The organism is Pseudomonas brassicacearum (genome assembly GCF_003732265.1).
GTDB classification, from domain to species: Bacteria; Pseudomonadota; Gammaproteobacteria; order Pseudomonadales; family Pseudomonadaceae; genus Aquipseudomonas; species Aquipseudomonas brassicacearum_D.
Map to the genome: position 1 here is coordinate 572,878 of NZ_MOBK01000006.1, position 57,671 is coordinate 630,548.

The 57,671-nt window shown below is 60.0% G+C and carries 55 protein-coding genes (2 of these 55 only partly in view); 38 read left to right on the forward strand and 17 right to left on the reverse strand.

Annotated elements, in window-relative coordinates; all coding sequences use genetic code 11:
- Positions 1-196 carry the 5' end (the start) of an HD domain-containing protein gene (locus tag BK660_RS15395; RefSeq protein WP_123433992.1) on the reverse strand. Its footprint begins 395 nt before the window's first position, so 196 of the gene's 591 nt are visible here — the first part of the coding sequence; its start codon is at positions 194-196; its stop codon lies beyond the left edge, outside the window.
- Between the two features lie 29 nt (positions 197-225).
- Positions 226-537 carry an Mpo1-like protein gene (locus BK660_RS15400; protein WP_027922294.1) on the reverse strand — a complete coding sequence of 104 codons (312 nt, stop codon included), beginning with the start codon at positions 535-537 and terminating at the stop codon, positions 226-228.
- A gap of 161 nt (positions 538-698) precedes the next feature.
- On the opposite strand from BK660_RS15400, the gene BK660_RS15405 reads away from it, so the two are divergent.
- Positions 699-1,760, forward strand: a complete 1,062-nt coding sequence (locus BK660_RS15405; RefSeq protein ID WP_123433993.1) for an AraC family transcriptional regulator — start codon at positions 699-701, stop codon at positions 1,758-1,760.
- Here the strand turns inward: BK660_RS15405 and BK660_RS15410 are convergent.
- A complete protein-coding gene (locus BK660_RS15410) occupies positions 1,717-3,171 on the reverse strand; it encodes a TrkH family potassium uptake protein (RefSeq protein WP_123433994.1) in 1,455 nt (484 codons plus the stop codon). The genes BK660_RS15405 and BK660_RS15410 overlap by 44 nt on opposite strands.
- A gap of 121 nt (positions 3,172-3,292) precedes the next feature.
- Between BK660_RS15410 and BK660_RS15415 the strand changes: the two genes are divergently transcribed.
- Positions 3,293-3,859 carry a nitroreductase family protein gene (locus BK660_RS15415; RefSeq protein WP_123433995.1) on the forward strand — a complete coding sequence of 189 codons (567 nt, stop codon included), beginning with the start codon at positions 3,293-3,295 and terminating at the stop codon, positions 3,857-3,859.
- Positions 3,860-4,021: 162 nt separating this feature from the next.
- Here the strand turns inward: BK660_RS15415 and BK660_RS15420 are convergent, their stop codons facing one another.
- The 6 genes from BK660_RS15420 to BK660_RS15445 all read right to left on the reverse strand — a co-directional run bounded on the left by BK660_RS15420 (position 4,022) and on the right by BK660_RS15445 (position 8,412).
- Positions 4,022-5,362, reverse strand: coding sequence for a sensor histidine kinase (locus tag BK660_RS15420; protein WP_123433996.1), 1,341 nt, complete (start codon positions 5,360-5,362; stop codon positions 4,022-4,024).
- Between the two features lie 174 nt (positions 5,363-5,536).
- Entirely contained in the window at positions 5,537-5,986 is a 450-nt protein-coding gene (locus tag BK660_RS15425; RefSeq protein WP_123433997.1) for a Spy/CpxP family protein refolding chaperone, read from the reverse strand.
- Between the two features lie 320 nt (positions 5,987-6,306).
- Complete coding sequence (locus BK660_RS15430; RefSeq protein ID WP_123433998.1) at positions 6,307-6,984, reverse strand: response regulator transcription factor; 678 nt, start codon at positions 6,982-6,984, stop codon at positions 6,307-6,309.
- Between the two features lie 7 nt (positions 6,985-6,991).
- Positions 6,992-7,405, reverse strand: coding sequence for an SH3 domain-containing protein (locus BK660_RS15435; RefSeq protein WP_123433999.1), 414 nt, complete (start codon positions 7,403-7,405; stop codon positions 6,992-6,994).
- 109 nt (positions 7,406-7,514) lie between these two features.
- The gene (locus tag BK660_RS15440) at positions 7,515-7,814 is read right to left on the reverse strand and encodes a YciI family protein (RefSeq protein ID WP_027922302.1); all 300 of its coding nucleotides are present in this window, start codon (positions 7,812-7,814) and stop codon (positions 7,515-7,517) included.
- A gap of 1 nt (position 7,815) precedes the next feature.
- Positions 7,816-8,412 (reverse strand): septation protein A, encoded by a 597-nt coding sequence (locus tag BK660_RS15445; RefSeq protein WP_027922303.1) that lies wholly within the window; start codon positions 8,410-8,412, stop codon positions 7,816-7,818.
- Positions 8,413-8,499: 87 nt separating this feature from the next.
- On the opposite strand from BK660_RS15445, the gene BK660_RS15450 reads away from it, so the two are divergent.
- The 6 genes from BK660_RS15450 to rluB all read left to right on the forward strand — a co-directional run bounded on the left by BK660_RS15450 (position 8,500) and on the right by rluB (position 13,590).
- Positions 8,500-9,363 carry a PHP domain-containing protein gene (locus BK660_RS15450; RefSeq protein WP_027922304.1) on the forward strand — a complete coding sequence of 288 codons (864 nt, stop codon included), beginning with the start codon at positions 8,500-8,502 and terminating at the stop codon, positions 9,361-9,363.
- Between the two features lie 13 nt (positions 9,364-9,376).
- The gene (locus tag BK660_RS15455) at positions 9,377-10,006 is read left to right on the forward strand and encodes an L-threonylcarbamoyladenylate synthase (protein ID WP_123434614.1); all 630 of its coding nucleotides are present in this window, start codon (positions 9,377-9,379) and stop codon (positions 10,004-10,006) included.
- Entirely contained in the window at positions 10,007-10,828 is an 822-nt protein-coding gene (locus BK660_RS15460; RefSeq protein WP_123434000.1) for a segregation and condensation protein A, read from the forward strand.
- 11 nt (positions 10,829-10,839) lie between these two features.
- Positions 10,840-11,811, forward strand: coding sequence for an SMC-Scp complex subunit ScpB (gene scpB / locus BK660_RS15465; RefSeq protein ID WP_123434001.1), 972 nt, complete (start codon positions 10,840-10,842; stop codon positions 11,809-11,811).
- Positions 11,812-11,954: 143 nt separating this feature from the next.
- Positions 11,955-12,146 carry a DUF1289 domain-containing protein gene (locus BK660_RS15470; RefSeq protein WP_123434002.1) on the forward strand — a complete coding sequence of 64 codons (192 nt, stop codon included), beginning with the start codon at positions 11,955-11,957 and terminating at the stop codon, positions 12,144-12,146.
- A 157-nt stretch (positions 12,147-12,303) separates the two neighbouring features.
- A complete protein-coding gene (rluB, locus tag BK660_RS15475; RefSeq protein ID WP_123434003.1) occupies positions 12,304-13,590 on the forward strand; it encodes a 23S rRNA pseudouridine(2605) synthase RluB in 1,287 nt (428 codons plus the stop codon).
- Between the two features lie 91 nt (positions 13,591-13,681).
- Here the strand turns inward: rluB and BK660_RS15480 are convergent, their stop codons facing one another.
- Both BK660_RS15480 and BK660_RS32605 read right to left on the reverse strand, forming a co-directional pair.
- On the reverse strand, positions 13,682-14,647 hold the full coding sequence (locus BK660_RS15480) for a M29 family metallopeptidase (protein ID WP_123434004.1): 966 nt from the start codon (positions 14,645-14,647) through the stop codon (positions 13,682-13,684).
- Positions 14,648-14,716: 69 nt separating this feature from the next.
- Positions 14,717-14,854, reverse strand: coding sequence for a hypothetical protein (locus tag BK660_RS32605; protein WP_170219177.1), 138 nt, complete (start codon positions 14,852-14,854; stop codon positions 14,717-14,719).
- An 810-nt stretch (positions 14,855-15,664) separates the two neighbouring features.
- Between BK660_RS32605 and BK660_RS15485 the strand changes: the two genes are divergently transcribed.
- Together BK660_RS15485 and arfB are read left to right on the forward strand one after the other, a co-directional pair.
- A complete protein-coding gene (locus tag BK660_RS15485) occupies positions 15,665-17,077 on the forward strand; it encodes an amino acid permease (protein WP_123434005.1) in 1,413 nt (470 codons plus the stop codon).
- 229 nt (positions 17,078-17,306) lie between these two features.
- The gene (arfB, locus tag BK660_RS15495; RefSeq protein ID WP_123434006.1) at positions 17,307-17,720 is read left to right on the forward strand and encodes an alternative ribosome rescue aminoacyl-tRNA hydrolase ArfB; all 414 of its coding nucleotides are present in this window, start codon (positions 17,307-17,309) and stop codon (positions 17,718-17,720) included.
- Here arfB and BK660_RS15500 read toward each other — a convergent pair.
- The 6 genes from BK660_RS15500 to phhA all read right to left on the reverse strand — a co-directional run bounded on the left by BK660_RS15500 (position 17,717) and on the right by phhA (position 22,127).
- Complete coding sequence (locus BK660_RS15500; protein WP_123434007.1) at positions 17,717-18,913, reverse strand: MFS transporter; 1,197 nt, start codon at positions 18,911-18,913, stop codon at positions 17,717-17,719. The two genes, arfB and BK660_RS15500, sit on opposite strands and share 4 nt — an antisense overlap.
- A 104-nt stretch (positions 18,914-19,017) precedes the next feature.
- Positions 19,018-19,200 (reverse strand): hypothetical protein, encoded by a 183-nt coding sequence (locus BK660_RS15505; RefSeq protein ID WP_123434008.1) that lies wholly within the window; start codon positions 19,198-19,200, stop codon positions 19,018-19,020.
- 77 nt (positions 19,201-19,277) lie between these two features.
- Positions 19,278-19,409, reverse strand: coding sequence for a hypothetical protein (locus tag BK660_RS33030; RefSeq protein WP_010461912.1), 132 nt, complete (start codon positions 19,407-19,409; stop codon positions 19,278-19,280).
- A 278-nt stretch (positions 19,410-19,687) separates the two neighbouring features.
- Positions 19,688-20,881 carry an amino acid aminotransferase gene (locus BK660_RS15510; RefSeq protein WP_123434009.1) on the reverse strand — a complete coding sequence of 398 codons (1,194 nt, stop codon included), beginning with the start codon at positions 20,879-20,881 and terminating at the stop codon, positions 19,688-19,690.
- Positions 20,881-21,237: a 4a-hydroxytetrahydrobiopterin dehydratase gene (locus BK660_RS15515; RefSeq protein ID WP_027922316.1), complete on the reverse strand. Its 357-nt coding sequence runs from the start codon at positions 21,235-21,237 to the stop codon at positions 20,881-20,883. Before BK660_RS15515 ends, BK660_RS15510 begins: the two co-directional genes overlap by 1 nt.
- 104 nt (positions 21,238-21,341) lie before the next feature.
- Positions 21,342-22,127, reverse strand: coding sequence for a phenylalanine 4-monooxygenase (gene phhA / locus BK660_RS15520; RefSeq protein WP_027922317.1), 786 nt, complete (start codon positions 22,125-22,127; stop codon positions 21,342-21,344).
- A 279-nt stretch (positions 22,128-22,406) separates the two neighbouring features.
- Here phhA and BK660_RS15525 point away from each other — a divergent pair, with 279 nt between their 5' ends.
- From BK660_RS15525 to fliS, 28 genes are all read left to right on the forward strand, one after another.
- Entirely contained in the window at positions 22,407-23,969 is a 1,563-nt protein-coding gene (locus BK660_RS15525; RefSeq protein ID WP_123434010.1) for a sigma-54-dependent transcriptional regulator, read from the forward strand.
- A gap of 390 nt (positions 23,970-24,359) precedes the next feature.
- Positions 24,360-25,100 (forward strand): flagellar basal body rod protein FlgF, encoded by a 741-nt coding sequence (locus BK660_RS15530; protein WP_059181392.1) that lies wholly within the window; start codon positions 24,360-24,362, stop codon positions 25,098-25,100.
- A 45-nt stretch (positions 25,101-25,145) separates the two neighbouring features.
- Positions 25,146-25,931, forward strand: coding sequence for a flagellar basal-body rod protein FlgG (flgG, locus tag BK660_RS15535; RefSeq protein ID WP_123434011.1), 786 nt, complete (start codon positions 25,146-25,148; stop codon positions 25,929-25,931).
- 52 nt (positions 25,932-25,983) lie between these two features.
- Complete coding sequence (gene flgH / locus BK660_RS15540; protein ID WP_123434012.1) at positions 25,984-26,679, forward strand: flagellar basal body L-ring protein FlgH; 696 nt, start codon at positions 25,984-25,986, stop codon at positions 26,677-26,679.
- Between the two features lie 27 nt (positions 26,680-26,706).
- Positions 26,707-27,795 carry a flagellar basal body P-ring protein FlgI gene (locus tag BK660_RS15545; protein ID WP_123434013.1) on the forward strand — a complete coding sequence of 363 codons (1,089 nt, stop codon included), beginning with the start codon at positions 26,707-26,709 and terminating at the stop codon, positions 27,793-27,795.
- Positions 27,796-27,806: 11 nt separating this feature from the next.
- Positions 27,807-29,102 carry a flagellar assembly peptidoglycan hydrolase FlgJ gene (gene flgJ / locus BK660_RS15550; RefSeq protein ID WP_123434014.1) on the forward strand — a complete coding sequence of 432 codons (1,296 nt, stop codon included), beginning with the start codon at positions 27,807-27,809 and terminating at the stop codon, positions 29,100-29,102.
- A 23-nt stretch (positions 29,103-29,125) separates the two neighbouring features.
- Positions 29,126-31,192, forward strand: coding sequence for a flagellar hook-associated protein FlgK (gene flgK / locus BK660_RS15555; protein WP_123434015.1), 2,067 nt, complete (start codon positions 29,126-29,128; stop codon positions 31,190-31,192).
- A gap of 13 nt (positions 31,193-31,205) precedes the next feature.
- The gene (locus tag BK660_RS15560; protein WP_123434016.1) at positions 31,206-32,771 is read left to right on the forward strand and encodes a flagellar hook-associated protein 3; all 1,566 of its coding nucleotides are present in this window, start codon (positions 31,206-31,208) and stop codon (positions 32,769-32,771) included.
- A 93-nt stretch (positions 32,772-32,864) separates the two neighbouring features.
- On the forward strand, positions 32,865-36,437 hold the full coding sequence (locus BK660_RS15565; protein WP_123434017.1) for a glycosyltransferase: 3,573 nt from the start codon (positions 32,865-32,867) through the stop codon (positions 36,435-36,437).
- A gap of 1,050 nt (positions 36,438-37,487) precedes the next feature.
- Positions 37,488-38,261: a glucose-1-phosphate cytidylyltransferase gene (gene rfbF / locus BK660_RS15575; protein WP_123434018.1), complete on the forward strand. Its 774-nt coding sequence runs from the start codon at positions 37,488-37,490 to the stop codon at positions 38,259-38,261.
- Positions 38,243-39,325: a CDP-glucose 4,6-dehydratase gene (rfbG, locus tag BK660_RS15580; protein ID WP_123434019.1), complete on the forward strand. Its 1,083-nt coding sequence runs from the start codon at positions 38,243-38,245 to the stop codon at positions 39,323-39,325. Before rfbF ends, rfbG begins: the two co-directional genes overlap by 19 nt.
- Positions 39,322-39,882 (forward strand): dTDP-4-dehydrorhamnose 3,5-epimerase family protein, encoded by a 561-nt coding sequence (locus tag BK660_RS15585; RefSeq protein WP_123434020.1) that lies wholly within the window; start codon positions 39,322-39,324, stop codon positions 39,880-39,882. The genes rfbG and BK660_RS15585 overlap by 4 nt, the downstream gene beginning before the upstream one ends.
- Entirely contained in the window at positions 39,879-41,105 is a 1,227-nt protein-coding gene (locus BK660_RS15590) for a class I SAM-dependent methyltransferase (protein ID WP_123434021.1), read from the forward strand. Before BK660_RS15585 ends, BK660_RS15590 begins: the two co-directional genes overlap by 4 nt.
- Complete coding sequence (locus tag BK660_RS15595; RefSeq protein ID WP_123434022.1) at positions 41,102-41,959, forward strand: NAD-dependent epimerase/dehydratase family protein; 858 nt, start codon at positions 41,102-41,104, stop codon at positions 41,957-41,959. Before BK660_RS15590 ends, BK660_RS15595 begins: the two co-directional genes overlap by 4 nt.
- Positions 41,949-43,019 (forward strand): class I SAM-dependent methyltransferase, encoded by a 1,071-nt coding sequence (locus tag BK660_RS15600; protein ID WP_123434023.1) that lies wholly within the window; start codon positions 41,949-41,951, stop codon positions 43,017-43,019. Before BK660_RS15595 ends, BK660_RS15600 begins: the two co-directional genes overlap by 11 nt.
- Positions 43,020-43,036: 17 nt before the next feature.
- Positions 43,037-43,774: a cephalosporin hydroxylase family protein gene (locus BK660_RS15605; protein ID WP_027922337.1), complete on the forward strand. Its 738-nt coding sequence runs from the start codon at positions 43,037-43,039 to the stop codon at positions 43,772-43,774.
- A gap of 56 nt (positions 43,775-43,830) precedes the next feature.
- Positions 43,831-46,764 carry a glycosyltransferase family 2 protein gene (locus BK660_RS15610; RefSeq protein ID WP_123434024.1) on the forward strand — a complete coding sequence of 978 codons (2,934 nt, stop codon included), beginning with the start codon at positions 43,831-43,833 and terminating at the stop codon, positions 46,762-46,764.
- A gap of 103 nt (positions 46,765-46,867) precedes the next feature.
- A complete protein-coding gene (gene pseC, locus BK660_RS15615; protein ID WP_123434025.1) occupies positions 46,868-48,037 on the forward strand; it encodes a UDP-4-amino-4,6-dideoxy-N-acetyl-beta-L-altrosamine transaminase in 1,170 nt (389 codons plus the stop codon).
- Positions 48,038-48,074: 37 nt separating this feature from the next.
- The gene (pseF, locus tag BK660_RS15620; RefSeq protein WP_123434026.1) at positions 48,075-48,770 is read left to right on the forward strand and encodes a pseudaminic acid cytidylyltransferase; all 696 of its coding nucleotides are present in this window, start codon (positions 48,075-48,077) and stop codon (positions 48,768-48,770) included.
- Complete coding sequence (gene pseG / locus BK660_RS15625; protein WP_123434027.1) at positions 48,767-50,272, forward strand: UDP-2,4-diacetamido-2,4,6-trideoxy-beta-L-altropyranose hydrolase; 1,506 nt, start codon at positions 48,767-48,769, stop codon at positions 50,270-50,272. Before pseF ends, pseG begins: the two co-directional genes overlap by 4 nt.
- Complete coding sequence (gene pseI, locus BK660_RS15630) at positions 50,265-51,317, forward strand: pseudaminic acid synthase (RefSeq protein ID WP_123434028.1); 1,053 nt, start codon at positions 50,265-50,267, stop codon at positions 51,315-51,317. The genes pseG and pseI overlap by 8 nt, the downstream gene beginning before the upstream one ends.
- 227 nt (positions 51,318-51,544) lie before the next feature.
- Positions 51,545-52,471 (forward strand): ketoacyl-ACP synthase III, encoded by a 927-nt coding sequence (locus BK660_RS15635; protein WP_027922344.1) that lies wholly within the window; start codon positions 51,545-51,547, stop codon positions 52,469-52,471.
- Positions 52,472-52,567: 96 nt separating this feature from the next.
- A complete protein-coding gene (locus BK660_RS15640) occupies positions 52,568-53,860 on the forward strand; it encodes a motility associated factor glycosyltransferase family protein (protein ID WP_123434029.1) in 1,293 nt (430 codons plus the stop codon).
- Positions 53,857-54,126, forward strand: coding sequence for a hypothetical protein (locus tag BK660_RS15645; protein WP_123434030.1), 270 nt, complete (start codon positions 53,857-53,859; stop codon positions 54,124-54,126). Before BK660_RS15640 ends, BK660_RS15645 begins: the two co-directional genes overlap by 4 nt.
- Before the next feature lie 254 nt (positions 54,127-54,380).
- Positions 54,381-55,232 carry a flagellin domain-containing protein gene (locus tag BK660_RS15650; RefSeq protein WP_007894184.1) on the forward strand — a complete coding sequence of 284 codons (852 nt, stop codon included), beginning with the start codon at positions 54,381-54,383 and terminating at the stop codon, positions 55,230-55,232.
- 74 nt (positions 55,233-55,306) lie between these two features.
- Positions 55,307-55,672, forward strand: coding sequence for a flagellar protein FlaG (locus BK660_RS15655; protein ID WP_123434031.1), 366 nt, complete (start codon positions 55,307-55,309; stop codon positions 55,670-55,672).
- Positions 55,673-55,754: 82 nt separating this feature from the next.
- Positions 55,755-57,161 (forward strand): flagellar filament capping protein FliD, encoded by a 1,407-nt coding sequence (gene fliD, locus BK660_RS15660; RefSeq protein ID WP_123434032.1) that lies wholly within the window; start codon positions 55,755-55,757, stop codon positions 57,159-57,161.
- 128 nt (positions 57,162-57,289) lie between these two features.
- On the forward strand, positions 57,290-57,671 hold the 5' portion of the coding sequence (gene fliS, locus BK660_RS15665; protein ID WP_123434033.1) for a flagellar export chaperone FliS. 14 nt of this gene lie beyond the right edge of the window; the window shows 382 of its 396 coding nt (coding positions 1-382); it begins with the start codon at positions 57,290-57,292; its stop codon lies beyond the right edge, outside the window.

Genomic DNA, 57,671 nt, shown 5'->3' on the forward strand with positions numbered 1-57,671 from the left:
AGGCGCGGCTCGCGGTTTGCAGGGAGTGGGTCAGACGGTCCACCGGGAAGCCACCAAAGTCGCCCTCGAGCAACTTCAGGTGCGCCACAATCCTTGAAGGCAATTGTTTCGCGTAGGCACTGAAATCCGCGGCGATGATCGCCCAGTCTTCCTGCGTGCCATCCTTCATGTGGGTGAAACGGGCATTGGCATTCATCGACTATTCTCTCTTCGTGTTCACGACGCTTAAAACGGCACGCGACCCAGAATCATGTCGCGGTACATGACAAAGTCGCCGAGCAGGCTATAAAGAGGATGCTGGAAGGTCGCAGGCCGATTCTTCTCGAAAAAGAAATGCCCGGCCCAGGCGAAGCTGTAACCCGCCAGCGGCAGGGCCCACAGCAGCAGCCACGCGCCTTTGCCGATGGTCAGGGCGAGAATGAAGATGACCAGCGTCGTGCCGATGAAGTGCAGTCGTCGGCAAGTACTGTCACTGTGCTCGCTGAGGTAATACGGGTAGAACTCAGCAAAGCTGTTGAATCGTTTAATGTTTTCCACGACTGCGATCTCTGTGGTTATTGTTCTGATAGCAAGATGTGCTGCGGGTAGCTTATTTGAGTCTAGAGTGATCATTGGCATCAGCCAGTGACAATAGGCGCCACTTTAGTATCCTTCGAAAACTAGCCGCGTCAGACGGCTCACTGAAGTAAGCAAACGCCATGAGCGAACGAACGACTTCTGCAAGCTGGGCGATGGGGATTGTCAAAGCACTGGAGATGGACGGCCTGGATTGCCGGGCGTTGTTCAAGCAGCTAGGGCTCGACTACGCCTCACTGGATGATCCTGATGCGCGCTTCCCGCAAGATTCCATGACGCGGCTATGGCAGCGCGCGGTCGAGCTGTCCGGCAACCCGGCGATCGGCCTGAACATGGGCAAGGTGGTGCGACCGGCGTCCTTCCATGTCGCCGGTTACGCCCTGATGTCCAGCCAGACCCTGGCCGAAGGCTTTCAGCGGCTGGTGCGCTATCAACGGATCATTGCTGAAAGTGCCGACCTGAGTTTCCGTCTGCTGGATGAAGGTTATGCGCTGATTCTGACGGTTCACGGCGACCACCTGCCGCCGACCCGGCAAAGTGCCGAGGCTTCACTGGCCTGTGCGCTGGCGTTGTGCGGCTGGTTGACCGGGCGGACCTTGCAACCGCTGAAGGTGCTGTTACAGGGCGATCAACCGGTCGACCTCGAACCCTATAAACAAGCCTTTCATGCGCCGTTGCTGTTCAACGCACCTTACGACGCATTGATCTTCGAACGTGCTGACATGGAAGCACCATTGCCGACCGCCAACGAAGCGATGGCGCTGTTGCATGACCGGTTTGCCGGCGAGTACCTGGCGCGGTTTTCCGAGAGCCGCGTGACGCACAAGGCGCGGCAGGTGTTGTGCCGTTTGCTGCCACAGGGCGAACCCAAGCGCGATACCGTGGCGCAGACGCTGCACCTGTCGCAACGCACTTTGCAGCGACGCTTGCAGGAAGAGGGCACCAGTTTTCAGGCTTTGCTCGATGATACGCGGCGGGAATTGGCCGAGCAGTACCTGGCCCAACCCACCATGACCTTGCTGGAAATTGCCTACCTGCTGGGGTTCGCCGACCCGAGCAATTTCTTCCGCGCCTTCCGCCGCTGGTTCGATGCCACCCCCGGCGAGTACCGGGCGCACATGTCGGAAGCGGCGGCGCAGATCAGTGGCGCCAGAACGCAGGAATGCACAGAACAAACACCGTAATGATCTCCAGTCGGCCCAGCAGCATGCCGAACGACAGAATCCACTTGGCGGCGTCCGGCAACGTCGAAAAGTTACCCGACGGCCCGATGGTCGGACCCAACCCCGGCCCGACACCGGACACGGTACTGGCCGCGCCGGTCAGGGCGGTCATCCAGTCCACGCCGAGCAGTGAGAGCAGCAACGCGATGACGCAAATGGTGATGGCGAAGAAGAACGAAAAGGTCAGGATTGAGCGCACGATTTCTTCGTCGAGACGGTGACCGTTGTACTTCTGTTTGATCACCGCGCGCGGGTGAATCAGTTGATTAAGGTTGGCCTTGAGCAGGATATAGGCGACCTGGAAGCGGAATATTTTGATACCGCCGGCCGTCGAACCGGAGCAGCCGCCGACAAAGCCCAGGTAAAAGAACAGCATCAGCGAGAAATTGCCCCACAGGCTGTAATCCCCCAGCGCAAAACCGGTGGTGGTGACCACCGACGTCACGTTAAACGCCACGTGCCGCAACGCTTCGAGCCAATGCAGTTGGGTGGTCCACCAGTACCAGGTGCCGAGCACCAGCCAGGTCACCAGCAACATGCCGAGCATCCCTTGAACCTGTTGATCCTTGATCAAGGCCCGCCGGTTGCCGCGCAAGGTTGCGACGTACAGGGTGAAGGGCAGGCTGCCGAGAATCATGATGACAATCGCCACCCAGTGCACCGCCGGCTGCGTCCATTTGGCCAGCGACTGGTCCGAGGTGGAAAAGCCGCCGGTGGAGATCGCTGACATCGCGTGGTTGATCGCATCAAACAGGCTCATCCCGGCCCACCAGAGCGCCAGGCTACCGATGATGGTGATGCCGACATAGGCCGCCACGATCAGGCGCGCCACCATGTGCGAACGGGGCATGACCTTTTCCGAACGGTCGGAGGACTCGGTCTGAAACAGGCGCATGCCACCGATGCGCAGCAGCGGCAGAATCGCCACCGCCATGCCGATAAAACCGATGCCGCCGAGCCAGTGCAGCAGCGAGCGCCAGATCAGGATGCCGGGAGACATGGTGTCCAGGCCGCTGAGGACCGTGGAACCGGTGGCGGTGATGCCGGACATGCTTTCAAAGATCGCGTCGGTGAAACTGACGTGTTGAGCCAGCATAAAAGGCAGCGAGGCGAAGAGGCAGACCACCAGCCAACTGCTGACGGTCAACAGGTACATGTCCCGTGGACGCAGGTGGATGTGTTCGGGACGACCGGGGATAACCATCGCCAGGCCGGCGACAAAGGTAATCATGCTCGACCACAGGAACGAGGGCAGCTCGTGGGTGCGGTCGAAAATCATCAGGGTCGCCATGGGCACGACCATGGCAATGGCCAGCGTGATCAGGAAGATGCCGATGATAAAACCAATGATCCGTAAGGTCGGCAACGCCATGAAATCCGCTCGGGCTGTTGTGGGAGTGGGCGCCATTCTACCTGCGGGGCAGGGCATGTAAACCGACGCCGCTTGTGCACTTGCAGCTAGAATAGCCAAACATTTTTTCAGGAGGTGGCCGATGCAGGCTCTCGACGCTTTGCTCAACCGTGTTTCCGTTCCACGACTGCTTGACCCGGCACCGACTGCGGCGCAACGCGAAGTGCTGTTTGGCGCCGCCATGCGTGCCCCGGACCACGGTCATTTGCAGCCTTGGCGCTTCCTGACCGTCGAGGGCGCGGCGCGCGAGCAAATGGGCGAGCTGCTGGCCGAAGCGGCGAAGCTGCAAGACAGCGAGGTGTCCGAAGCGGCACTGGACAAGGCGCGCAACGGCCCACTGCGTGCCCCGTTGGTGGTGGTGGTGATTGCGCGGGTGCAGGATCACGTCAAGTACCCGAAATCCGAGCAACTGCTGGCTGCGGGCTGTGCGGCGCACGGCATTTTGCTGGCGGCGTATGCGCAAGGGATTGGCGCGGTATGGCGTACCGGTGAACTGGCCTATTCGGCGCATGTGGCCAAAGGGCTGGGGTTGGCGGAAGGGGAAGAGGTGATTGCGTTCCTTTACCTCGGCACACCGCAGAAAGAACCGCGGGTGGCCGAGAAAGTCGACCTCGCCGAATTCGTCAGCGCGTGGCCTGATAAGTCCTGACATTCACATCAAATCAAATGTGGGAGCGGGCTTGCTCGCGAAGACGGTGGGGCAGTCAACATTTCCGTTGAATGTGAAGCCGCTTTCGCGAGCAAGCCCGCTCCCACACTTGATCTAAGGTGAACGCACATTTTGAGAGTATCCGTTAACCCTACAAAGGGTTCAGGGTTGGACGACCGCTCCTGGCACCAACGGCAATTCCAGACTGGCCACAAACCCGCCCTGGGGATGATTGGCCAGCACCAGACTCCCGCCATGACGCTCTGCAGCGCGGCGCGCAATCGCCAGGCCCAGACCATGTCCGGCCGCCGTTTGCCCCGGCGCTCGATAAAACGGCTCGCCCAACTGATTCAAATGCTCGGCGTTCACGCCCGGCCCATGGTCACGCACGCTGACGACAATGCGCTCACCCTGCCGCACGGCCTGCATTTCAATTGACTGCCCCACCGGGTTAAACCGCTGGGCGTTGCGCAGCAGATTGTCGACGGCACGCTCGATCATCGTCGGCCAGCCCTTGAGGTTCAGTTGCGGCTCCGCCTGAAGACGCACGTTTTGTTCCGGTGAACCCAGTTGCGCATCCTTTTGCAGCGTATGAAGCAACGCGTTGAGGTCGACCTCTTCGGCACTCGCGTTGTCGGCGTCGACCCGGGCCAGCACAAGGATTTCGCTGATCAGCGCTTCCAGCCGGTCGCATTCGCGGGTCAGGCGCGGCCAGAGCTTTTCCCGTTCTTCAGGGTTGGCCCGTTCCGCCAATGCCAACGCAATGCGCAGTCGGGCGAGCGGGGAGCGCAGTTCGTGCGACACATCGCGCAGCAATTGCCGCTGGCTGCCGATCAAGCTTTGTAGGCGTGAGCCCATGCGGTTGAAATCGTTGGCCAACACGCCGAATTCATCGCGTCGGTTGGCCAGTTTCACCAGACTGTTCTGCTGATAGGTGGTTTGTCCCAAATCATGCACGGCACCGCGCAAACGGCTGAGCGGGCGGGTGATCGACAGGGTGACGAACAGGCTGAACAAGGTCAGCACCACCAACGCGATGCCCAGCGCACTCAACGGCCACAGCAGGCTTTCGCGGTGCCAGGAATCCAGTTCCGGGTGCGGGATGCGATAAATCAGCAGGTAGGTGTCACCGGTTTTTTCGCTGGTGTATTCCGCGGTCAAACGACGCCATGGCAGGCGCCGGTCGTCGTTGTTCTGCCGGGCTTCGAAAGCGGCTGCGCGACGCGGGAAGGTGCCGCGGACGACCGGGTCGCCGCTTTCGTTCAGCACCTGCACGTCGATGTGATATTGACGTTTGCGCTGTTCCAGAATGTCCTGGGCGGCTTCTTCACCCTGGGCTTCGTATGTTTGCGTCCACTCTTGCGCCAGGGTGTTAAGGCCCGGATGGCGGCTGAGGATCCACGCGTCCTGGTTGAGCATGTGCCCCAGCAGAATGGAGAGCCCTGCCACTAGAGCGATGGCCAACCAGAAGCTGGCCAGGATACGCCAGAACAATGAACGCACAGAAAGTCCTCAAGCTAACGCAAATCCCCTGTGGGAGCGGGCTTGCTCGCGAAGGCGGTGTCTCAGGCAAATCATTGTTGACTGACACACCGCCTTCGCGAGCAAGCCCGCTCCCACATTAGATTGGGGGGTAACAGACCCAACGGGTTGGCCGTTGGGTCCGGGGTCAGCGCATTATTGCGCTTTTTGCGGTTGTTGCGCTTTCCAGGCCTTGAACTCGGCCCACTCGGCGCGACGCTCAGCCTGCTTTTTCTGGATCTCGTCGAATTTCTTCTGTTGATCCGGTTTCAGCACGGCGCGTACATCGGCTTCGGCTTTCTGATGCTTGGCGGTCATTTCGTCTTTCAGGGCTTTCTGGTCGGCTGGCGAGAGTTTCTCCAGGTACTTGTCGACCAGTTGCTTACGCTCGTGCATCTGCTCGCCCATGATCTTGCGGATCTGCTCGCGCTGTTCGCGGCTCAGGTCGAGTTGGCTGTACGGGCCTTTGCCGTGCATGCCGTGCATCTGACCGCCGTGGCGCGAGTCGTCCATCGGCCCACCCATCGGGCCGGTGCCTTCAGGCATGGCCATGGCAACGGTCGGCAAAGCGGCGGCGAACATCAGAGCGATAAGAGTCTTGCGCATGGTGAATCTCCTTGTCTCGTTCCCGGTACGTTCCGGATGAGTACAGATTACGCAGATCAAGGTCAGCGGCGGTCAGCGGAGCGTAAAGCTTGGGTAAAGACGATTTTGCATCGACCTGACACTTCCACCATTTTTCAGACCCACACGCCCGGTGTAGCAGCTGTCGAGCCCCGGCGAGGCTGCGTCCGGCGGCGCAGCCGTCGTAAACCCTGAGAACGCGGTTTTCCTGAAAAACCGCAGCGCCTGATTTCACGACGGCTGCGCCGCCGGACGCAGCCTCGCCGGGGCTCGACAGCTGCTACAAGGGATCGAGTTCTGAATTAGAGGCTGTAGTAGTAACCACGGCTGCGCAGCGCAACGATGCGCGGGCGGCCGTCGGGGTGCGGGCCGATTTTCTTGCGCAGGTTGCTGACGTGCATGTCCAGGCTGCGGTCGTACAGGGTCAGCTTGCGGCCGAGGGCGATCTGCGCCAGTTCCTGTTTGTCCAGCGGCTCGCCGGGTTGCTTGAGCAGGGCTTCGAGCAAACGGCTTTCGGAAACGGTGAGGGTGTATTCCTGTTCATCGATGCTGACCACACCGCGCACCGGGCTGAAACACAGATCGCCCAGCTCGAGCTGACTGGAGACTGCTGCCGGATGACTGCGGCGCAATACGGCGCGCAGGCGGGCTGTCAGTTCCCGTGGGTCGCAGGGTTTGGCCAGGTAGTCGTCGGCGCCCAGTTCCAGGCCGAGGATGCGGTCCAGAGGCTCGCCGCGTGCCGACAGCATCAGCACCGGCAGGTCCGGGTGATCGCTGCGCAATTGCTTGAGTAATTCCAGACCGCTGCCGTCCGGCAGCATCACGTCCAGCACCACGGCGGCGGGAGAGGTTTCGGCCAGCGCGCGGCGGGCACTCTGGCCATCGTGGCAGGCACGGACCTGAAAGCCTTCCTGGCTCAACCAACTGCTCAGGAGCTCGCACAGCTCCTGGTCATCATCAATTAGTAACAGCTCGCTCATGAATCACTCAATTTAGCCATTGCCGACGTTTTCTGGTGGCACCACTGGCGAAGATACCGCAGAGCAGGGCCAATAGCGCTACTCCACCGCCGATAACAAACCATTGCTGCTGATCAGTCAGCAGACGTGGCAACGGGCTACTGGCCTGCGCTTCCTTGAGCTGCAGCTTGAGGCGCTGATTCTCTTGGCGCAACCGGCTCAGTTGAGCGCTTTCGCGTTCGGCATCGGTATTTTGCAGTTGCTTGTTCAATTCTTCCCGTTGCTGCTCGCTGACCTTCAAGCGTTGCTGCAAATCGCTAATCTGGCTGCCGGCGCTCAGGGACAAAGGCGTCGAATTACCGCCCTCGGCGCTTTCTTCACCGTGGGCCGGGGCCATGATCGACAACGTCACCAACAACAGACACAACGGACCCTTGCGCATCGCGACTCCTGATTCCAATCGAGTGATTGGGCAGGTTGTCGGCAGGCAAACGAGAATAATGAGCGTTGAGAGCGCGATGAACCGACAAGGTTCATCGCGCGGGAGAAAATTACGGGAGGACTTGCTTGAACGGCTTGACCGAAACGTTGGCGTAGACGCCTGCGGCAATATACGGATCAGCGTCGGCCCAAGCCTGTGCGGCGCTCAGGGAATCGAATTCGGCGACGATCAGGCTGCCGGTGAAACCTGCAGCGCCCGGATCATTGCTGTCGACCGCCGGGTGCGGACCGGCCAATACGATGCGGCCTTCACCCTTGAGCACTTGCAGGCGCTCAAGGTGGGCAGGGCGCGCGGACAGTCGGGCTTGCAGCGAGTTGGCGACGTCTGTGGCAATGATTGCGTAGAGCATGTCAGTCCTCGGTTTTTGGCGTAGTGGTGTCGGTGTCGTGCAGGTGGCGGGACAGGTAAATGCCCTGGCCGACCAGGAACAGCAGCGTCATGCCCAGGCTGCCGAAGACTTTGAAGTCGACCCAGTAGTCCTGAAAGGTGAACGCGACGAACAGGTTGGCGGCGCCGCAAAACAGGAAGAAGGCGATCCAGGCGATGTTCAGGCGCGTCCAGACGGGCTCCGGCAGGGTCAGTGCGTGGCCCATGATGCGCTTGATCAGCAGGCTGTCACCGACGAAGTGGCTGCCAATGAATGCCAGGGCAAACAACCAGTTCACCACCGGCGCTTTCCACTTGAGGAAGGTTTCGCTGTGGAACGCCAGGGTCAGGCTACCGAAGACCAGGCAGGCAATGAGGGTCAGCCACTGGCTCTTTTCAAGCTTGCGCTGCTTGATGAACAGCGCGCCGTAAACCACCAGCGAGCTAATGATCAACATCGCGGTGGCGCTGTAGATACCGCCTACAGTCAACTCATGACCGCCGATGTCGACGACCCGCGGGTCCAGTTTGAAGACGATGAAAAACAGCAGGAGCGGGATGAAATCGATGAATTGTTTCACAGTGGCAGCCAGAAGCAGGATGTGGCGGCATAATAACAAACATATGGGCGCGCGATAGCGCCAGCTGATTTGAGGTAACAAAGTCCTGTGAATGTTGATTTGCACTGCCATAGCACGGCCTCCGATGGCGCCCTGGCGCCTGCGGTACTGGTTGCGCGTGCGTTCGAGAAAGGCGTGCGAGTCCTGGCCTTGACCGATCACGACACCCTTGAGGGCCTCGATGAGGCCCGCACAGCCGCGACGGCGCTGGGGATGCAACTGGTCAATGGCGTCGAATTGTCCTGCACCTGGGGCGGCGCGACCATTCACGTTTTGGGTTATGGATTTGATGTCACGGCACCGCCGTTGGTCGAAGCGATTGCAAAATTGCACGATGGCCGTTGGCTACGGTCCGAAGAAATAAGCCGCAAGCTGGCGTTGAAAGGCATGCCGGGGGCGCTGGAAGGGGCCCGTGCCATGCAGCAGGAACTGGGCGACAGCGGCAACGCGCCGGCCCGTCCGCACTTCGCCGACTGGATGGTGCGTGAAGGGTTTGTAAAGGATCGCGCCGAAGCCTTCCGCAAATGGCTGGGCGCCGGCAAGCTGGGCGACGTCAAGCAACACTGGCCAACTTTGGAAGAGACGGTCGAAACCCTGCGCGCGGCGAAGGCCTGGGTCAGCCTGGCGCATCCCTGGCACTACGATTTCACTCGCAGCAAGCGTCGTCGCCTGATTTCTGACTATATTCAAGCCGGGGGCCACGCGATTGAAGTGGTCAATGGCCATCAGCCCGCCGAACAAGTGGGCAGCCTGGCGATTCTTGCTCGTGAGTTCGGTCTGCTGGTCAGCGCCGGCAGTGATTTTCATGGCCCTGGAGGCTGGTCCGAGATCGGCGAATACCGTCCGCTCCCGGAGGATCTGCCACCACTGTGGTGTCGATTCAAACATGACCCAATTATTGCCGCCGTCTGAACAGGTAGAGAATGTGAGTCAATTTTTCCAGATTCATCCGGAAAACCCGCAAGCGCGCCTGATCAAACAGGCAGTCGAGATCATCCGCAAAGGCGGGGTGGTGATTTATCCCACAGACTCGTCCTACGCCATTGGTTGCCAGATCGGCGACAAGAATGCCGTGGAGCGCGTGCGCCGGTTGCGCGGGCTGGATGACAAACACAACTTCGCGCTGATTTGCAGCGACCTGTCGCAGCTGGGAGTGTTCGCCAAGATCGACACCGGCACGTTCCGCCTGCTCAAGGTGCACCTGCCAGGGCCGTACACCTTCATTCTCAACGCCACCCGCGAAGTCCCGCGGCTGTTGTTGCACCCGAAAAAACGCACCATCGGCCTGCGGGTCCCGAGCCATCCGATTGCCCTGGCGTTGCTGGAAGAGCTCGGCGAGCCGCTGATGAGCGTGACCCTGATCCTGCCGGGCGACACCGACCCGCTGAGCGACCCGTTCGAAATGCGTCAGTTGCTTGAGCATCAAGTCGACCTGATCATTGATGGCGGGTTCGGCGGGATCAAGGCCTCCACCGTGATCAATCTCGCCGACGGCGAGCCGGAAGTGATCCGTGTCGGTTGCGGCGACCCTGCGCCGTTCATGGCTGAGGCGTAGATGTCTGCAGTAGAACCCGTCGTCGACAGTCAGGCCGGAGCCCAGCAAGAGCTGCCCTTCGCGATGGTGTATGGCCAGGCGGTGCTGGAAATGCCGCTGGACCTGTACATCCCGCCGGATGCGCTCGAGGTGTTTCTCGAGGCCTTCGAAGGCCCGCTCGACCTGCTGCTGTACCTGATCCGCAAACAGAACATCAACATCCTCGACATCCCGGTGGCGGAAATCACTCGCCAGTACATGGGGTATGTCGAGTTGATGCAGTCGGTGCGCCTGGAACTGGCCGCCGAGTACCTGGTGATGGCCGCGATGCTGGCCGAGATCAAGTCGCGGATGCTGTTGCCCCGCGCCGAAACCATCGAAGACGAAGAAGACGACCCGCGCGCCGAGCTGATCCGCCGCTTGCAGGAATACGAGCGCTTCAAGGCCGCCGCCGAAGGCATTGATGGCCTGACCCGTGTCGGCCGTGACGTCGTGGTGCCCAAGCTGGATGCCCCGGAAGCCCGGGCGCGCAAACTGTTGCCGGACGTGCGCCTGTCTGAATTGCTGTTGTCCATGGCCGAGGTCCTGCGCCGCGGCGACATGTTTGAAAGCCACCAGGTCAGTCGCGAGGCACTGTCTACCCGCGAACGCATGAGTGATGTACTGGATCGGCTCAAGGGCGGCGGTTTCGTGCCCTTTGTCGAGCTGTTCACCGCCGAAGAGGGGCGACTGGGGGTGGTGGTGACTTTTATGGCCATCCTCGAACTGGTCAAGGAATCCTTGGTCGAGCTGGTGCAGAATGAGCCGTTCGCAGCGATCCACGTGCGGGCCCGAGCCGAATAACGAGTTGAATCATGAACCTGACTGAACCCCGCGAGCTGGCGCCACTGCTTGAAGCCTTTCTGTTGGCCTCGGGAAAACCGCAATCGCTTGAGCGCCTGTTTGAACTCTTCGAAGAGGGCGAACGGCCGGAGCCGCCGGTTTTCAAGAAAGCGCTGACGATCCTGGCCAAGTCCTGCGACGGGCGCGCTTTCGAGCTGAAAGAAGTCGCCTCCGGCTACCGCCTGCAAATCCGCGAAAAGTTTTCACCGTGGGTCGGGCGTTTGTGGGAAGAACGGCCGCAGCGATATTCCCGCGCCATGCTCGAAACCATTGCCCTGATCGCCTATCGCCAGCCGATCACCCGGGGCGAGATCGAAGACGTGCGGGGCGTGGCGGTCAACAGTCAGATCGTCAAGACGCTGATGGAGCGCGAGTGGATCCGCATCGTCGGCTACCGCGATGTGCCCGGCAAACCGGCGATGTTCGCGACCACCAAGGCGTTTCTCGATCACTTCAACCTGAAGAACCTCGACGACCTGCCGCCGCTGGCCGAACTGCGCGAGCTGGAACCGGACCCGGTGCTCGACTTCGACGACGCGCCCGTGCCTGCCAGCCTGCAAGAGTTGGCGGACGCCAGCGCCGAGCCGGAAGAACCCAAGGAAGAAACCAGTTTCCACACGTTGTTGCTGGAGCTGGACACCATGGAGGAGGGGCTCAAGACCGACTTCGACGATTTATTGCGCGATGGCGAGATGACCACGGTTGAGCCTGACATCGACAGTGAACTTCAGGTTGAGCCCGAAGCCGCAGCCGAGTTAGAGCCAGAGCCAGAGCTCGAAGACGATGTTCTGGGCGTCGCCGAGGCTCGCGAAAAACTCCTGGCTGCCGTTGCCGCCCTCGAACAACCGAAACCCGAGCCTGAGCCTGAGTTGAGCGACGAAGAAGCCGAAGCCCGGGCACTGGCCGAAGCCATCGAAGCCGAACGCCGCGAGTTCGACGACTGATTCAATCTAATAAGCACTGAAAATCCCTGTGGGAGCGGGCTTGCTCGCGAAGTCGGCGTGTCAGTCAACATGTTAATTGCCTGACACACCGCCTTCCCGAGCAAGCCCGCTCCCACATTAGATTTGTGATGACGGGAGTTTTGATGAGCTCAACCAAAGACCCCTGCATCAACCTCTGCAAATTCACCGACGACATCTGCCTGGGCTGCGGTCGCAGCAAGCGTGAAATCAGGGCCTGGAAGAAACTCGACAAGCTCGACAAACGCACCGTTCTCGCTGATGCATCGCTCAGGTTGATCAAGCTGGGTGCCACCGGTCGGCGGAAAAACAGGTAACTCTGCGTTCATCAGCTAGTCTCTGATGCGCAAACGCCCACATGAGCGTATGATTCGCGACCCTTCGGCGATCCCTTCGCCCAAGTGAACAGATTTACATCGCTTCAGGACCCTCACTTCAGAGCTTCCTGAACAGACCACACCGGGAGGTGCCCAGATGAGTATCAACGACCAGAAAGACGACCAGGAAATCGGCCCAGCAGGCGAAAAACTGCAGAAAGTCCTCGCCCGTATCGGCGTCGGCTCGCGCCGTGACGTAGAAGCCTGGATCAGCCACGGCCGCATCAAGGTCAATGGCAAAGACGCCACGCTCGGTCAGCGTGTCGACATGCATGACGCCATCACCATCGATGGCCGCGTGATCAAGCGCGAAGAAGCCGCCGAGTCGGTACGCCGCGTGATCATGTACAACAAGCCCGACGGTGAAATCTGCACCCGCCTCGACCCGGAAGGCCGTCCGACCGTTTTCGACAAGATGCCAAAACCGAAAGAAGGTCGCTGGATCAACATCGGCCGTCTGGACATCAACACCACCGGTCTGCTGATGTTCACCACCGACGGTGAGCTGGCTAACCGCCTGATGCACCCTTCCTACGAAATGGACCGTGAATACGCGGTACGTGTGCGTGGCGAAGTCGATGACGAGATGATCGAGCGTCTGAAAGCAGGCGTCGTCCTTGAAGACGGCCCGGCCAAGTTCACCGACATCAAACAGGCACCCGGCGGCGAAGGGTTCAACCACTGGTACCACTGCGTGGTAATGGAAGGTCGCAACCGCGAAGTTCGTCGTCTGTGGGAATCCCAGGGCCTGGTGGTCAGCCGTCTGAAGCGCGTGCGTTTCGGTCCGGTGTTCCTCAACTCCGACCTGCCGATGGGCCGCTGGCGCGAAATGAGCCAGTACGAAGTCGACATTCTGAGTGCTGAAGTCGGCCTGACGCCGGTTGCGATGCCGCAGATGAACGCGAAGAGCAAAGACAAGCTCGACCGTATGCAGCGCAAATCGTCGCGTCCGATGGGCAAGACCGAGCGCGTGCGTTCGTTGCGTCCAGCCATTGGTAACCAGACCGCTGCTACGCCGCGTGATACTCGCGAGCCGCATTTCGAAGGCGAGCGTCCAGCTCGCAAGCCAGCAGCACCTCGTGCTGATGGCGAGCGCGGTCCACGCACGCCACGTCCGGCCAACGGTCGCACCGAGCGCGGCGAAGGCCGTGGTGCGCCAAGCGGCGGTCGCAGTGATCGCGGTGCTCCGGCAGGTCGTGGTGAGTCGGGTCGTGGTACGCCAGTGGCCGACCGTCCTGCCGATACCAAGCGCCCGGCCAAGCCAGCGCCGAAGAAACGCCCAGGCATCGTCCTGGTCGACAAGGACGCACCATCGGGCAAGCGTCGCGGCGCACCAGCCGGTTCGGGCCAGCGTCCGGGCTTTGGTCGTCGCAAGCCTGAGTAATCGGTAAGCGCCACATAAAAAACGCCATCCCTCGGGATGGCGTTTTTTTTGCCTGACTGATCGTTCCCACGCGGAGCGTGGGAACGATCATTTAGAACACAAACCGCCCATCAAACACCGCCTCATCATCCAGCGCCAACACGCCACTGGAGAAGATCAGATCCAGATGATGGCTACCCTTGGCGCCACCGCCCAACCCAAGGTGCAGCCCGCAATGGCGCTCCTCGAACCCGGCATTGCGCGCATACAAGGCTTTCACCCCCTCATTGGTGCCAATCCCCAGCTCTTCAATTCTTCGATTCGACGGATTGGCCTCCAGGTATTTATTGAAGTCATGCTCCAGCCCCGGCACCTCGGTGGCGATTTTGCGGATGGTCGAGTTCTCGATCCATAACTCCAGCGGTGATTCCAATACTCCATATTTACGGGCAAATGGAATCGTACTGAGAAAAGTCCCCATGAATTTCACTCGTCCATTAATCGCATCGCTGTGCGTGGCGATTTCACCGGGTGCCAGATCAAAGTTGCCGACACCGTTGATGTCAGTCCACTTTTTAATGCTGTTCAGCGGAGTGTCAAACCAGGAACCGTGTTCATCTTTGAAACTTAACATCGTGGCCTGGGACAGGCGCTGGATCAAATGGCTGTTCAACCCGGCAATGCGTTGCGGGGTGACGCTGAAGGTGTCGTAGAAGTAATCGCCGTAATCCTTGAACAGCAGGGATTTCTTCCAGCTCTCGGCCATCACGCCCTGCAGTGCGCGGACAAATTCCGGGCCTTCGGGGCGTGGGTTGGGCAGCGTGGAAGAGTCGTAGAAAAAAATGTACAGATCGCTGTCGGCAATGGCCTGGGCCAGCAAAGCCGTGGGTTCCAGATCAAGGCGTAGCGTGTTGAAACGGAAGGGTTGGCGGCCATCGGCGTGTTCGGCAATGGCACCGGTCAGCGCCTCGTAATCGGCAGTGTGGCCAAGCAAGACCTTCGCCGGGTTGATGCCGGCAAGGGCAGGGTGCTGTTCGAGGTAGTAAAGGAAATGGCTAATGGCGCGATGCTTATCCATGCTGTCCTCCGTGACAAACTGCGAAAAAGTGGCAGGCACAACCGGCCGGATTACGCCTGCCGGGAGGTCTTACAGAGGCCACATCGCCGTGCCGAACGGAACTACCGCGTCGGCTTGCATCATTTCTACGGCGGCTTCATGGGTCGGTGCTTCAAACCAATCATCCAGTTGCAGTTCAGTTTCCAAGTCTTTATCCAGTGCTTGCATGGTGAAACTCCTTAGTGACTTTTGAGTAGAAACAACTTGCCGGTCGATGCGGCTCGGCAAGTCGCTGCAAACCTAGTTGAGAGATTTTTATAATGCAAAAAAATAATCAAATAAGATTTTCACTGAACTGTTTAGTTTGTTTTTTTAATTATTATTTATTAATAGAAAACAAAAACTAACTCGTCTTTATCCTTAGGAAGCTTCCTATCGTCAATTTGCAGTCGTCCTACAGATAAATCCGATTCGGAAAATAATCGTTACGCCTTGTAAAGAAATGCTGACGAAATATCGCCTGAAACCCTGTCGGTTGACGCTTGCGGTACGGGTGTAAGGAAAACCTGCCGAAATCAATCCGATCAACCATCGCCCAAGGCTCTGGCCCGCTTGTTTCAGCGGCGCAGGAAGGGTCAGATGCGCCCCATGCCTGTCGTGCAGGTGCATAACAAGAAGGAGGCGCAATGTACGCCGTGATTCAAACCCAACTCTCCCCGTGGGGCGATTCTTCAATCGTTCCCGTCGATGGCCCGCAAGGGTCTGACTCTTTATTTGCAGCCGCCCGGGATACTCGGGGCGGACACCGGCAATCCCGGCTTACAACTCGCTGATCCAGCGGGTCTGGCAGCAGGGGGTTAGCGGTGTACAATGCGCCGCGTTTTACCTGTGACCTCCTGCGCAAAAGCGCAAACCTCAAGGCTATCCGCCTTGTTCACTCCGCCACGCCACGAGTGTGCCGGGTTCGATTTCGTCACAGATAAAAACAAACAGGTGACGCATGAACGTTGTAACGATGCAGAACGTGAGACCCTTTTCATGAGTGGACAAAACTCGCAGTCAGGCGAGCTGAAGCGCGGCCTGAAAAATCGCCACATTCAACTGATCGCCCTCGGTGGCGCGATCGGTACCGGTTTGTTCCTCGGCTCGGCCGGGGTCCTGAAATCCGCTGGCCCGTCGATGATCCTCGGCTACGCCATCTGCGGCTTCATCGCGTTCATGATCATGCGCCAGCTCGGCGAAATGATCGTTGAAGAGCCGGTCGCCGGTTCTTTCAGCCACTTTGCACACAAATACTGGGGTGGTTTCGCCGGCTTCCTGTCGGGCTGGAACTGCTGGATCCTGTACATCCTGGTGGGCATGTCGGAGCTGACCGCGGTCGGCAAATACATCCACTACTGGGCGCCGGACATCCCGACCTGGGTCTCGGCAGCCGGCTTCTTCGTCCTGATCAACCTGATCAACCTGGCCAACGTCAAAGTCTTTGGCGAGGCCGAGTTCTGGTTCGCGATCATCAAGGTCGTGGCCATCGTCGGCATGATTGCCCTGGGCAGCTATTTGCTGGTCAGCGGCAACGGCGGCCCGCAAGCATCGGTCAGCAACCTGTGGTCACACGGTGGTTTCTTCCCGAACGGTGTCAGCGGTCTGGTGATGGCCATGGCGATCATCATGTTCTCCTTCGGCGGCCTGGAAATGCTCGGTTTCACCGCGGCTGAAGCCGACAAGCCGAAAACCGTGATCCCGAAAGCCATCAACCAGGTGATCTACCGGATCCTGATTTTCTACATCGGCGCACTGGTCATTCTGTTGTCGCTGACGCCATGGGACAGCCTGCTGGCAACCCTCAACGCGTCCGGTGATTCCTACAGCGGCAGCCCGTTCGTGCAAGTGTTCTCGATGCTCGGCAGCAACACCGCCGCGCACATCCTCAACTTCGTGGTACTGACCGCGGCGTTGTCGGTGTACAACAGCGGCACCTACTGCAACAGCCGCATGCTGCTGGGCATGGCCGAGCAGGGCGATGCGCCAAAGGCCTTGTCGAAAATCGACAAGCGCGGCGTGCCTGTGCGTTCGATCCTCGCCTCGGCGGCGGTAACGCTGATTGCGGTGCTGTTGAACTACCTGATCCCGCAAAACGCGCTGGAACTGCTGATGTCGCTGGTGGTTGCGACCCTGGTGATCAACTGGGCGATGATCAGCTTCTCGCACTTCAAGTTCCGCCAGCACATGAACAAGACCCAGCAAACGCCGCTGTTCAAGGCACTGTGGTACCCGTACGGGAACTACATCTGCCTGGCGTTCGTGGTGTTCATCCTGTGCGTGATGCTGCTGATTCCGGGGATCCAGATCTCGGTGTACGCGATTCCGGTGTGGGTCGTGTTCATGTGGGTCTGCTACGGCATCAAGAACAAGCGCAGTGCGCAGCATGCGTTGCAGGCTTCGGTGAAGTAACGCCGTATGCAGAAACAACAAACCCGGCCACTGTGCCGGGTTTGTCATTTTCAGGGTTCACACAAAACCCTTGTGGGAGCGAGCCTGCTCGCGAAAGCGGTGTGTCAGGCAGTAATGATGTGAACTGACACGGCCACTTCGCGAGCAGGCTCGCTCCCACAGTTGATCTTCTGCGTGTCGCAAATCGCATTCGCGGTATCCTGCGCACTCTGAATACGGACGCTTTTCCATGCTGGTGATTTCCAACAACGTGCATCTGCCGGATGCCGAGATCGAGTTGACGGCCATTCGCGCGCAAGGCGCCGGCGGGCAGAACGTCAACAAGGTCTCCAGCGCCATGCACCTGCGCTTCGACATTCCGGCCTCGTCCTTGCCCGAGTTCTACAAGGAACGGTTGCTGGCGCTGCGCGACAGTCGCATCACCAGCGAAGGCGTGTTGATCATCAAGGCCCAGCAATACCGGACGCAGGAGGCCAATCGCGCCGATGCGCTGGAGCGCTTGATCGAGTTGATCCTCAGCGCGACCAAGGTCGAAAAGAAGCGTCGCCCGACCAAGCCGACGCTGGGTTCAAAAAAACGTCGACTCGAATCCAAGACCAAACGCGGCAGCATCAAGGCCGGGCGCGGCAAGGTCGATTTTTAACGCGCCCGCGCTTCGCGTTGCTTCGGCGCTTGCCGGTATAAGTAAACGCTCAATGCCAAACCGCTCAGCGCGGCCATCGCGGCAAACAGGAAGATCGAAGCAAAACCAAACCCGGCCGCAATGGCACCGGCCAACGGCCCGGTAATCCCCAGCGACAAATCAATGAACAGCGAATAAGCCCCGACCGCCGCACCACGACTGGAAGCCGGCACCAGGTTGACCGCTTCCACACCCAGCGCCGGGAAGACCAGCGAAAATCCGAAACCGCTCAGCGCCGCACCGGCCAATGCCCAATGGGCATCAGGCGCCAGCCACAGCAGCAGCAACCCCAAGGTTTCCACCGACAGGCAGGCAATTGCCACGCGAAACCCGCCGAGGCGGTTGATCAGGTTGCCGAACAGCAGGCGCGCGCCGATGAAGCTGGCGCCGAACAAGCTCAGGCACAACACCGCGTTGTCCCAGTGCTGCGTGGCGTAATACAGGGTGATGAAGGTGGCGATGGTGCCGAAACCGATGGAGCCCAACGCCAGACCGCAGCCGTGTGGCAGCACCCGACCCAGCACATGCATGAACGGCAGGCGCTCACCGACCACGATTGGCTCGGCGGTTTTTGGCCAGGCCAGTGCCAGGCCCAGCACGGCCAGCAACACAATGCTTACGCCCATGCTCCACAAGCCCAGCTGATGAACCAGCAGCACCCCCAGCGGCGCGCCGACGGCCAGTGCGCCGTAGCTGGCGATGCCGTTCCAGGAAATCACCTTGGCGGTGTTGGCCGCGCCGACCCGGCCGATGCCCCAGCCAATCGATCCCGAGCCGACCAGGCTTTCCGCGCTGCCGAGCACCAGGCGGCCGATCAACAGGCTGATCAGGCTCACGGTCGGCAGGCTTTGCGTCCAGGCTGAAACCAGCATGAACACGCCGCTCAAGCCGCAACCGGCCAGACCGTACATCACCGCCAGTTTGCTGCCCTTGTTGTCGATGATTTTCCCGGCATAAGGCCGGCTGAGCAGGGTGGCCAGGTATTGCACGCTGATCACCAGACCGGCGATCACCGCGCCGAAACCCAGGTCGCTGTGGACGTAGCCGGGCAATACGGCCAGGGGAATGCCGATATTCAGGTAGCCGATGAAGGTAAACAGAACGATGGAAACGACTTGCAGCGTGACCGCCAGGGGGCGCTGGTTTTCAGACATGGGTAAAGGTCCACGGGAAAGCAGGATAGATAGGCTGCTTATGATAACGGCGCGAGCGCTCGCGGGTCGTGGAAAAAGTAAAACTATTTGCCGGGCGGGTTGAATCAGGGCTTGGTGGGGGCAACCAGTTGCGTTGTGACCAGGGCGGCCAAAGCGTTTTCCTGGGTGCCGAAGCGGGCGAGCAGCGCGGCTTGTTTCTCGGGGGAGAGACGATTCCAGATCTCGATCATCTTCTCGGCGGTGCCGATCAGGACGCTGGCCTGGCTCTCATTGAATTCGTCGGTCATGGTGTGTAGCTCAAGGGTTCAGGCGGTGTGGAAAGCGCATGTTAGCGCTTTCCACACGGTCTGGCATTGCGGGTGTTTCAGTCTTCGCTGTCGGCCTGGCGGCGTTCAGTGGCTTCTTTGGGCTCGGGCTGTTGGGCGCCGGCTTGTTGCGTGGTTGTCTGCTCAGTTTCGTGCAGGCTTGGGAAGGGGAGATTAGGGATCTCGTGCATGGTTCGCGCTCCTCGCAAAGTCTGTTGATAGATCTGGTAGATCCGCGCTTTTAAAAAGCTTGGGCAGGATACAGCACTGAAAATGACAATCAGACTTTTATATCCATTTGTTGCGACGGATGGGATTGTCTAGACAGGTCTGTAGGTGGGAGCGCTGCAAAACAAATGTGGGAGCGGGTTTACTCGCGAATACGGTGAATCAGTCAATGTTGATATCGACTGACACACTGCTTTCGCGAGCAAGCCCGCTCCCACATTTGATTGTGTGAAGGCTGGGGTTATTTGCAGACTTCAGCGATGGCTTCAGCCAGCAAATCCAGGCGCGTCGCATCAATCCCTGCCACGTTGGCCCGGCCGGAGTTGACCATGTACACGCTGTGATGATCGCGCAGCTGTTTAACCTGCACCGCCGTCAACCCGGTGTACGAGAACATCCCGCGCTGCACGCCAATGTGCGCAAAGCGTTCACGCAAACCATACGGCTCCAGTGCTTCAACCAGGCCACTGCGCAACTGGGCGATGCGCAACCGCATGCCTTCCACTTCGTCGGCCCAGAGGCTTTTCAGCTCCGGGTCGCCAAGAATGGTTGCGACCACGGCAGCCCCATGATCCGGTGGTGTCGACCACAGGTTACGGGCGATGTTGGCCAGTTGGCTGCGGATGTCCACGAGCTTGTCAGCGGTTTTTGCACAGACAATCAGCGCGCCGGTGCGGTCGCGGTACAAGCCGAAGTTCTTCGAGCAGGAGCTGGTGATCAGCACTTCCGGCAACGCGTCAGCGAACAGACGAGTCGACCAGGCATCCTGTTCCAGTCCATCGCCGAAGCCTTGGTAGGCGAAGTCGATCAGCGGCACCAGATCGCGACTGCGCACCACGTCCAGCACTCGGCGCCAGTCGTCATGGGACAGATCGAAACCGGTCGGGTTGTGGCAGCAGGCGTGCAGCAACACCACGTCGCCCTTCGGCGCTTCGCTCAGTACCGCGAGCATCGCGTCGACGTCGAGGCGGTTGTCGCTGCCCACGTATGGGTAATGACTGACCTTGACCCCGGCCGCCGCGAAAATCGTTTCGTGGATCGGCCAGGTCGGGTTGCTCAGCCACACGCCACGGCCCGGCAGGCACTGGGCGATGAAGTCGGCACTCAAGCGCAATGCGCCCGTGCCGCCCGGGGTCTGGGTCGCCCCGGCGCGTTGACCGGCGATCAGCGCGGAGTCCGCGCCGAGCACCAGCTCACTGATGGCTTTGCCGAAGGCCGGTTCGCCGTGACCACCGATGTAGGTCTTGGTGGTCTGGCGATCCACCAGGCGCTGCTCGGCCAGCTTCACCGACTGCGGAATCGGCGTCAGGCCCTGGGCATCTTTATAGACGCCCACGCCGAGGTCGAATTTGCGCGGGTTCGGATCCTGCGCATAGGCTTCCATCAAGCCGAGAATCGGATCGCCGGGAACTCGACCTATGGCGTCAAAATGCATTATTTGCGGCCCTCGGCGTCCTTGGCCACTTCGTCAGTGCGCGCGGCCATGATGAAGTCGTTGCGGTGCAGGCCCTTGATGGAGTGGCTCCACCAGGTGACGGTGACTTTGCCCCATTCGGTCAGCAGGCCCGGGTGGTGACCTTCAGCCTCGGAGATTTCACCGACAGCGTTGGTGAACGCCAGTGCGTGCTTGAAGTTTTTGAACAGGAACAGCTTTTCCAGCTGCATCACGCCGTCGCGGACTTCGATGTTCCAGTCCGGGATCTGCTTGATCAGGATCGGCAACTCTTCGTCGCTGACTTGAGGGGCATCGGCGCGGCAGGCTTCGCAGTGGGCTTGGTTCAATGTGGACATGTTGAATTCCTGAAATCGAATAATTGGAAATCGGCCGTCAGTGACACCACGCTAAACCAAAGCGTCGGTTCCTGACAGGCTCACGTGTTTCTAAAAGCTGCGGATCACGCAGCCTTTGGCGGAAATTTCGGGGTGTGCAAGCCCAGCTGCATGCCTTGCTTGACCATGCTCATGATGTCTTCATGAGCCACATCAAACAGACGCTTGAGGTTCGGCAGGACAAAGTACAGCGGTTGCAGGATGTCGATGCGATACGGTGTGCGCATGCATTCCAGCGGATCGAACGCTTGATGCTCAGGTTCGTTCGACAGGCAGTAAACGGTTTCTTTTGGCGAAGAAAGAATGCCGCCGCCGTAAATGCGCAGGCCTTCGGCGGTATCGACCAGACCGAACTCGATGGTCATCCAGTACAGGCGCGCCAGGTACACCCGTTCTTCCTTGGTCGCTTGCAGGCCAAGTTTGCCGTAGGTGTGGGTGAATTCAGCGAACCAGGGGTTGGTCAGCAGCGGGCAGTGGCCAAAGATCTCGTGGAAAATGTCCGGCTCTTGCAGGTAATCCAGCTCTTCGCGAGTACGAATAAAGGTCGCCACCGGAAACTGCTTGTTCGCCAGCAATTCGAAAAACGTCTGGAAGGGGATCAGCGCCGGGACTCGGGCCACTTGCCAACCGGTGGTTTCACCGAGGACTTTGTTGATTTCACCGAGTTGCGGAATGCGGTCGTGGGGCAGACCGAGTTTTTCGATACCGTCCAGGTATTCCTGGCACGCACGGCCCTCGATCACTTTCAGTTGGCGAGTGATCAGCGTGTTCCACACCGCGTGTTCTTCAGCGGGGTAGTCGATAAAACCTTGCGCATCGGGCTCGCGAGCCACGTACTGCGTCTGCTTCATGCTGCTCTCCTGCGAGGGGATTTCGTTCTTGTTATGTGCTGCTATGGACCTAGAAATACCCCAAGGCGTGCGGCGGTGCAGCAGGTGTTCGGTGCTCTTTGTAGGAATATTCGCTGTTTTTCGTAAAGTATTCGTTACGGATTGGCCGCCAAGGCGCAGCTATTGAGATTTGCGGGTTTGAAATGGCGTCCGGGTGTCACATAATCTTGACGACCAACTTGGCCCCTGTGCAGAAAAATCCTAGCGCGGGGCCTCGATTCCCTTTCTTCGGGCCTTTATATGCGTATCAAAGTCCACTGCCAGAACCGCATCGGCATCCTGCGCGACATTCTCAACTTGCTGGTGGAATACGGGATCAACGTCGCCCGTGGTGAGGTCGGCGGTGAGCATGGCAATGCGATCTACCTGCACTGTCCGAACCTGATCAATATCCAGTTCCAGGCCCTGCGTCCGAAATTCGAATCGATTGCCGGTGTATTCGGCGTCAAGCGGGTCGGGCTGATGCCCAGCGAGCGTCGGCACATGGAGCTCAATGCCTTGCTCGGTGCCCTGGAGTTTCCAGTGTTGTCGATCGACATGGGCGGCTCCATCGTCGCCGCCAACCGGGCGGCAGCTCAGTTGCTCGGGGTGCGGGTGGATGAGGTGCCGGGGATTCCGCTGTCGCGTTACGCCGAGGATTTTGATTTGCCGGAACTGGTGCGCGCCAACAAGTCGCGGATCAACGGGCTACGGGTCAAGGTCAAGGGTGATGTGTTTCTGGCCGACATTGCGCCGCTGCAATCCGAGCATGACGACAGCGAAGCCATGGCCGGTGCGGTGCTGACGCTGCACCGCGCCGACCGGGTAGGGGAGCGCATCTACAACGTGCGCAAGCAGGAACTGCGCGGGTTCGACAGCATCTTCCAAAGCTCGAAAGTCATGGCGGCGGTGGTGCGCGAAGCGCGGCGCATGGCACCGCTGGATGCGCCACTATTGATAGAAGGGGAAACCGGCACCGGTAAAGAATTGCTGGCGCGCGCCTGCCACCTCGCCAGCCCGCGCGGGCAGTCGCCGTTGATGGCGCTCAATTGCGCCGGTTTGCCGGAGTCGATGGCGGAGACCGAATTGTTTGGCTATGGCCCCGGCGCCTTCGAAGGCGCGCGCGCCGAAGGCAAGCTTGGCCTGCTGGAACTGACGGCGGGCGGGACGTTGTTTCTCGATGGCGTGGGGGAAATGAGCCCGCGTTTGCAGGTGAAATTGCTGCGCTTTTTGCAGGACGGCTGCTTCCGTCGTGTCGGCAGTGATGAAGAGGTGTATCTGGATGTGCGGGTGATCTGTGCCACCCAGGTGGATCTGTCCGAGTTGTGCGCGCGGGGCGAGTTTCGCCAGGATTTGTATCACCGCTTGAACGTGCTCTCGCTGCACATCCCGCCACTGCGCGAATGCCTCGATGGTTTGACGCCGTTGGTGGAGCACTTCCTCGACCAGGCCAGTCGGCAGATCGGTTGCCCGCTGCCGAAACTGGCACCGGCGGCGATGGAGCGGCTCAGTCATTACCATTGGCCGGGCAATGTCCGGCAATTGGAAAACGTGTTGTTCCAGGCGGTTTCGTTGTGTGAGGGCGGGACGGTCAAGGCCGAACATATTCGTCTGCCGGATTACGGCGTGCGTCAGCCGCTTGGCGATTTCTCGCTGGAGGGCGGGCTGGATGCGATTGTCGGGCGCTTCGAGAAAGCGGTACTGGAGCGGTTGTATTCCGAGCATCCGAGCAGTCGGCAACTGGGCAAGCGGTTGGGGGTTTCGCATACGACCATCGCCAACAAGTTGCGTGAGTACGATGTCGGCAAAGAACCGGGCGCATAAGCAGTGGTCGTGTCCACTTTGTGGCGAGGGAGCTTCTGTGGCGAGGGGGCTTGCCCCCGTTGGGTTGCGAAGCAACGCCAGCAATCTGTCAGGCCTACCGAGTTGCTTGGATCTACGACTGCTGCGCAGCCGAACGGGGGCAAGCCCCCTCGCCACAAACTGTAAACATCCTCAGAGGGTGTGTTGGTTGCCAAAGGCCGACAGTTGCCACCCACCGGCATAACACCGCCGGTTTTTCGACTTTGACACAATCCCCCATTCCCCTCTGAAATCCCTCAAGTCCTTTGTTTGCCGGGCCCGGCGCCGCCAAAAAAAAGTTGGTCTGCAAATTGCTTATCGCTCATCAGTACAGCGGTGGGCGGCAAACGTCCGGCATGCAGAGGAAAGAGTGTGGATAAGTACCTTTATGTGGCAATGACCGGCGCCAGCCAGAATGCACTGGCGCAGAAGGCTCATGCCAACAACCTGGCAAACATCTCCACCAACGGTTTTCAGAAGGACCTGGAACAGGCCCGTTCGATGCCGGTGTTTGGTGACAGCTTTCCGGCGCGTGCGTTTGCGATGACCGAACGCCCGGCCACCGACTTCTCCCCTGGTTCGCTGGTTGAAACCGGTCGTGACCTCGATGTTGCGGTGCAAGGCAGCGGCTGGATCGCCGTGCAGACTCCCGATGGCGCTGAAAGCTATGTGCGCACCGGCAGCCTGAACGTGGACGCCCTGGGCGTGCTGCGTGCCGGTAACGGCATGCCGGTGATGGGCAATGGCGGTCCGATCGCCGTGCCGCCCGAGCAGCAGATCGAAGTCGGCGAAGACGGCACCATCAGCATCCGTGCGATGGGCGAAGGCCCGCGCGTGATGGCTGAAGTCGACCGCATCAAACTGGTCAACCCTGACCTGAAGAACATGACCAAAGGCCTGGATGGTTCGATCCACACCAAGGACGGCAAGCCGGCGCAAGCCGACGCCGGCGTCAAACTGGTGTCCGGGTTTCTCGAGTCGAGCAACGTCAACGCCGTGGAAGAAATGACCTCGGTGCTGGCTTTGTCGAAGCAGTTCGAGCTGCACATCAAGATGATGAACACCGCCAAAGACGATGACCAGGCCATGGCTCGGGTCTTGCAGATCAGCTAATTATCAGAACGTCGCGCCGTAAAACAGGCGCACGAGGAGAATCGAATGCTTCCGGCTCTATGGGTTGCCAAAACAGGTCTGTCCGCCCAGGACACCAACCTGACCACTATTTCCAACAACCTGGCCAACGTGTCGACCACGGGTTTCAAACGTGACCGCGCCGAGTTCCAGGACTTGCTCTATCAGATCAAGCGCCAGCCAGGCGCCCAGTCGACCCAGGACAGCGAACTGCCGTCGGGTCTGCAAGTGGGTACCGGTGTGCGCATCGTCGGTACCCAGAAAAACTTCACCGCCGGCAGCCTGCAAACCACCGAGCAGCCACTTGACCTGGCGGTCGACGGTCGCGGTTTCTTCCAGATCCTGCAGCCAGACGGCACCACGTCCTACACCCGTGACGGTACCTTTCACCTCGACTCCAACGGTCAGGTCGTGAATGCCAGCGGCTTCGCCCTGGAGCCGGCCATTGTCATTCCGAACAACGCGCAGACCTTCACGGTCGGTCGCGACGGCACCGTGTCCATCACCGTTCCGGGTAACCCGGCCAACCAGGTGATCGGCAACCTGCAAACCGCCGACTTCATCAACCCGGCCGGCCTGCAGGCCGTGGGTAACAACCTGTTCCTGGAAACCGCTGCTTCCGGCGCGCCGCAAGTCGGTACTCCGGGCCTGAACGGTTTCGGCACCACGCTGCAGAACACCCTGGAAACGTCCAACGTCAGCACTGTTGAAGAGATGGTCAACATGATCACCACTCAGCGCGCCTACGAGATGAACTCCAAGGTGATCTCCACCGCCGACCAGATGCTCTCGTTCGTAACGCAGAATCTGTAATCAAGTCTATGAGGCGACCATGAGGTCGCCTGCAACACCGTGAGGTAGGGTCATGAATCGCTTTGTATCTGTTCTGGCACTGAGTGGGGCTGTTGTGCTCGCGGGCTGCGTCCCATCGACGCCCAAGCCCAATGACCCGTATTACGCGCCGGTGTTGCCGCGCACGCCGTTGCCGGCTGCCGCGAACAATGGCTCGATTTATCAGGCCGGTTTTGAACAGAACCTGTACGGCGACCGCAAGGCGTTCCGGGTCGGTGACATCATCACCATTACCTTGAACGAGAAGACCCAGGCGAGCAAAAACGCCAACTCGCAAATTGGCAAGAACAGCAAGGCCAGCATCGGCCTGAGCTCGCTGTTCGGCTCCACGCCCAACACCAACAACCCGTTCGGCAGTGGCGACCTGAGTCTGGACGCCAGCTATGAAGGCGACCGCGCGACCAAGGGTGACAGCAAGGCGGCGCAGGGCAACACCCTGACCGGCTCGATCACCGTTACCGTCGCTGATGTGCTGCCCAACGGCATCATCGCGGTACGCGGCGAGAAGTGGATGACCCTCAACACCGGCGACGAGCTGGTGCGGATTGCCGGCCTGGTGCGCGCTGATGACATCGCCACCGACAACACCGTGTCGTCGACCCGCGTCGCCGATGCACGCATCACCTACTCGGGCACCGGTTCGTTTGCCGATGCGAGTCAGCCAGGCTGGTTCGACCGTTTCTTCCTCAGCCCGCTGTTCCCTTTCTAGGTGGCCAGTTTGAATCTTAAACACCTCATGGTGGCCGCCCTGATGCTGTCCGCCGCGTTCAATGCGCAGGCCGAGCGGCTCAAAGATATCGCCAGTATTTCCGGCGTGCGTTCCAACCAACTGATCGGTTACGGCCTGGTGGTCGGGCTTAACGGCACCGGTGACCAGACGACGCAGACGCCTTTCACCCTGCAGACCTTCAACAACATGCTCTCGCAGTTCGGTATCAAGGTGCCGCCGGGTTCGGGTAACGTGCAGTTGAAGAACGTTGCAGCGGTATCGATCAGTGCGGATTTGCCGGCGTTTGCCAAGCCGGGTCAGCAGATCGATATCACCGTTTCCTCCATCGGTAACTCCAAGAGCTTGCGCGGCGGCACCTTGCTGTTGACCCCGCTCAAAGGTATCGACGGCAACGTCTATGCCGTCGCTCAGGGCAACCTGGTGGTCGGTGGTTTTGATGCGGAAGGTCGTGACGGTTCGAAGATCACCGTCAACGTTCCGTCGGCCGGTCGTATCCCTGGTGGTGCGTCGGTGGAGCGTGCGGTGCCGAGTGGTTTCAACCAGGGCAATAGCCTGACGCTGAACCTCAACCGTTCGGACTTCACCACCGCCAAGCGCATTGTCGACAAGATCAACAACATGCTCGGCCCGGGCGTTGCCCAGGCCATTGACGGCGGTTCGATTCGCGTCAGCGCGCCGCTTGATCCGAGTCAGCGTGTCGACTACCTGTCGATCCTGGAAAACCTTGAAGTCGATCCGGGTCAGGCGGTGGCGAAAGTCATCATCAACTCGCGCACCGGCACCATCGTGATTGGCCAGAACGTCAAGGTGTCACCAGCCGCCGTGACCCACGGCAGCCTGACCGTGACCATCACCGAAGACCCGATTGTCAGCCAGCCTGGCCCTCTGTCCAACGGTCAGACGGCGGTCGTACCGCGCTCGCGGGTCAACGCGCAGCAAGAAGCCAAGCCAATGTTCAAGTTCGGTCCGGGCACCACCCTCGACGAAATCGTCCGGGCGGTGAACCAGGTCGGTGCGGCGCCGGGTGACTTGATGGCGATCCTCGAAGCACTGAAACAGGCTGGCGCATTGCAAGCCGACCTGATCGTGATCTGAGGACGGCTGTCATGGATATGCGCAAGAGCGGTCTGGTCAGCAGCAGCGACTCCGGTTCCTATTCGGACCTCAATCGCCTGAACCAGCTCAAGGTGGGCGACAAGAACAGCGACGGCAACATGCGCAAAGTGGCGCAGGAGTTCGAATCGCTGTTCCTCGGTGAGATGCTCAAGTCCATGCGTTCGGCCACCGAAGCGCTGGGCAAGGACAACCCGCTCAACACGCCGGCGGCCAAGCAGTACCAGGAAATGTACGACCAGCAGTTGGCCATTTCCATGTCCCGCGAAGGCGGTGGTATTGGTCTGGCGGACGTGCTGATGCGGCAGATGTCGAAGAACAAACCGCTGGCGCCGGGCGAGGCGGCGGCCATGTCCGCGGCCAAGCAGGAAGCGGCGAAAGCCGCCGTGCCAACGCCGATTGCGGCGGGCACCGTGGCCACTGACGGTCCGCTGTCGCGGCTCAATGGTCAGCGTCCGTTGTGGGCGTCGCGTTCGGTGAAGGCGCCGTCAGGCGAGGGCAGTCATCGCAATGACATGGAGCTGATCAATCAGCGCCGTCTGGCCTTGCCGCCCAAACTGGCGGATCGCTTGCTCGCCGGTCTGGTGCCTTCGGCCACCACGACTGCCGCTGCGACGCCGAACAAAACCCTGTTGCCTGAGCGCGCCACGACGACGGCCACGACCGGCGCCGGCCCGCTGTTCAACGGCGATTGGCTGGCCTCGCAAGCGGACAACAAGTCGAGCGGGCAAATGCAGATTTACGGCCGTGCCATGGCGCAGATTCCATTGGCACCACCGAAGAAAGCCTTCAGCTCCGCCGACGAATTCGTCAATACCATGCTGCCGATGGCCAAGGAAGCTGCCGAGCGCATCGGCGTCGATCCGCGTTACCTGGTGGCCCAGGCGGCACTGGAAACCGGTTGGGGCAAATCGGTCATGCGTGCCCAGGACGGCAGCAGTAGTCACAACCTGTTCGGCATCAAGGCCGGCACCAGTTGGAAGGGCGATTCGGCGCGAGCCATCACCAGCGAATTCCGCAACGGAGAGATGGTCAAGGAGACGGCCGAGTTCCGTTCCTACGACTCGTACAAAGACAGCTTCCACGACCTCGTGACTTTGCTGCAAACCAATAATCGCTATCAAGATGTTGTGAAGTCGGCCGATAACCCAGAACAGTTTGTACGCGAGTTGCAGAAAGCCGGGTATGCAACCGACCCGGCTTACGCAAGCAAGATCTCGCAGATAGCCAAACAGATGACGAGTTACCAAAACTACGCTGCGGCGGGCGCTTCCACCACGCCTCTATAGGCACAAGGCATAAGGTCTGAACCATGAGTTTGCTCAATATCGGGATGTCGGGTCTGGCCGCTGGCCAATCCTCGTTGATGACTACCGGCAATAACATTGCCAACGCCGACACCGCCGGTTATTCACGCCAGCAAACCGTGCAGGGCACCAAAGCTTCGAATCATTTTGGCAATGTCTACATCGGCACCGGCACGACCCTGGCCGATGTGCGTCGCGTCTACAACAGCTACCTCGATGCGCAATTGCAGACCACCACTTCGCTCAACAGCGATGCGGCCGCCTACGCCGGGCAGATCAGCCCGCTCGACGCCTTGCTGTCGGACAGCGGCACCGGCCTCAACGGCGCACTGACCAAATTCTTTGCCTCGGTGCAGAACGTCAACGCCAAGCCGGGTGACGATGCATCCCGTCAGCTGCTGCTCAGCGATGCCCAGGCCTTGAGCAACCGTTTCAACTCTGTGTCCGCCCAGTTGACCGCGCAGAACGCGAACATCAACGGCAACCTGACGAACATGGCCGATCAGGTCAACAAACTCGCCGCCACCGTGGCGCAGTTGAACCAGAAGATTTCCGAAGTTTCCAAGGCCGGCGGCATGCCGAACGAGCTGCTCGACGCGCGCAACGAAACCGTGCGTCAGCTCTCGACGTTCACCGGCGCACAAGTCATCGAGCGCGACGGTAACCTTGATGTGTACCTGGGCAGCGGCCAGCCGCTGGTCATGGGCGGCACCGCCAGCACCCTGCAAATGGTGCCGAGCCAGGCTGATCCATCGCGCTTGGGCATTCAGCTCAACCGTGGTTCGAGCACCGTTGACATTACTTCGGTAATGACCGGTGGCGAAATGGGCGGTCTGCTGCGCTATCGCAGCACCGTGCTGGACCCGGCCATGAACGAACTGGGCCGCGTGGCCTTGGTAGTTGCCGACCAGATGAACAGCCTTCAAGCCCAAGGCATCGACAAGAACGGTGCGTTCGGTTCGAACCTGTTCAACAGCATCAACAGCGCTGCACAGATGGCCGACCGCAGTGTTGCCACTGTCGGCAACAGCGTCGGTTCCGGCGACTTCGATGTGAGCATCGAGGACAGCGGCAAGCTGACCATCAACGATTACAAAGTCACCTTCACCAGCGCCACCAACTACACCGTGCAGCGCCTGCCGGAAGGTACGGCGATGGGCGCTTTCAGCACCCTGACCACGCCGCCGCCGGTGATTGACGGTTTCTCGTTGAAGCTCAGTGGTGGCGGGGCTGCGGCCGGCGACACGTTCAAGATCACACCGACCCGCAACGCAGCGACGAACATCAAGACCGAGATGACCGACTCCAAGCGTCTGGCCATTGCGGCACCGTTGAGCGCGGCGATTGCGCCGGGCGGTAGTGGCACCCTGACCATCTCGTCCAGCGGTCAACCAACCCTGACCACGAAGTTCGACATCTACGACACGGCCACGACCGCCCTTATCCAGAACGGCATGAACACCTCCATGCCAGTCAAAGTGGTGTTCGGTGCCGCAGCGGCCGATGGTTCCAGCCAGCCTTACCAGTTGCTCGACGCCAAAGGCGTGCAGATCAGCACCGGCACCATCAAGCCGAACCAGAACAACACCATGAGCCTGACCGTGCCTCTCAAGGACGGCACGGGTGCGCCGATCATGGACCCGGGCCCGCCCGCCGTACAGCGTACCGTCAGCTTCGACATGACCGTGGCCGGTTCGCCAGGCACGGGCACCGCGATCGATATCAACATCGCGCAGCCAGGCACCCTGGACAACCGTAACGGCACCGCGCTGGCCGGCTTGCAGACCAAGCAGGTGGTGGACACCGGTTCCGCCAGTAAAGGTATTTCCCTGACAGATGCCTACGGCAAACTGGTTGAGGGTGTTGGCGCCAAGGCAGCCCAGGGCAAGCTCGACAGCGCGGCGACCGGAGCGATTCTGGACAACGCCAAGAATGCCCGCGACTCGTTGTCCGGTGTCGACCTCGATGAGGAAACCGGCAACCTGGTCAAATACCAGCAGTACTACACCGCCTCTTCGCAGATCATCAAAGCTGCGCAAGAAATCTTCAGCACACTGATCAACAGTCTTTAAGGAGTCGTAGCCCATGCGCATTTCTACCGCCCAGTTTTACGAGTCCTCTGCTGCCAACTATCAGAAGAACTTCTCCAACGTGGTCAAGAGCAGCGAAGAGGCAAGCAGCCTGGTTCGCGTCAACACCGCGGCCGATGATCCGGTCGGTGCTTCGCGCCTGCTGCAATTGGGTCAACAGGCGTCGATGCTTGATCAGTACAAAGCCAACACCAATACCCTCAAGGCGACCCTGGGCCAGACCGAGTCGGTCATGACCAGCATCACCAACGTGTTGCAGCGCGCCCAGGAACTGGCCATCGGTGCCGGCAACGCCGGTTACACCGACGCCGACCGTCAGGCCAACGCTTCCGAGCTGGGCCAGATCGAAGGTCAGTTGCTGAGCCTGATGAACACCAAGGACGAGAACGGCAAGTACATTTTCGCCGGTTCCAAGGGTGACACCGTCCCGTTCACGCAAAACGCCGACGGCACCTACAGCTACAATGGCGACCAGGTCACCCTCGACCTGGCAATTGGCGACACCATGTCGATGGCCACCAACAGCACCGGTTGGGAAGTGTTCCAGCAGGCGATCAACACCAGCCGCAGCCAGGTCACGATGACCGCGCCAGCGGTGGATGACGGTCGCGTCGTCCTGTCCAACGGTCAGGTGTCGTCGAGCGTGACCTACAACAACAAGTTCCGCGCCGGCGAGCCGTACACCGTCGATTTCGTCAGCGGCACCCAGTTGAAAATCACCGACTCGGGCGGCAACGACGTGACCGCCGAAGCGAGCCAGGGCGGTGCGTTCGACCCGACCACCAAAACCGGCCAGACCGTGTCGTTCCGTGGTGTCGACCTGAACCTGAACATCAACCTGGCGGCCGGTGATACCGCTGCCACCGTGTTGCCGGGCCACACCTTTACCCTGGCGGCCAAGCCTGACACCTTCACGGCGACCCGCAGCCCGGGCAACCCGACCGCGACTCAGGTCACCGCCAGCAACATCACCAACCCGGTGAATTACCACGCCAGTTTCCCGACCGGTTCGGCGGTGATGAAGTTCACCAGCGCCACCGCGTTCGACCTGTATGCCGCACCGTTGACGCCTAACAGCCAGCCTGTGTCTTCCGGCACTGTGGTTGCTGGTGTCGCCACCGCTTCGGGCGTGAGTTTCACCCTGGCCGGTACGCCGGGTGCCGGTGATCAGTTCAGCGTGGCGGTCAACACCCACGAAACCCAGAACATTCTGGAAACCGTGAACCAGCTGAAAACCGCGCTCAACACACCCTTCAATAACAACCCGATCGCGATCCAGAAGTTTCAGGCAGCACTGGCCTCGGGCATCGGCAACCTGGCGAGCGGCAGCGATCAGTTGTCCAGTTCTCTGAGTTCGGTGGGCGGTCGCGGCAACGCGCTGGATACCCAGAGCGCAACCAACCAGAGCCTGGTCTTGGCCAACACCCAGACCCAGTCGGCGATCCGCGATTCCGATCCGGCCGAAGTGATGACTCGCCTGACCTTGCAGCAAACCATGTTGCAAGCGTCGCAACTGGCCTTCAGCAAGATTGCTCAACTGGGCTTGTTCAACAAGATCTGAGTCTGTGCCTGTCGAGCTACCAACCGTCTTTTTCTAAGCGGTTCCGCAGCCTCTGCCTGAAAGGGCAGAGGCGCGCCGCTCGAGAGTTCTGTCGTGAATCAACGCCCTCTAGTCAGCATCGTCATCCCCGCCTTCAACCCGCGCTTCTTCAGTCAGGCGCTGGAAAGTTCGCTCGCTCAAAGCTATGAGAACGTTGAAATCGTCATCTGTGACGATTCGTCCTCCGACGAAATCCACAAGATCGTCAAGTCCTTTGCCGACCCTGCACACCCCGTTCGTTACCTGCGCAACCCCAAGCGTCTGGGTCTGCAAAAGAACGTGCTGCGTTGCGTCAAGGAAGCGCGAGGCGAGTTCATCAAAGTGCTGTGCGACGACGACCGTCTGTTCGTGCCGAGCATCGAGTTGCAAGCCCAGGCGCTGATCGACTATCCCGAAGTCACCCTCGTGTGCGGCCTGCGCATGATGAGCGACGCGAACAATTTCATCCTGCCGCCACGCATCGATAACTGCCGTTTTTCGCCCCTTGATGCAGTGCTCAAGGGCGATGACATGTTGGAGATTTTCGAGAACACGCCGAAGAACTTCATCGGCAACTTCAGCTCCACCCTGATGCGCCGTGCCGATGTGCTGGAGCTATTGCCGGCGCTGACGCAGGAAGGCACGGGCTTTGTCGCGATGCTCGATTTCGCCTTGTTCGTGTGCCTGCTGCGTCGCGGCAACATGGCGGTGCTGAACACCGTGCAGAGCACCGAGCGCCTGTACCCGGAACGCCTGAGCAAGACCACGGAAATGACCCGTGCCGCGGTGCAGGAATGGGAATGGCTGATGCAAATGCTGACCTCGCGCGGTGGCGAATCAGCCCCGGCGTCAGGTTGGGTGCGCTGCGTCGAACTGAGCAAGGCCCTTGAAGAACCGCGCCAGTGGGAAGAGTTGTGCGTGGTGCGCGTGCTGGGCAGCCGCAACACCGTGGTCAACGGTCGTGTGGGCGGAAGCAGCGACAGCTATGCCGAGTTCTACCGCGAGTGGCTGGCAAGCCGCCACTTCACTCCGGCGGAAACCCGGCACATGCCGGAAACCATCAGCCGTTGGGCCGTGCGTCCGAACCTGGTGCCGATCATCATCGACACCGAGTCTGACAGCGTCGCCCTGAACGCCACGCTGGCCAGCCTCGGCACGCAACTGTATGCGCCGCAAGCGGTTGTCGTGCTGTCCAACGCGGACTGCGATGGCGCCGATAACGTGCTGCAATTGCCGCTTGAGGACAACTGGGCCCATCAACTCAATGGCGTGATTCCGCAACTGGAAGGCGCGCACTGGTTCTACCTGCTGCGCGCGGGCGACACCTTGCGCGAGTCGTCTTTGCTGGTGTTGGCTGAACGCATTGCCGGCACGCCGGGCATGCTCTGCGCGTACAGCGATGAAGGTGCATTGGTGGAAGGTGAGTCCGCCGAGCCGGTGTTCAAACCAGGCTTCAACCTTGACCTCATGCGTTCCTACCCTTACGTCGGTCGGACCCTTGCATTCGAGCGCCAACGCTTTTTGGCGGTGGGCGGTTTTGATTCGGCTTACGGCGAGTTGGCCCCGCATGATTTGCTCTGGCGCCTGGCGGAAGAAGCCGGGTTGCACACCATCGAGCACATCGCCGAGATTCAGGTGGAGTCGACACAGACTTACGCCGATTGGCTATCGTTGCCTGAGGTGATCGAAGGCAGTGAAGCCGTCGTCAGTGCCCACCTTGACCGCATCGGTCTGGAACACCGGATTCGCAACGTCGATTTGCCGCTGCTCAAGCGCATCGATTACCTGCACGCGCACCGGCCGGTGGTCTCGATCATCATCGCCGCGGGCACCTCGCTGGGGGCCTTGCAGCGCTGCACCGAAAGCTTGATCGAGCAGACTTCGTACACCGAGTACGAAATCCTGATTGTCGATGAAGGGCAGGGCGATTCGGCGATGGCCGAGTGGCTGGGCGCAATGTCTCAACTGGGCGCCGCGTTGCTGCGCGTCCTGCGTTATGACGGGCGTTTCGGCGAGGCCGCTCTGGTCAATTTCGCCGCCAGCCAGGCGCGGGGCGAGTACCTGTTGACGCTCAACCCGCGCAGCGTGATTTATGCCGGCGACTGGCTCGCCGAACTGCTCAACCACGCACAGCGTCCGGAAGTGGGCGTGGTCGGTGCGCGGTTGCTCAATTCCAATGGTGCGATTGTCTCCGCCGGTTTGATTCTAGGGTTGGCCGGGCCCGCCACTTCGGCGTTTATCGGCGAGCATGCGAGTGCGCGTGGCTACATGCAGCGCCTGCAAGTGGCGCAGAACTGGAGCGCGGTCAGCAGTGATTGCCTGATGGTGCGTAAAGAAGTGTTCGACAGCCTCGGTCAGCTGGATGAGGCTGAATTCAACTTGGGGCTCAGTGGTGTTGACCTGTGCCTGAGGGCCGATAAAAACGGTTACCTGATCGTCTGGACGCCTTTTGCGACTGTGATGATGGGTGAAGACACTGCGCCAGCCCTGACGCAGGTCGATGTTCAGGCTCAGGTGGCCGAGCAGGAATGTTTCTACCTGAAGTGGCTGCCGAAAATCTCCCGTGATCCGGCGTACAACCCGGCGCTGACCCTCGGCGTCGCGAGCTTCAGCCTGGAGCCTTCGCTGCGTCACAACTGGAACCCGTTCTGCCACCGCGACTTGCCGCTGATTCTCGGCCTGCCGGTCAACGAGTCGGCGATCGGGCATTACCGCGTGACCGCGCCGCTGGCGGAGCTTGAGGCGGCGGGGCGGGTCATTTCGCGGGTGGCTTACGAGTCGCCGTCGACGGTGGAAATCGAGCGCCTGTCGCCGGACACCATTATTTTGCAGGGGCGCTACAGCGAAGGTTCGGCAGCCGACATTCTGCGGATGAAGAAGTACTCCAATGCGCTGCGGATTTTCGAGCTGGATGACTACATTGTCAGCACGCCGAAAAAGAACAGCCACGCGCGCAACAAACCGGCCAACACGGAGCAGATGTTGCGTGAGGGTATTGGTCTGTGTGATCGCGTGGTGGTGACCACGCAGGCGCTGGCTGATGTGTTGTCGAGCATGCACAGCGAGATTCGTGTGGTGCCCAATATGTTGCCACCGGAGCCGTGGGCGACGTTGACCAGTCAGCGCCGCACCTCGAAAAAGCCGCGGGTTGGCTGGGGTGGTGGTACGAGTCATACCGGCGACCTGGAGATCATTGCCGACGTGGTTCGTGAGTTGGCGAACGAGGTGGATTGGGTTTTCTTTGGCATGTGTCCGGAGGCTTTGCGTCCGTACATTCATGAGTTCCATGGCACGATCGATCTGCAAAGTTACCCGTACAAGCTGGCGAGTCTGAACCTTGATTTGGCGTTGGCGCCGTTGGAGTTTCATATCTTCAACGACTGCAAGAGTAATTTGCGGTTGCTGGAGTATGGAGCTTGTGGGTATCCGGTGATCTGCACGGATACTCGTGCGTATGACGGGTTTCTGCCTTGCACCAAGATTTTGAGCAATAGCACGGAGGAGTGGTTGCAGGCGATTCGCATGCACCTGGCGGATCCGGATGCTAGTTATCGGATGGGGGATCAACTGCGTGAGGCGGTGCATCGGGATTTCATGTTGCGCGGGGATAATCTTCAGCACTGGTTGTGGGGGTGGTTGCCGGACTGATTTTTTTCTCGGTCTGTGTACATATCCGTTTCTGCGGTAACGGCGGCTTATGGTTTCGCTCTTACAGCGAGTCACTTTGGAAGAGCGCCAAAGTAACCAAAGCGCATTTGCCCCTTTCGTTCGGTGCCTCGCCTAGGCTCGGCATGCTCTCGCTCCGGTCCTGCTCCGTGGGCCCGCCGCCATCGGCCATCCATGGCCGGGGGCGGCTAACCCGGCATCCTTGCCGGGTTGCCCACTGCGCAGAACCTCCACTCGGCCTCTCGAGGGGGCGGTGCCTCAACATCAAAAGCTGCAGGCGAGCTAACGCTCGGCCTGTTGAGTGGTGAGAAGCAAGGGCTGTACACCGATCTATTTGTAGGAGCCTGGCTTGCCAGCGATGGCGTCCTGTCAGCCGACCAATATCTATCCGATGTAGACGATCCCTGTGGGAGCTGGCTTGCCTGCGATGGCGGCCTGACAGTCAACCAATCTCCCGGGGATGCATCCTGTTCAAATGTGGGAGCGGGCTTGCTCGCGAAGCTGTTGATCTTGCCGTTGCCGTTGCTTCGGTTTTTGACGTTGATCTTGATCTGTTGCCCCTTTCCCAGAGGCCGAATGCAGGCGTTGCGTAGGGGGCACCGCGGCAAGGATGCCGCGGTAGCCGCCCCCGGCCATGGATGGCCGATGGCGGCGGGCCCCCGGAGCAATGCCGGAGTGAGGGCATGCCGAGCCTAAGCGAGGCACCGAATGGAGGGGCAAAGCCTTTTGCTTACTTTTCGCTGGGCCGGCATTCCGGCGTCTGGAAAAGTGAGTCGCTGTAAGAGCGAAACCAAAAGCAGCCGTTACCGAAGCAATGGATATGCACTCAAACCCAAAGCTAACCCCCAAACTCCCATCAGTCGCCCACCCCAAGCAATTGGCTCACTTCCTGCAAGTCCCCCACATATCGCCATAAATCCTTCACCTCAACAGGCGTGAAGGCCCCAGTGGCTGCGGGTTAATGATGTGCATCTGACGGTTCGCCAACCCTGACGGGGCTGGCCAAACCGCGCGAAGAGCAAGAGGACAGCGATGAAGGCAGTAATTCTGGCGGGTGGTCTCGGTACGCGGATCAGCGAAGAGTCGCACCTCAAGCCCAAGCCAATGATCGAAATCGGCGGCAAGCCAATTCTTTGGCACATCATGAAACAGTACTCCGCCCACGGCATTCACGATTTCGTGATCTGCCTTGGCTACAAGGGCTACGCGATCAAGGACTTCTTCGCCAACTACTTCCTGCACACCTCGGATGTCACGTTCGACATGTCCAACAACCGCATGGACGTTCACCAGAACTACAGCGAACCGTGGCGCGTGACCCTGATCGACACCGGCGAAGACACCATGACCGGTGGCCGCCTGCGTCGCGCCGCCCGTTACCTGGAAGGCGAACAGGCGTTCTGCTTCACCTACGGCGACGGCGTCTCAGACCTCAATATCGGTGCCCTGGTGGACTTCCACCTGACCCACGGCAAACTCGCGACCGTGACCGCCGTGCAGCCACCGGGACGCTACGGCGCCCTGGAACGCGACGGTGACAGCGTCAAAGGCTTCATCGAAAAACCACGCGGTGACGGCGGCTGGATCAATGGCGGCTTCTTCGTGTTGTCGCCCAAAGTCCTGCCCTACATTGCTGACGACCAAACCTCCTGGGAAGCCGAGCCATTGGCCGCGCTGGCCAACGAGCAACAGTTGCAAGCGTTCCAGCACGACGGCTTCTGGCACCCGATGGACACCCTGCGCGACAAAAACCACCTTGAACAGCTGTGGCTGAGCGGGGAGGCCCCATGGAAGCAATGGGACTGAGCCAGGAGTTCTGGCGCGGCAAGCGCGTCCTGCTGACCGGCCATACCGGCTTCAAAGGCAGTTGGTTGACGTTGTGGCTGCAAAGCCTCGGTGCCGAGGTCAGCGGTTTTTCGCTGGACCCGTCCACCGAGCCGAGCCTGTTCGAACTGGCGCGTGTGCACGAAGGCATCAACGATCAGCGCGGCGATTTGCGTGACCTCGGCGCATTGCTGGAGCTGATCGCCGAGACCCAACCGGAAATTGTCCTGCACCTGGCGGCCCAGCCGTTGGTGCGCGAAGGTTATCGCGACCCGCTGGGGACTTACTCCAGCAACGTCATGGGCACCCTCAATCTGCTCGAAGCGATCCGTCAGGTCGGCGGCGTGCGTGCCTGCGTGCTGGTGACCACCGACAAGGTCTACGCCAATCAGGAATGGCTGTGGCCGTACCGCGAAAACGAAGCCCTCGGCGGTCACGATCCTTACAGCAGCAGCAAAGCTTGCTGCGAGTTGCTGGCACAGTCTTACGCCGCGTCGTTTTTCCCGGCTGAAAAGTATGCCGAGCACGGTCTGGCCCTGGCCACGGCCCGGGCCGGCAACGTGCTGGGTGGCGGTGATTTTGCACCTGAGCGGTTGATTCCCGATGTGCTCAAGGCCTGGTCCGCCGACGAACCGGTGACCTTGCGTTACCCGCAAGCCGTGCGCCCGTGGCAACACGCGCTGGAACCGCTGGCCGGTTACCTGCAACTGGCGGCCGGCCTGTATGAACAAGGCCCCGAGTTTGCTGGTGCGTGGAACTTCGGCCCGAGTGAAGCGGACATGTGCAGCGTCGGCGAAGTCGTCGAATTGCTCGCCAACCGCTGGCCGCAAGCCCGTGGCTTGCGCATCGAACCGAGTGAGTTGCATGAAGCCGGCCTGTTGCGCCTGGACAGCAGCCGCGCCCGTCAGCTGTTGGCCTGGCAGCCGCGCTGGTCGTTGCAGCAGTGCCTGACCCAGACGCTGGACTGGCACCTGGCCTGGCAAAACGGCGACGACATGCGCGCCATCACTTTGGGCCAGTTGAACCTGTACCGAGGCGCGCTGTGAGCGAGTTTTCGTTAATCCCGTTGCCGCTGGCCGGCTTGTTCAGCGTGCAGCACAAACGCTTCGAGGATGAGCGCGGGCACTTCGCGCGCCTGTTCTGCGAAGGCAGCCTGAGCGCCTTCGGCGAACCGTTTCATATCCGGCAGATCAACCATTCCTGCACCCGTGAGCGGGGCAGTGTGCGTGGCCTGCATTATCAAAATGCGAGCGCGCCGGAAGCCAAATTGATCACCTGCCTGCGCGGCGAAGTCTGGGATGTGGCAGTGGATTTGCGCCCCGATTCCGCGACCTTCCTGCACTGGCACGCCGAGCACCTGCGCGCCGGTGACGGTCGTAGCCTGCTGATCCCGGCCGGGTTTGCCCACGGTTTCCAGACCTTGACCGACGATGCCGAATTGCTCTACCTGCACAGCGCGGACTACACGCCGGTGCACGAGGGCGGTTTGAGCGTGAACGATCCACGGCTGGCGATTGCCTGGCCGTTGCCTGTCAATAATCTGTCGGCGCGGGATTCCAGCCATCCCTTGCTTGATGTCCACTTCGCTGGAGTGCGTGTATGAATTGCCGTGGTTGCGGGACTTCCCTGGCCTTGCCGCTGATCGACCTCGGCACCTCGCCGCCGTCCAACGCTTATGTGCGCGCCGATCAGCTGGAGCAAGCCGAGCAATGGGTGCCGCTCAAGGTTGCGGTGTGTCAGCAATGCTGGCTGGTGCAGACCGAGGATTACACCAGCGCCGACAGCCTGTTCGACGCCGAGTACGCGTATTTCAGTTCGTTCTCCAGCACCTGGCTGGCCCATGCCGAGCGCTACGTCGCCGAGATGACCGAGCGCTTCGGCCTGACCGCCGACAGCCGCGTGGTGGAAATCGCGGCCAACGACGGTTACCTGTTGCAATACGTCGCCGGACGCGGCATTCCGTGCCTGGGCGTCGAGCCGACTCGCAGCACTGCGCAAGCGGCGCGGGACAAAGGCCTGGAGATTCGTGAACTGTTCTTCGGTCGCGACACCGCGGCGCAGTTGGTCAGCGAAGGCTGGTCCGCCGACCTGATGGCCGCCAACAACGTGTTGGCCCACGTGCCGGACATCAATGATTTCCTCGGTGGTTTTGCCACCTTGCTCAAGCCGACCGGCGTGGCGACGTTCGAGTTTCCGCAACTGCTGACGCTGATGGCTGGCCAGCAGTTCGACACGCTGTATCACGAGCATTATTCCTACCTGTCGCTGACCGCTGTGCAGACCTTGTGCGAGCGCAACGGTCTTCAGGTGTTCGACGTCGCTCAGTTGCCGACCCATGGCGGCTCGCTGCGGGTTTTCGTCCAGCGTGCCGACGGTGTAGGCCGCGACGTACAGCCAACGGTTGCCAAGCAACTGCAAGCCGAACTCGCCGCCGGGGTAAAAACCGCCGAGTACTACGCGACCCTCGCACCCGCCGCCGAACGCATCAAACACGAACTGCTGCGCTTCCTGCTGCAGGCCAAGGCCGACGGCAAGCGTGTCGTCGGTTACGGCGCCGCGGCCAAGGGCAACACCTTGCTCAATTACGCCGGGGTCAAACCGGACTTGCTGGCGTGGGTGGCCGATGCCAACCCGCACAAGCAGGGCAAGTATTTGCCGGGTAGTCGCATTCCGATCGTCTCGCCGGCACAGATCGACCTCGAGAAACCCGATTACGTCCTGGTGCTGCCGTGGAACCTGCTGACCGAAGTCAGTCAGCAACTGGCCCAGGTGCGTCAGTGGGATGGGCGATTCGTGATCGCTGTGCCTGAGTTGACCGTGCTGTGAAAGTACTCGTGACCGGTGCCACCGGGTTTGTCGGCCGTCATCTGGTCGCAGCCTTGCTCGCCCGTGGCTGCGAAGTCCGCGCCGTGGCGCGCAACACCGAGACTGCCGCGACCATGCCGTGGATCAATGCCGTGGAGTTCGTCGCGGCGGATATTCACGCCGACGATCTGAGCATCGCTGCATTGACCGATGGCATCGACGCGTTGGTGCATCTGGCCTGGCCAGGGCTGCCGAACTATCGGGCGCTGTTCCACTTCGAGCATAACTTGATGGCCGATTACCGGTTCATCAAGGGCGCGGTCGAGGCGGGCGTCTCGCACGTGTTGGTCACCGGCACCTGTTTTGAGTACGGCATGCAGAGCGGCCCGCTCAGCGAGCACACCGCGCCGCAGCCGAGCAACCCGTACGGGTTGGCGAAAAATACCCTGCGCCTGTTTCTGCAAAACCTGCAGCAGGTCCAACCGTTCACCCTGCAATGGGCGCGGTTGTTTTACCTGCATGGCGAAGGGCAAAACCCGAACAGTTTGCTCGCCGCGCTGGACCGCGCCATCGACGCTGGCGATGACAGTTTCAACATGTCGGCCGGTGAGCAATTGCGTGATTACCTGGCGATTGAAACCGCGGCCGGTTACCTCGCCGCTATCGTGCAGCAGCGTGAATTCGATGGCGTGATCAATTGCGCCAGCGGCCAGCCGGTTTCGGTGCGGGCGTTGGTCGAGCAACGGCTGAGTGAGCGCGGCGCGTCGATCCATTTGAACCTCGGTCACTACCCGTACCCGACCCACGAACCGATGGCGTTCTGGGGCGTGGCGGACCGTTTGCAGCAGTTACTGGGAGCATCGCATGAGGCATGAGTTGTATCGGGTCGCCGACCTGCCGGTGTTGCAAAACCGCACCTTTGCCGATCCCGAATCTGCCAGGGCTTCGGCGTGTGCCGACATGGTCCTGGTGCAGGATGAAAAGAGCGGGTTGATCTTCAACCAGGCCTTCGATGCCGACAAGCTGAGCTACGACGCCGACTACCAGAACGAGCAGGCGCATTCGGGGCAGTTCCAGAAGCACCTGGGTGATGTCGAGGGCATTATTGCTCGCCACTTCAAGGGTCGGGAACTGATCGAAGTCGGCTGCGGCAAGGGCTACTTCCTCGAATTGCTCAAAGGCCTGGGCTACGCCATCACCGGCATCGACCCGGCCTACGAAGGCGACAACGCCGACGTGATCAAGGCACCGTTCACCCGTGGCCTTGGCCTGGCGGCGGACGCCATCGTGCTGCGCCATGTGCTGGAACACATTCAGGACCCGGTGAGTTTTCTCGCCGAGATTGCCGACGCCAATCAGGGCGGGCAGATCTACATCGAAGTGCCGTGCTTCGACTGGATCCTCGAGCACAAAGCCTGGTTCGACCTGTTCTACGAGCACGTCAATTACTTCCGCCTCGATGACCTGCGCCGGATGTTCGGCACCGTGCACGAGGCCGGGCACCTGTTCGGCGGCCAGTACCTGTACATCGTTGCTGACCTTGCGACCTTGCGCCTGACCCCGGAACAACCGGTGCCACGCCTGGCGCTGCCTGACGGTTTCACCGCAAGCCTTGCGCGTGCGGTACAGATTATCCAGGACGCACCCGAGCAAGGTTCGGCGATCTGGGGCGCATCGTCCAAAGGCGTGATCTATTCGCTGTTCCTGCAAAGGGCCGGTGTGGCAGTGGATCGCGTGGTCGACATCAATCCGGCGAAGCAGGGCCGTTATCTGCCTCTGAGCGGCGTGCGTGTGTCCTCGCCGCAAGAGGCCATGGACGCGCTGCCCGAAGGCGCCCACCTGTTTGTAATGAATTCCAACTACCTCGAAGAAATCAAGCGGATGACCGATGGACGCTATGTCTATCACGCCGTCGACAGCGCTTCGTTCCAGTGACTATTGAGATTAGAAAAATGACTGACAACACCATCAATAAAGCCTTCGAAGCCGAGTGCGCAGAACAAATCGCCGCTCAGGGCGACGACCAGAAACTCACCGGTCTGGCCCAGGATTTCTTCAATCAATCGGCCAAGCACAAGTACAGCTACCACTTCTCGTGGATGGGCCGTCCGATCATCCAGCTGCCGCAAGACATGATGGCGATGCAGGAAATCATCTGGCAGGTCAAACCCGACCTGGTGATTGAATGTGGCATCGCCCACGGCGGTTCGATCATCTACTACGCCTCGTTGCTGGAACTGCAAGGCCACGGTGAAGTGCTGGGCATCGATCTCGACATTCGCCCGCATAACCGCGAAGCCATCGAAAGCCACCCGATGAGCAAGCGCATCAAAATGATCGAAGGCTCGAGCATCGACGAGGCTATCGCCGCACAAGTGCGCGCTGCTGCCGAAGGCAAGAAAGTCATCCTCGTGCTCGACTCCAACCACACCCACGATCACGTGCTGGAAGAGCTGCGCCTGTACGCACCGCTGGTGTCGGTTGACAGCTACTGCGTGGTCATGGACACCGTGGTTGAAGACATGCCGGCCGATTTTTTCCCGGACCGTCCATGGGGCCCGGGCGACAACCCGAAGACCGCCGTGTGGAAATACCTGGAAGAAAACGCTGACTTCGAAATCGACCGTCAGTTGCAGAACAAGCTGCTGATCACCGTGGCGCCGGATGGCTATCTGCGTCGCGTTCGTTAATCACTCTTGAATTGAATGTAGGTTCTCGGCCCGTGGCCGGTTGTGGGGATAGAAATATGCGCGTTCAAAACACTGCTCGAAACGATGTGGCACCGCTGAATGAACGGTTGACGGTGGTGGTGATTTCCCACAACCGCAACGCCTACCTGCGGCGCACCTTGCAGTATTACAGCAGCTATCCCTGCACGATTCTGGTCCTGGACTCTTCGCTGAAAAGCGACGACGACATCACCCGTGATTACCCGATGGTCGATTACCGGCACCTGCCGCAATTCACCTACACCGGGTTGCAGGAAAAACTCGCCTATGGCGTGAATCAGGTGACCACGCCGTACATGGTGCTGGCCGCCGATGACGATTTCCTGCTGCATGAGGCGGTCACCGAGTCGCTGGAGTTTCTTGAAGACAACGCCGACTACGGCATGTGCCACGGCTACGGGATCATGTACCTGGCGCGCGCCACGGAAGTGAATTACTTCCGCCGCGACCGCAAGGGCCCGGAGGACTATTGCTCGGAGTCGGCCGAAGAACGCCTGACGCAATTTATGGGGCACTTCCTGCCGCCGTTCTACGCGGTCAGCCGCACCGAGTTGCTGCAGGACTGGCACAACGCGTTGCTGCCGGGCACCAGCTTCGAATGGCAGGAAATCGGCCATGCCTATTACATGCTCGCGCGTGCCAAGGCGCGGATCTTGCCGATCCCGTTTGCCGTGCGGGAAATCCCTTACGGTTCCTCGGAGCACAACACCAACGTGCTGACGGTGTTGACGCTCAAGGACGCGAAAACCGTGGCCGACCGCGAGCGCTTTGCCGAGTTTCTGGCGTCGTTGCCGACCGGCATGGCCCACAAGACCCTGGACGAAGGCAAGCAGGTGGCGCTGGACAGTTTCGCCACCATGGCCGACTGCCTGAATAACATGCGTTCGCTGAAGGGGACGCTGATTTTCACGTCGGCCTGGCTGGAGGCCGGCAAAGAGCCGGTACGTACGTTCAATACCGAGCAGTTTGTCGAGATGCCGTTTTACAACCAGCCGGTTTTCGATCTGCTGACGGAGTTCGAATTCCTGCTGCACACCATGCCGGCCGGCAAGTTGCAGTTGCAGGAACTGGAAGGCATTTTGCTCAAGCAGCATGAGCTGATGCGCGTGCACCCCAACGACAACGAGCGCACCTTGCGCAGCCGTCTGTGGGAAGCCCTGAGCCTGTATGCGTTCAACCGCACGGTGGTTGCGGGTCTGGTCGAGTCGCTGAAGGATTCCGATGAGCCCGAAGAAGGCCTCAAGCTGCAGGCCTGGGCCGAGCGCCTGGCGTCGGTACCGGCACAGGACGAACAATCGTTGTTCGAGAACATGCCATCCGGGCGCTTGCTCAACTGGCTGGAGGCGCGCAACCCCGATGCCAAACAGCTCAAGGTGATTGAGGCGCAGCTGCGTAAACGCAATGGCGGCCCGCAGTTCGGAATCATGCTGTTGGACCTCGACGCCGACATGGTCAAGTTGCAGACCACCTTCGACAGCCTGGTCGCTGGTCACTGCAAGGCGTTCAAAGTCGTGGTGTTCACCACCGGTGATTTGCCGGCGACCACCACGTCGCGCGACACCGTGCATTTTGTCAAAGTCACCGCGACCAATTACGTCGATCGCATCAACCAGAGTGCTAAACAGTCCACCGCCGACTGGCTGGTGCTGGCCGAGGCCGGTGATCAGTTCACCGCCAGCGGCCTGCTGCGCGCCAGCCTGGAGCTGATGGGTGCCGAAGGCATTCGTGCCGTGGCGATGGACGAACTCCAGCGTCAGGCAAACGGCTCCCTGGCAGATGTGTTCCGTCCAGGCGTCAACCTTGATCTGCTGCAAACCGTGCCGTCGCTGATGGCCCGGCACTGGCTGATCCAGCGTGACGTGTGGGTAAACGCGGGTGGCTACTCGGCTGAATACCTGTCGGCGCTGGAGTTCGACCTGTTGCTGCGCCTGATCGAAGACGGCGGTCTGGGTGGCCTGGCGCATCTGGCCGAGCCGCTGCTGATCTGCAACGCGGCGTCCGCCGAGGAAAACCCTCACGAGCGTCAAACCCTGACCCGTCACCTGACGGCACGTGGTTATCGCGGTCAGGTCAGCTCCGAGCTGCCCCAAACCTGGCAGATCGATTACCAGCACGCCGCGCGGCCAAAGGTCTCGATCATCCTGCACAGCCAGGACAATTTAGAGCACCTGCAACGCGCGTTGGTCAGCGTGCTGCAACGTACCCGTTACCAGCAGCATGAAATCCTGATCGCCGATAACCACAGTCAGTCCGAAGAACTGGCGAGCTGGCTGACCAGCCTGGAAGGCAAGGGTGATCGCCTGCGCATCTTGCGCACCGGTAAGCGATTGAGCGCTTCGGCGCTGTATAACTTTGCGGTCAGTGAGGCCAAGGGCGCTTATGTGGTGTTGATGTCGGCCGAAGCCGAAGTGGTCAACTCCAACTGGCTCGACAGCTTGCTCAATCAGGCCCAGCGTCCGGAAGTCGGGATTGTCGGCGGCAAGCTGATGGACTTCCGTGGCGTCACCACGCAAGCCGGCCTGGTGCTTGGCTTGAACGGCGTGATCGGTTCGGTGTTCATTGATGAGCGCAAAGATGCCAAGGGTTACATGAACGGTCACCAGGTCGAGCAGAACTACTCGGCGGTGTCGGGCGCTTGCATGATGGTGCGCAAGGAGCTGTACGAGGCCGTTGGCGGTCTGGACGAAGAGCATTTCGACGAAGCGTTTGCCGACATTGATCTGTGCCTGAAAGCCGCCGATGCCGGTTACCTGATCGTCTGGTGCCCACAAGCACAGATGCTGCACCCGGGCTTGTTGCCGGATGCACCGCAAACAGCCGCGGCCCTGCAAGACAAGTGGCGCGCGCGCTTCACTCAAGACGCATCGTACAACCAGAACCTGGCCTTGACCGGCAAGGGCTTTACCCTCGGCGCAGCCTCCGGTGTGAACTGGGCGCAGTTGCTCGCTTAAGCTGTCTGATCAGCAAAAGGACTCCACACATGTGCAACAGCAAAATGATGTTCAAGGACGCTCATGCGTACACGCTGGTTGGGCATTGTGTTGAGTCACGGCCATGATGCCCTACCGGATTCCTTACGGCCGACAAAACATTGATCAGACCGATATCGACGCGGTCATGGAAGTGCTCAACTCGCCCTGGCTGACTCAAGGCCCGACGATTGAGCGCTTCGAAAAAGCCTTGGCCGAACGCTGTCAGGCCGAGTATGCCGTGGCGGTGTGCAATGCCACGGCGGCGCTGCACATTGCTTGCCTGACCGCCGGGCTGGGCCCGGGTGACTGGCTCTGGACCAGTCCCAATACCTTCGTCGCGTCGGCCAATTGCGGCCGTTATTGTGGCGCCGAGGTCGATTTCGTCGACATTGATCCGCACACCCTGAACATGGATGCGCGGTTGCTCGCAGAGAAGCTCGAGATTGCCGAAGCTGCGGGCAAGCTGCCCAAAGTGGTGGTGGCGGTCGCGTTCGCCGGGCAGAGCTGTGACATGCGCACCCTCGCGCAACTGTCCGAGCGCTATGGTTTCACGCTGATCGAAGACGCCTCGCATGCGGTGGGCGCCTCGTATCTGGGGCGGCCGGTTGGTTGTGGTCAATACGCGGCCATGACGATTTTCAGCTTTCACCCGGTCAAGATCATTACCACTGCCGAAGGTGGCATGGTGCTGACCAATCGCCCGGAATTCGCCGAGCGTTTGCGGCGCCTGCGCAGCCACGGCATTACCGGTGATCCGGCGCAGATGAACGTGCCTGCATCAGGGTTGTGGTACTACCAGCAGCTGGAGCTGGGCTTCAATTACCGCATGACCGATTTGCACGCCGCGCTGGGTGTGTCGCAAATGGCGCGCCTGGATGCGTTTGTCGCCAAGCGTCGTCAGCTGGCAGCGCGTTATGAAACACTGCTGGGCGGTATCGCGGTGACGTTGCCGGTGGCTCAGCCGGGCGCCGAGTCGGCCTGGCACCTGTATGTGGTGCGGTTGCAACTGTCGCGGACCAACCTCAGCCAGACGCAGGTATTCGAAGCGCTGAGGGCTGCCGGGTTGGGCGTGAACCTGCATTACATCCCGGTGCATTTGCAGCCGTACTACCGTGAGATGGGTTTCAAGGACGGAGACTTTCCGCAGGCCGAGCGATATTTTTCCGAGGCTATCAGCTTGCCGCTTTATCCCGACCTGACGGATGCAGAGCAAGAAGAAGTGGTGGGGCATTTGAGGCGAATTCTGGGTTGAACATGATGATTTATCCTCGCGTATTGCAAGGTGGGCTGTGAGCAGCGTTGCCATTATTCCTGCGCGCGGCGGCAGCAAGCGTATACCCCGAAAGAACCTCAAGCCGTTCGACGGCGTGCCGATGATCGTTCGCTCGATTCGTACGGCGCTGGATTCGGCGCTGTTCGATGAGGTGGTTGTCAGCACCGACGATGAAGAAATTGCCGAGGTTGCCCGGGCGCATGGGGCTCACGTGCCGTTCATGCGGCCGGCGTCGTTGGCGGATGATTTCACCGGCACGGCAGCGGTGATGGTTCATGCCTTGAATGAACTGCCCGCGTTCGATTTTGCCTGCTGCATCTACGCGACCGCGCCGCTGTTGCAAGCGCGGTATCTGCGCCAGGGGCTGGACGTGCTGGAGCGGCATTCGGACAAATCGTTTGCGTTCTCGGTCGCCAGTTTCGGCTTCCCGGTGCAGCGTGCCTTGACCCTCGACGAAGAGGGCGCCTTGACTTCGCTTTACCCGGAATTTCGCACAACCCGTTCCCAGGATTTACCCGAAGCCTTTCAGGACGCCGGCCAGTTTTACTGGGGCCGCCGCGAAGCCTGGTTGCGCGGCGACGTACTGTTTTCCCCGGCGAGCCTGCCGGTGATTCTGCCGCGGCATCTGGTGCAAGACATCGACACCGTTGAAGACTGGACGCGCGCCGAATACCTTTACGCCGCATTGAAAGCCGGTGGTGAAGTGCAATGAGAGTGCTGATTCGTTCCGACGCCTCGCCGACCATTGGAAGCGGCCATATCGCGCGCCTGTTGCCACTGGCCAGAACCTTGCGCAAGCAGGGGGCGCACGTGGCGTTTGCCTGTCGTCTGCTTCCGGGGCATCGACTGGACGCTCTGGCTGGCGAAGGTTTTGAAACCTTTGCGCTGCCCGATCGTTATCCCGATGAAGACCCGCAACAAGCCATCGAATCGATGCTGCCGTGGCAAGCGGACATCGACGCGTTGGCACAGGCGCTGGAAGACCAGCCAGCGTTCGACTGGATCATCGTCGACCACTATGGCCTCGATCATCACTGGCAAACCGCAGCCCGGCGCTGGGCGCCCCGGATCGCCGTGGTGGATGACCTTGCGACGCGCACCTACGACGCTGATCTGCTGCTCAATCAGAACCTCTCCGGCACGTCTGCGGCCTACGCCTCGCTGCTGCCGCCGGATTGCCAGACGTTGCTCGGCCCGCGTTTTGCGATGCTGCGTGATGAGTTCAACTGCGCGGCCATCGAGATCAAACCGCAGGCCAAACGGGTGCTGGTGAACTTCGGTGGTTTCGATGCGGCGATGCAGACGCACCATGCGATGTTGGCGATGGTGGATTTCCACAATCTGGACGTCGATTTTGTGGCCGGTGCCGATAATCCGGCCTGGGAACAGATGCAGGCGCTGGCGGCGGATCGTCCGAATTGGCGTTTGCACAGTTTTGTCAGCGACTTCTACCGGTTGATGACCGAGGCCGACCTGTTTGTCGGTGCCGGTGGCGGTACTAGCTGGGAGCGGGCGGCCCTGGGGCTGCCGACGATTTGCATTGCCGTGTCGAATAATCAGCAGGCCAATGGCGACGTCATGGCGGCAGCGGGGAGCCATGTCTACTTGGGGCCGCGTGAGCAGGTCAGTGTTGAGCAATTGCGTCAGGCCGTGGGTTTTGTCGCGGACAATCAAGGCTTGCGCCAGAGCCTCGCCGAACGCTCCCGGCAATTGGTCGATGGCCGCGGCGCACAGCGCGTGGCGGCTGCATTGGCCGGTGCGGTTTTACAGATACGCCCGGCGACCCTGAACGACTCGACGTTGTTGTTCGAGGGGCGCAATGCCGAAGCCGTGCGGCGCTGGTCGCTGGAGACCCGCGTCATTGACCGGCAAGCCCATCAAAACTGGCTGATCGCCAGCCTGAGCAATGATCAGCGCTTGTTATTGATCGCCGAGGCGGATGACGGTCCGGTAGGGGTGTTGCGTTATGACCGGCGTGGCGTTGAAGCCGAAGTGTCGATTTATCTGTTCGAAGACCGTTTCGGCTTGGGCTGGGGCAGGGCGCTGCTGGCGCGGGGCGAGGCCTTCGTCACCCGTCAATGGCCACAACTGACCGCCATCACCGCTCAGGTTTTGCCGTCCAACCAGCCGTCGCTGAAGGTCTTTCGCGAGGCCGGTTTTACCCAGAGTGCCTGCGCGTTCACGCGCGTATTGAAGGATCACCGCAATGACTAGTTTCAAGATCGGCAACCGCTTGATCGGTGCTGACGCGCCACCCTTCATCATTGCCGAGATGAGTGGCAACCATAACCAGTCGCTGGACATGGCGCTGCAAATCGTCGAAGCGGCGGCGAAGGCCGGCGCCCATGCCTTGAAACTGCAAACCTACACTGCCGAGACCATGACCCTGGACCTGTCCGAAGGTGAGTTCTTCATCAAGGACCCCAACAGTCTGTGGGCAGGCACATCGCTGTATGCCTTGTACGAAAAGGCGCATACACCGTGGGAATGGCATGCGCCGATTTTCGCCCGGGCCAAGGAACTGGGGATGCTGGCATTCTCCACGCCATTCGATGACAGCGCCGTCGACTTCCTCGAAAGCCTCGACGTGCCGGCCTACAAGATCGCCAGTTTCGAGAACACCGACCTGCCGCTGATTCGCCGGGTCGCCGCCACGGGCAAGCCGTTGATCATCTCCACCGGCATGGCCAGCATCGCCGAGCTCGACGAAACCGTGCGCGCGGCCCGTGAGGCCGGTTGCAAGGACCTGGTGTTGCTCAAATGCACCAGCACGTATCCAGCGACCCCGGCCAACAGCAATGTGCGCACGATTCCCCATCTGCGTGAGTTGTTCGGTTGCCAGGTCGGTTTGTCTGATCACTCCATGGGTGTCGGTGTTTCCGTGGCCGCGGTGGCGCTGGGGGCGACGGTGGTGGAGAAGCATTTCACCCTCGACCGCGCGGCCGGTGGTGTGGACGCCAGTTTCTCGCTGGAACCGGCGGAACTTGCCAGCCTGGTCGTCGAGACGGAGCGTGCGTGGCAGGCGATGGGCCAGGTGCATTACGGCGTGACGGAAGCCGAACGCAAATCCCTGGTGTACCGTCGCTCGCTCTATGTCACCCAGGACATGGTCGCCGGTGAGCCCTTCACCACGGCCAATCTGCGCGCCATCCGTCCGGGCCTGGGCCTGGCTCCCAAGCACGCTGAAACCCTTCTGGGCCGCCGCGCCCGCCACGCCATCACGCGTGGAACCCCACTGGACTGGTCCTTGGTCGAATAACACCTTATCGGTTTGATTCGGCAAAATAGAGTGACCTGTGAGTCATAACGCGCATCTTCACTGTATTGTATTAATCGGGAAGGTGGCGCCTGGCCTGTTTCTGGCCCAGTGATAGCCTTTTATTCTTCCCGCTGTCGCGGCTTCGGGGCGACGTTTTTCTCTGTTTGTCGGCGCCCTCGAATCCTTGCGAGCGGTGGTATTGGGCTGTTTATTATTGGGAAGCCGTAATGATTGGCATAAAAAGCATTGCGAGCTACGTTCCTGTAGCCGGCATAGACAATTACGCACAAGGTGCAAAATTCGAGAAGGATGAAGAATTCATCCTCGGCAAGATCGGTTCCGCCTTCCTGCCACGCAAAGACGACGGGCAGGAAACCTCGGACCTGTGTGTCGAAGCAGCCAATGCGCTGTTTGCCAACAACCCTGATTTGAAACGTGAAGCGGTCGATGTGCTGATCGTGGTCACCCAGAACGGTGACGAAGAAGGCCTGCCACACACCGCTGCCATCGTGCAGGACAAGCTCGGCCTGCCCACCACCGTGGCCGCGTTCGATATTTCCTTGGGCTGCTCCGGCTACGTCTATGGCATCTACGCGATCAAGGGCTTCATGGAAGCCGCCGGCCTGAAGAATGGCCTGCTGATCACCGCTGATCCGTATTCGAAGATCGTCGACCCGGAAGACCGCAACACCACCATGCTGTTCGGCGATGCCGCCACTGCGACCTGGATGGGCGAAAACGCTCCGTGGCAGTTGGGCAAGGCCAAGTTCGGCACCGACGGTTCCGGCGCGCCACACCTGAAAGTCACCGATGGCGTGTTCTTCATGAACGGTCGTCAGGTGTTCAACTTTGCGTTGCTCAAAGTCCCGGCGCATTTGCATGAACTGCTGGCCGATTCGCAACTGACGGCTGACGATGTCGATGCCTTCTGCATTCACCAGGGCAGTGCGGCGATTGTCGATGCCGTGGCACGCCGCTTCGAAGGCGAGCCGGAGAAGTTCCTCAAGGACATGGTCGAGACTGGCAATACTGTGTCGTCGAGCATTCCGCTGCTGCTGGAAAAACACGTACTGGACTCCAGTTGGAAGCGTGTAGCGCTGAGTGGTTTCGGCGTTGGCTTGTCGTGGGGTTCGGCGATCATCTATCGACCTTGACGGCGACGCGTCAGTCAAAGAAAGCCAGACACAAAAAAAGCGCTCAAGGTGTAATCTTGAGCGCTATTTTTTTGCCCGGACAATAAGCGAGGCGGCATGAGCGAGTTCTTTGAGCACAACGTCGATGTCATCCAGCAACGCTGGCCGGCATTGGCTGTGCGCTTGCTGGTGGAAGACACGAGCCTGTTGCAGGCAGATCTGGTGGAAGGTTTGGGCTCGACGTTGAGCATCAACGGTATTCAGTTGACCAGCCGCCATGATCGCAGCCGTGAGGCCAGGGTCCAGGCTGACAGCTTGCCGCTCGACTGTCCGGTGGTACACGTTTACGGCACAGGGCTTGGCGATCTGCAATCGGCATTGCTTGAACGTGCCGGGCTTGAGCGCTTGTACGTGCACATCCTCAACGGTGCGGTGTTCAACCTGGTGCTGCAATTGCTCGATCAGCAGCCGTGGCTCAGTGATCCGCGAGTCGAGTTGCTGTATGCCGGTGATCTTGCGGAAATCAAGCTGCCGTTCTTTGCCTTGCCGTCTGAACTGGTCCTGGCCGATGACTTCAGTGCGAAGATTCGTGATCGTCTGATCAGCGAAACTCACCTGGCCTTCAACAACCGTGAGTTCGACCCACAGTCGCCCGAGATAATCGAACGCTTGCAGGCTTGCCTGGCGCTGGTGCAAGCCGATCCTGACGTGGCCGAATTGTTCGGTACTCGTCCCGGCCAGGAGGTGTTCGTCATTGCCACCGGCCCGAGCCTGGAACAGCATTTCGAGAACCTGCGCGCAATTCGCGGCCAGGCTGAGCGGCCGTTGTTCATCTGCGTCGACACCGCTTTTCGCCCGTTGCTCAAGCATGGCATCCGTCCCGATGTGGTGGTCAGCATCGACCAGCGCATTTCAGCCCGGCACTTGCCACCGCAGGACACAGCCGACATCACGCTGGTGTACATGCCGATGCTCGATCCGTTGGTGCTCGAAGCCTGGCAAGGGACGCGTCATTGCAGCTACTCCGCCAGCCCGATCTACCAGTCGTTGCGCTCGCAATTGCCCAGGGGGGAGTTGTATGTCGGCGGTAGTGTGATTCACCCGGCCGCCGACCTGGCGGTGAAGATGGGCGCAACGCAAATCACTCTGTTCGGTGCCGACTTCGCCTTCCCTGGCGACAAGACCCACGCAGGCTGGAACGACGGCGACCTGGGGCCGCAACTGGGCGCCGCCAAACATTGGGTGCTGGATGGTCACGGGCAGCGCATCAAGACTCAGCTCAATTTCCGCAGCTATCTGTGTGAACTGGAGCGGTTTATCGCCGGCCATCCGCAGGTGCGTTTCTATAACAGCAGCCGGGCAGGGGCGATGATCGCCGGGACCGTTTTTCATCCGGAGCTTGCCTCATGAGCACTCGTGAAACCTTTATTGCCGAGGCGCAACAGTGCGCCACCTTGTTCCGCCTGGGACGCGATGTTGAAGCCGGGCTGGCGATGACCGAGCTGGTCGGTGCGATTCACCCGACATTCGATTCGAAGGCGCGGGATGTTCAGCAGCAGTGGACGTTTGTGCTCGGTCAAATGTTTACGTGTCAGGAGGCGCAGAACTGGCTCGCCCTGGCGGATTATCTGGAATACGAACTGGTCGAGTTGCTGGCCGACAGCCTGTCCGTTTAAGCAGTTTTTCTACTGTCGGTGCAGGCGAGGTCTCGCCATTCCCGTCATCGACAGATCCCTGACGTCATTTTTTCGCTGCTGGATCATCGCCAACCCCTTGATTTACAGGGGGTGGCAACGTGATGGCAAATATTTTTGAAAATCCCCTAAAGCAAGTTGCATTGGCGACGATAACTATTACGAAGGTTCTCTAGGCCATACCCGGCGGTTGCCAGGGCCGGAAGCCGCAGTACCCAACCAACGAGGAATTCGTCATGGCTTTAACAGTAAACACCAACGTCACATCGTTGAGCGTTCAGAAGAACCTGAACCGCTCCTCCGACGCTCTGTCGACTTCGATGACTCGCCTGTCTTCCGGCCTGAAAATCAACAGCGCTAAAGACGACGCCGCCGGCCTGCAAATCACCACTCGTATGACCTCGCAAATCCGCGGTCAGACTATGGCAATCAAAAACGCCAACGACGGTATCTCGATCGCTCAGACCGCTGAAGGCGCGATGCAGGAAACCACCAACATTCTGCAGCGTATGCGTGAACTGGCCGTACAAGCTCGAAACGACTCGAACGGTACTCAAGACCGCGTTGCTCTGAACAAAGAATTCGCGGCAATGTCGGACGAGATCACTCGTATCGCCAACTCCACCAACCTGAACGGCAAGAACCTGCTGGACGGTACTGCTGGTACCATGACCTTCCAGGTTGGTTCCAACACTGGTTCGGCTAACCAGATCACTCTGACCCTGGCCTCCGGTTTCGGCGCTGCAACCCTGTCGGTTGACTCGGCTACCACTCAGATCACTGGTAACAGCTCGGCTACCGCTCAAGCATCGTTCTCCGCTGCCCTGACCCGTATCGACGCCGCTCTGCAGACCATCAACACCGCCCGTGCTGACCTCGGTGCTGCACAAAACCGTCTGACCAGCACCATCTCCAACCTGCAGAACATCAACGAAAACGCTGAAGCTGCTCGTGGTCGCGTACAAGATACCGACTTCGCTGCTGAAACTGCACAGCTGACCAAGCAACAAACTCTGCAACAAGCTTCCACCGCAATTCTGGCTCAGGCCAACCAACTGCCATCCGCTGTACTGAAACTGCTTCAGTAATAGCTGATTGAGTTTTGGCGAGGGGTGTGCGCTGGTCGTACCCTCTCGCTTTTTTACTTTTAGAGGTGATGGACATGGACATGAGCGTGAAGCTGAACTTGTCTTATCCGGCGGCCAAGCACGCGACCCCGGTTGCCGACAAGCCCGCGGAAAAGCCTCGAGCGGAGCCCGCGAAAGTGGTCGACGTCAAGGAAGCGCGCAAGACTGCCCAGACTGAGCAGGACAAGCTGAAAATGGCTGTCCAGGAAATTGAAAAGTTCGTTCAGTCGGTCAAGCGTAACCTGGAGTTCTCGATTGATGAGCCTTCAGGGCAGGTTGTTGTAAAAGTCATTGCCAGCGAGTCGGGTGAGGTGGTTCGCCAGATCCCCAACGAAGAAGTCTTGAAACTGGCCAATAGTTTGAATGATGCAAGCAGCTTGTTGTTTAGCGCGAAAGCCTGACAGCTGGCACGAATTTTGTTGCTATGTTCTTTTGGGCGTTGTAGTGGTCAAAAGACCGGCGACACACTGAAGGGAGTTCCACATGGCAAGTCCAATTTTACCGGGCACGGGTTTAGGTTCAGGCCTTGATACCGGTGCTATCGTCAAGGCCTTGGTCAACGCTGACAAAGCGGCCAAACAAGGTCAGATCGACCGTGGGACCGCCACCAACACGGGCAGCATCTCCGGGATTGGTACGCTGAAGTCGCTGCTGGCTACGTTCCAGAAAGCACTCACCGATCTGGGCAGCACGACCACCCCTCAGTTCACGGGTTATTCGGCAACGTCTTCCGACCCCAAAGTACTGACCTCAACGTCCAGCAACACTGCTGTTGCCGGCAATTACGTGGTCAAAGTCACCAGCCTGGCTACCTCCTCGAAAGTTGCCTCCGCGGCCTTTGCCGGCGGCGCGACCAGTCCGATCACGGCAGGCACGCTGACCATCACCCAGAACGGCACCAGCTACCCGGTGACCGTCGGTGCGGGCGCCACGTTGCAGTCGGTGCGTGACTCGATCAACAGCCAGTACCAGGCCAGCGGCCTGAGCGCCAACATCGTGACCGACAGCTTCGGTTCGCGCCTGGTGTTGGGTTCGACCACGACCGGTGCAGGTTCCGATATCTCCGCCACCGGTATCCCTGAACTGACCATCGACGGCACCGCCGCGATGGCGGCCGTACCGACCGCGACCTCTTCCGGTGCCATAGGTGGCCTGGCTGCGGATGCAGTGTTCTCCGTGGATGGCCTGGCGATGACCAGCAAGTCCAACACCGTCGACAAGACGATCTCCGGCCTGAGCCTGGTGCTGACGGGTGCCGGTACATCGACCGTGAACGTTGCGACCAACAACGATGGTCTGAAGGCTTCGATCCAGAAGTTCGTTGATGCCTACAACGCTATCGCCAACGCTGTGACGTCCTTGACCAAGCCGTCCCTGGACGACGACGGCAAGCCAACCGTCGCTGCTGCGCTGACCGGTGACCCGCTGCCACGCTCGCTGCTGGCTGCCATTCGTGGCCCGCTGTCCCAGACCGGTGCCGGCGACAAGCTGACCGTGCTTTCGCAGTTGGGGATCACCACTGACCAGAAAACCGGTGCACTGAACTTTGACGGCACCAAGTTCACCGCCGCGATGAATGTGAAGAAGCTGGGTGGCGAGGTTCAGACCTTGTTTACCGGTACTAACGGCCTGATCGAGCGCATGAACAATGTGATCAAGCCGTACACCGATACCGGTGGCATCCTCGACACTCGCACCACCAACCTGAATGTGACCAAAACCAGGCTGGCCGCTGATCAGGCTAACTTGGATCGTCGGGTCGAAACACTGACCGCGGTATTGACCAAAAAGTACAACGACATGGATACACTCGTTGGTAAATTGAAAGCGACAGCCAGCAACATCACCTCGATGTTTGAGGCCATGGCCGCTCAACAGAAGAACTCGTAACACGCATAACGCCAAAAGCCCGGCAGCGTTTTCAAGCGCTCCGGGCTTTTTGCATTTGAATCTAAAGTTTTTTGACGCGTCGTCGATACACTGGTTATACGAACTACAGCATTTTGATGAGGTACAACATGAATCCAATGTTAGCCCTTCGCCAATACAAGAAGATTGGCGCTCAGGCGCAAACTTCCGAAGCCAGCCCGCATCGTCTGGTGCAGATGTTGATGGAAGGCGGGCTGGACCGTATCGCCCAGGCCAAGGGTGCGATGGAACGCAAAGACATTCCGAACAAGGGTATTCTGATCGGCAAGGCCATCGGCATCATCGGTGGGTTGCGTGAAGGTCTGGACCTTGAGAATTCTGTTGAGACCGTCGGTGAACTGGATAACCTGTACACCTACATGATGAAGCGTCTGGCTGAAGCCAACATCAAGACTGATCCTGCGATTCTCGACGAAGTGGCTGATCTGCTTCGAACAGTCAAAGACGGTTGGGATGCGATTGCCGCACCGG

Excerpts from the sequence above, each read along its gene's own strand:
- BK660_RS15405 (WP_123433993.1), top strand. The coding sequence starts at position 699 with ATGAGCGAACGAACGACTTCTGCAAGCTGGGCGATGGGGATTGTCAAA.
- BK660_RS15410 (WP_123433994.1), bottom strand. The coding sequence starts at position 3,171 with ATGGCGTTGCCGACCTTACGGATCATTGGTTTTATCATCGGCATCTTC.
- BK660_RS15415 (WP_123433995.1), top strand. The coding sequence starts at position 3,293 with ATGCAGGCTCTCGACGCTTTGCTCAACCGTGTTTCCGTTCCACGACTG.
- BK660_RS15425 (WP_123433997.1), bottom strand. The coding sequence starts at position 5,986 with ATGCGCAAGACTCTTATCGCTCTGATGTTCGCCGCCGCTTTGCCGACC.
- BK660_RS15430 (WP_123433998.1), bottom strand. The coding sequence starts at position 6,984 with ATGAGCGAGCTGTTACTAATTGATGATGACCAGGAGCTGTGCGAGCTC.
- BK660_RS15435 (WP_123433999.1), bottom strand. The coding sequence starts at position 7,405 with ATGCGCAAGGGTCCGTTGTGTCTGTTGTTGGTGACGTTGTCGATCATG.
- BK660_RS15440 (WP_027922302.1), bottom strand. The coding sequence starts at position 7,814 with ATGCTCTACGCAATCATTGCCACAGACGTCGCCAACTCGCTGCAAGCC.
- BK660_RS15460 (WP_123434000.1), top strand. The coding sequence starts at position 10,007 with ATGTCTGCAGTAGAACCCGTCGTCGACAGTCAGGCCGGAGCCCAGCAA.
- scpB (WP_123434001.1), top strand. The coding sequence starts at position 10,840 with ATGAACCTGACTGAACCCCGCGAGCTGGCGCCACTGCTTGAAGCCTTT.
- BK660_RS15470 (WP_123434002.1), top strand. The coding sequence starts at position 11,955 with ATGAGCTCAACCAAAGACCCCTGCATCAACCTCTGCAAATTCACCGAC.
- rluB (WP_123434003.1), top strand. The coding sequence starts at position 12,304 with ATGAGTATCAACGACCAGAAAGACGACCAGGAAATCGGCCCAGCAGGC.
- BK660_RS15480 (WP_123434004.1), bottom strand. The coding sequence starts at position 14,647 with ATGGATAAGCATCGCGCCATTAGCCATTTCCTTTACTACCTCGAACAG.
- BK660_RS32605 (WP_170219177.1), bottom strand. The coding sequence starts at position 14,854 with ATGCAAGCACTGGATAAAGACTTGGAAACTGAACTGCAACTGGATGAT.
- BK660_RS15485 (WP_123434005.1), top strand. The coding sequence starts at position 15,665 with ATGAGTGGACAAAACTCGCAGTCAGGCGAGCTGAAGCGCGGCCTGAAA.
- arfB (WP_123434006.1), top strand. The coding sequence starts at position 17,307 with ATGCTGGTGATTTCCAACAACGTGCATCTGCCGGATGCCGAGATCGAG.
- BK660_RS15500 (WP_123434007.1), bottom strand. The coding sequence starts at position 18,913 with ATGTCTGAAAACCAGCGCCCCCTGGCGGTCACGCTGCAAGTCGTTTCC.
- BK660_RS15505 (WP_123434008.1), bottom strand. The coding sequence starts at position 19,200 with ATGACCGACGAATTCAATGAGAGCCAGGCCAGCGTCCTGATCGGCACC.
- BK660_RS33030 (WP_010461912.1), bottom strand. The coding sequence starts at position 19,409 with ATGCACGAGATCCCTAATCTCCCCTTCCCAAGCCTGCACGAAACTGAG.
- BK660_RS15510 (WP_123434009.1), bottom strand. The coding sequence starts at position 20,881 with ATGCATTTTGACGCCATAGGTCGAGTTCCCGGCGATCCGATTCTCGGC.
- BK660_RS15515 (WP_027922316.1), bottom strand. The coding sequence starts at position 21,237 with ATGTCCACATTGAACCAAGCCCACTGCGAAGCCTGCCGCGCCGATGCC.
- phhA (WP_027922317.1), bottom strand. The coding sequence starts at position 22,127 with ATGAAGCAGACGCAGTACGTGGCTCGCGAGCCCGATGCGCAAGGTTTT.
- BK660_RS15525 (WP_123434010.1), top strand. The coding sequence starts at position 22,407 with ATGCGTATCAAAGTCCACTGCCAGAACCGCATCGGCATCCTGCGCGAC.
- flgG (WP_123434011.1), top strand. The coding sequence starts at position 25,146 with ATGCTTCCGGCTCTATGGGTTGCCAAAACAGGTCTGTCCGCCCAGGAC.
- flgH (WP_123434012.1), top strand. The coding sequence starts at position 25,984 with ATGAATCGCTTTGTATCTGTTCTGGCACTGAGTGGGGCTGTTGTGCTC.
- BK660_RS15545 (WP_123434013.1), top strand. The coding sequence starts at position 26,707 with ATGGTGGCCGCCCTGATGCTGTCCGCCGCGTTCAATGCGCAGGCCGAG.
- flgJ (WP_123434014.1), top strand. The coding sequence starts at position 27,807 with ATGGATATGCGCAAGAGCGGTCTGGTCAGCAGCAGCGACTCCGGTTCC.
- flgK (WP_123434015.1), top strand. The coding sequence starts at position 29,126 with ATGAGTTTGCTCAATATCGGGATGTCGGGTCTGGCCGCTGGCCAATCC.
- BK660_RS15560 (WP_123434016.1), top strand. The coding sequence starts at position 31,206 with ATGCGCATTTCTACCGCCCAGTTTTACGAGTCCTCTGCTGCCAACTAT.
- rfbF (WP_123434018.1), top strand. The coding sequence starts at position 37,488 with ATGAAGGCAGTAATTCTGGCGGGTGGTCTCGGTACGCGGATCAGCGAA.
- rfbG (WP_123434019.1), top strand. The coding sequence starts at position 38,243 with ATGGAAGCAATGGGACTGAGCCAGGAGTTCTGGCGCGGCAAGCGCGTC.
- BK660_RS15590 (WP_123434021.1), top strand. The coding sequence starts at position 39,879 with ATGAATTGCCGTGGTTGCGGGACTTCCCTGGCCTTGCCGCTGATCGAC.
- BK660_RS15600 (WP_123434023.1), top strand. The coding sequence starts at position 41,949 with ATGAGGCATGAGTTGTATCGGGTCGCCGACCTGCCGGTGTTGCAAAAC.
- BK660_RS15605 (WP_027922337.1), top strand. The coding sequence starts at position 43,037 with ATGACTGACAACACCATCAATAAAGCCTTCGAAGCCGAGTGCGCAGAA.
- BK660_RS15610 (WP_123434024.1), top strand. The coding sequence starts at position 43,831 with ATGCGCGTTCAAAACACTGCTCGAAACGATGTGGCACCGCTGAATGAA.
- pseC (WP_123434025.1), top strand. The coding sequence starts at position 46,868 with ATGATGCCCTACCGGATTCCTTACGGCCGACAAAACATTGATCAGACC.
- pseG (WP_123434027.1), top strand. The coding sequence starts at position 48,767 with ATGAGAGTGCTGATTCGTTCCGACGCCTCGCCGACCATTGGAAGCGGC.
- pseI (WP_123434028.1), top strand. The coding sequence starts at position 50,265 with ATGACTAGTTTCAAGATCGGCAACCGCTTGATCGGTGCTGACGCGCCA.
- BK660_RS15635 (WP_027922344.1), top strand. The coding sequence starts at position 51,545 with ATGATTGGCATAAAAAGCATTGCGAGCTACGTTCCTGTAGCCGGCATA.
- BK660_RS15640 (WP_123434029.1), top strand. The coding sequence starts at position 52,568 with ATGAGCGAGTTCTTTGAGCACAACGTCGATGTCATCCAGCAACGCTGG.
- BK660_RS15645 (WP_123434030.1), top strand. The coding sequence starts at position 53,857 with ATGAGCACTCGTGAAACCTTTATTGCCGAGGCGCAACAGTGCGCCACC.
- BK660_RS15650 (WP_007894184.1), top strand. The coding sequence starts at position 54,381 with ATGGCTTTAACAGTAAACACCAACGTCACATCGTTGAGCGTTCAGAAG.
- BK660_RS15655 (WP_123434031.1), top strand. The coding sequence starts at position 55,307 with ATGGACATGAGCGTGAAGCTGAACTTGTCTTATCCGGCGGCCAAGCAC.
- fliD (WP_123434032.1), top strand. The coding sequence starts at position 55,755 with ATGGCAAGTCCAATTTTACCGGGCACGGGTTTAGGTTCAGGCCTTGAT.